Source organism: Thermolongibacillus altinsuensis, assembly GCF_004341205.1.
Taxonomy (GTDB): Bacteria; Bacillota; Bacilli; order Bacillales; family Anoxybacillaceae; genus Thermolongibacillus; species Thermolongibacillus altinsuensis.
Genome location: NZ_SLUL01000005.1, coordinates 56,029 through 113,699 on the forward strand (window position 1 = coordinate 56,029; position 57,671 = coordinate 113,699).

56 protein-coding genes and 1 other annotated feature (2 of these 57 only partly in view) are annotated in these 57,671 nt (G+C 42.7%); of the genes, 53 read left to right on the forward strand and 3 right to left on the reverse strand.

What is annotated here, in order from left to right; genetic code table 11:
- The 20 genes from EDD69_RS05930 to spoIIGA form a co-directional block, all read left to right on the forward strand.
- Positions 1–543: the 3' portion of a 2-dehydropantoate 2-reductase gene (locus EDD69_RS05930; protein WP_132948043.1), read on the forward strand. It extends 354 nt beyond the left edge of the window; 543 of the gene's 897 nt are visible here — the last part of the coding sequence; its start codon lies off the left edge, out of view; the stop codon is at positions 541–543.
- Positions 540–935 carry a DUF3397 domain-containing protein gene (locus EDD69_RS05935; RefSeq protein ID WP_243643049.1) on the forward strand — a complete coding sequence of 132 codons (396 nt, stop codon included), beginning with the start codon at positions 540–542 and terminating at the stop codon, positions 933–935. The genes EDD69_RS05930 and EDD69_RS05935 overlap by 4 nt, the downstream gene beginning before the upstream one ends.
- 74 nt (positions 936–1,009) lie before the next feature.
- Positions 1,010–2,635: a bacillithiol biosynthesis cysteine-adding enzyme BshC gene (gene bshC, locus EDD69_RS05940; RefSeq protein ID WP_132948044.1), complete on the forward strand. Its 1,626-nt coding sequence runs from the start codon at positions 1,010–1,012 to the stop codon at positions 2,633–2,635.
- A gap of 407 nt (positions 2,636–3,042) precedes the next feature.
- Positions 3,043–3,975, forward strand: a complete 933-nt coding sequence (gene rsmH / locus EDD69_RS05945; RefSeq protein ID WP_132948204.1) for a 16S rRNA (cytosine(1402)-N(4))-methyltransferase RsmH — start codon at positions 3,043–3,045, stop codon at positions 3,973–3,975.
- Between the two features lie 16 nt (positions 3,976–3,991).
- Positions 3,992–4,345 carry a cell division protein FtsL gene (gene ftsL / locus EDD69_RS05950; protein ID WP_132948045.1) on the forward strand — a complete coding sequence of 118 codons (354 nt, stop codon included), beginning with the start codon at positions 3,992–3,994 and terminating at the stop codon, positions 4,343–4,345.
- A 7-nt stretch (positions 4,346–4,352) separates the two neighbouring features.
- A complete protein-coding gene (locus EDD69_RS05955; protein WP_132948046.1) occupies positions 4,353–6,563 on the forward strand; it encodes a penicillin-binding protein in 2,211 nt (736 codons plus the stop codon).
- A gap of 71 nt (positions 6,564–6,634) precedes the next feature.
- Positions 6,635–8,557, forward strand: coding sequence for a stage V sporulation protein D (locus EDD69_RS05960; protein ID WP_132948047.1), 1,923 nt, complete (start codon positions 6,635–6,637; stop codon positions 8,555–8,557).
- A 76-nt stretch (positions 8,558–8,633) separates the two neighbouring features.
- Complete coding sequence (locus EDD69_RS05965) at positions 8,634–10,097, forward strand: UDP-N-acetylmuramoyl-L-alanyl-D-glutamate--2,6-diaminopimelate ligase (protein WP_132948048.1); 1,464 nt, start codon at positions 8,634–8,636, stop codon at positions 10,095–10,097.
- Between the two features lie 45 nt (positions 10,098–10,142).
- Positions 10,143–11,117, forward strand: a complete 975-nt coding sequence (gene mraY, locus EDD69_RS05970; protein ID WP_132948049.1) for a phospho-N-acetylmuramoyl-pentapeptide-transferase — start codon at positions 10,143–10,145, stop codon at positions 11,115–11,117.
- On the forward strand, positions 11,117–12,460 hold the full coding sequence (gene murD, locus EDD69_RS05975) for a UDP-N-acetylmuramoyl-L-alanine--D-glutamate ligase (protein ID WP_285517529.1): 1,344 nt from the start codon (positions 11,117–11,119) through the stop codon (positions 12,458–12,460). The genes mraY and murD overlap by 1 nt, the downstream gene beginning before the upstream one ends.
- Positions 12,461–12,493: 33 nt before the next feature.
- Positions 12,494–13,594 (forward strand): stage V sporulation protein E, encoded by a 1,101-nt coding sequence (gene spoVE, locus EDD69_RS05980; RefSeq protein WP_132948050.1) that lies wholly within the window; start codon positions 12,494–12,496, stop codon positions 13,592–13,594.
- Between the two features lie 81 nt (positions 13,595–13,675).
- Positions 13,676–14,767, forward strand: coding sequence for an undecaprenyldiphospho-muramoylpentapeptide beta-N-acetylglucosaminyltransferase (gene murG, locus EDD69_RS05985; RefSeq protein WP_132948051.1), 1,092 nt, complete (start codon positions 13,676–13,678; stop codon positions 14,765–14,767).
- 292 nt (positions 14,768–15,059) lie between these two features.
- Positions 15,060–15,968 carry a UDP-N-acetylmuramate dehydrogenase gene (gene murB, locus EDD69_RS05990; RefSeq protein WP_132948052.1) on the forward strand — a complete coding sequence of 303 codons (909 nt, stop codon included), beginning with the start codon at positions 15,060–15,062 and terminating at the stop codon, positions 15,966–15,968.
- 152 nt (positions 15,969–16,120) lie between these two features.
- Positions 16,121–16,906 carry a cell division protein FtsQ/DivIB gene (locus EDD69_RS05995; protein WP_132948053.1) on the forward strand — a complete coding sequence of 262 codons (786 nt, stop codon included), beginning with the start codon at positions 16,121–16,123 and terminating at the stop codon, positions 16,904–16,906.
- The gene (locus EDD69_RS06000) at positions 16,890–17,588 is read left to right on the forward strand and encodes a DUF881 domain-containing protein (protein ID WP_132948054.1); all 699 of its coding nucleotides are present in this window, start codon (positions 16,890–16,892) and stop codon (positions 17,586–17,588) included. The genes EDD69_RS05995 and EDD69_RS06000 overlap by 17 nt, the downstream gene beginning before the upstream one ends.
- A 65-nt stretch (positions 17,589–17,653) precedes the next feature.
- Positions 17,654–18,328: a DUF881 domain-containing protein gene (locus tag EDD69_RS06005; RefSeq protein ID WP_424565339.1), complete on the forward strand. Its 675-nt coding sequence runs from the start codon at positions 17,654–17,656 to the stop codon at positions 18,326–18,328.
- A 4-nt stretch (positions 18,329–18,332) separates the two neighbouring features.
- Positions 18,333–18,701: a small basic family protein gene (locus tag EDD69_RS06010; protein WP_132948056.1), complete on the forward strand. Its 369-nt coding sequence runs from the start codon at positions 18,333–18,335 to the stop codon at positions 18,699–18,701.
- Positions 18,702–18,794: 93 nt separating this feature from the next.
- Complete coding sequence (gene ftsA / locus EDD69_RS06015; protein WP_132948057.1) at positions 18,795–20,087, forward strand: cell division protein FtsA; 1,293 nt, start codon at positions 18,795–18,797, stop codon at positions 20,085–20,087.
- A gap of 37 nt (positions 20,088–20,124) precedes the next feature.
- The gene (gene ftsZ / locus EDD69_RS06020) at positions 20,125–21,252 is read left to right on the forward strand and encodes a cell division protein FtsZ (RefSeq protein WP_132948058.1); all 1,128 of its coding nucleotides are present in this window, start codon (positions 20,125–20,127) and stop codon (positions 21,250–21,252) included.
- A gap of 159 nt (positions 21,253–21,411) precedes the next feature.
- Complete coding sequence (spoIIGA, locus tag EDD69_RS06025; RefSeq protein WP_132948059.1) at positions 21,412–22,317, forward strand: sigma-E processing peptidase SpoIIGA; 906 nt, start codon at positions 21,412–21,414, stop codon at positions 22,315–22,317.
- Here the strand turns inward: spoIIGA and EDD69_RS15280 are convergent.
- The gene (locus tag EDD69_RS15280) at positions 22,298–22,450 is read right to left on the reverse strand and encodes a hypothetical protein (RefSeq protein WP_165871736.1); all 153 of its coding nucleotides are present in this window, start codon (positions 22,448–22,450) and stop codon (positions 22,298–22,300) included. The genes spoIIGA and EDD69_RS15280 overlap by 20 nt on opposite strands.
- 121 nt (positions 22,451–22,571) lie before the next feature.
- Between EDD69_RS15280 and sigE the strand changes: the two genes are divergently transcribed.
- The 8 genes from sigE to EDD69_RS06065 all read left to right on the forward strand — a co-directional run bounded on the left by sigE (position 22,572) and on the right by EDD69_RS06065 (position 27,564).
- Positions 22,572–23,291 (forward strand): RNA polymerase sporulation sigma factor SigE, encoded by a 720-nt coding sequence (gene sigE / locus EDD69_RS06030; RefSeq protein ID WP_132948060.1) that lies wholly within the window; start codon positions 22,572–22,574, stop codon positions 23,289–23,291.
- Between the two features lie 74 nt (positions 23,292–23,365).
- Entirely contained in the window at positions 23,366–24,145 is a 780-nt protein-coding gene (gene sigG / locus EDD69_RS06035) for an RNA polymerase sporulation sigma factor SigG (protein ID WP_132948061.1), read from the forward strand.
- 90 nt (positions 24,146–24,235) lie between these two features.
- Positions 24,236–24,481 (forward strand): YlmC/YmxH family sporulation protein, encoded by a 246-nt coding sequence (locus tag EDD69_RS06040; RefSeq protein WP_132948062.1) that lies wholly within the window; start codon positions 24,236–24,238, stop codon positions 24,479–24,481.
- 74 nt (positions 24,482–24,555) lie between these two features.
- Positions 24,556–25,389 carry a peptidoglycan editing factor PgeF gene (gene pgeF / locus EDD69_RS06045; protein WP_132948063.1) on the forward strand — a complete coding sequence of 278 codons (834 nt, stop codon included), beginning with the start codon at positions 24,556–24,558 and terminating at the stop codon, positions 25,387–25,389.
- Positions 25,380–26,057, forward strand: coding sequence for a YggS family pyridoxal phosphate-dependent enzyme (locus EDD69_RS06050; protein ID WP_132948064.1), 678 nt, complete (start codon positions 25,380–25,382; stop codon positions 26,055–26,057). Before pgeF ends, EDD69_RS06050 begins: the two co-directional genes overlap by 10 nt.
- A gap of 12 nt (positions 26,058–26,069) precedes the next feature.
- Positions 26,070–26,498 carry a cell division protein SepF gene (locus EDD69_RS06055; RefSeq protein ID WP_132948065.1) on the forward strand — a complete coding sequence of 143 codons (429 nt, stop codon included), beginning with the start codon at positions 26,070–26,072 and terminating at the stop codon, positions 26,496–26,498.
- Between the two features lie 5 nt (positions 26,499–26,503).
- Positions 26,504–26,773 (forward strand): YggT family protein, encoded by a 270-nt coding sequence (locus EDD69_RS06060; protein WP_132948066.1) that lies wholly within the window; start codon positions 26,504–26,506, stop codon positions 26,771–26,773.
- Between the two features lie 17 nt (positions 26,774–26,790).
- A complete protein-coding gene (locus EDD69_RS06065; protein ID WP_132948067.1) occupies positions 26,791–27,564 on the forward strand; it encodes a YlmH family RNA-binding protein in 774 nt (257 codons plus the stop codon).
- Here the strand turns inward: EDD69_RS06065 and EDD69_RS06070 are convergent.
- On the reverse strand, positions 27,542–27,751 hold the full coding sequence (locus EDD69_RS06070; protein WP_132948068.1) for a hypothetical protein: 210 nt from the start codon (positions 27,749–27,751) through the stop codon (positions 27,542–27,544). The genes EDD69_RS06065 and EDD69_RS06070 overlap by 23 nt on opposite strands.
- Before the next feature lie 99 nt (positions 27,752–27,850).
- On the opposite strand from EDD69_RS06070, the gene EDD69_RS06075 reads away from it, so the two are divergent.
- From EDD69_RS06075 to EDD69_RS06145, 15 genes are all read left to right on the forward strand, one after another.
- Positions 27,851–28,372: a DivIVA domain-containing protein gene (locus EDD69_RS06075; RefSeq protein WP_132948069.1), complete on the forward strand. Its 522-nt coding sequence runs from the start codon at positions 27,851–27,853 to the stop codon at positions 28,370–28,372.
- A 46-nt stretch (positions 28,373–28,418) separates the two neighbouring features.
- Positions 28,419–28,635, forward strand: a binding site (T-box leader).
- 45 nt (positions 28,636–28,680) lie between these two features.
- Positions 28,681–31,449, forward strand: a complete 2,769-nt coding sequence (gene ileS, locus EDD69_RS06080) for an isoleucine--tRNA ligase (RefSeq protein WP_132948070.1) — start codon at positions 28,681–28,683, stop codon at positions 31,447–31,449.
- A 42-nt stretch (positions 31,450–31,491) separates the two neighbouring features.
- The gene (lspA, locus tag EDD69_RS06085) at positions 31,492–32,031 is read left to right on the forward strand and encodes a signal peptidase II (protein WP_279388134.1); all 540 of its coding nucleotides are present in this window, start codon (positions 31,492–31,494) and stop codon (positions 32,029–32,031) included.
- Positions 32,006–32,917 carry an RluA family pseudouridine synthase gene (locus EDD69_RS06090; RefSeq protein WP_132948071.1) on the forward strand — a complete coding sequence of 304 codons (912 nt, stop codon included), beginning with the start codon at positions 32,006–32,008 and terminating at the stop codon, positions 32,915–32,917. The genes lspA and EDD69_RS06090 overlap by 26 nt, the downstream gene beginning before the upstream one ends.
- 166 nt (positions 32,918–33,083) lie before the next feature.
- Positions 33,084–33,626 carry a bifunctional pyr operon transcriptional regulator/uracil phosphoribosyltransferase PyrR gene (pyrR, locus tag EDD69_RS06095; RefSeq protein WP_132948072.1) on the forward strand — a complete coding sequence of 181 codons (543 nt, stop codon included), beginning with the start codon at positions 33,084–33,086 and terminating at the stop codon, positions 33,624–33,626.
- 128 nt (positions 33,627–33,754) lie between these two features.
- Positions 33,755–35,053 (forward strand): solute carrier family 23 protein, encoded by a 1,299-nt coding sequence (locus tag EDD69_RS06100; protein ID WP_132948073.1) that lies wholly within the window; start codon positions 33,755–33,757, stop codon positions 35,051–35,053.
- Positions 35,054–35,207: 154 nt separating this feature from the next.
- Positions 35,208–36,137: an aspartate carbamoyltransferase catalytic subunit gene (locus EDD69_RS06105; RefSeq protein WP_132948074.1), complete on the forward strand. Its 930-nt coding sequence runs from the start codon at positions 35,208–35,210 to the stop codon at positions 36,135–36,137.
- Positions 36,103–37,389, forward strand: a complete 1,287-nt coding sequence (locus tag EDD69_RS06110) for a dihydroorotase (RefSeq protein ID WP_132948075.1) — start codon at positions 36,103–36,105, stop codon at positions 37,387–37,389. The genes EDD69_RS06105 and EDD69_RS06110 overlap by 35 nt, the downstream gene beginning before the upstream one ends.
- Complete coding sequence (locus EDD69_RS06115; RefSeq protein ID WP_132948076.1) at positions 37,386–38,480, forward strand: carbamoyl phosphate synthase small subunit; 1,095 nt, start codon at positions 37,386–37,388, stop codon at positions 38,478–38,480. Before EDD69_RS06110 ends, EDD69_RS06115 begins: the two co-directional genes overlap by 4 nt.
- On the forward strand, positions 38,473–41,670 hold the full coding sequence (gene carB / locus EDD69_RS06120) for a carbamoyl-phosphate synthase large subunit (protein WP_132948077.1): 3,198 nt from the start codon (positions 38,473–38,475) through the stop codon (positions 41,668–41,670). The genes EDD69_RS06115 and carB overlap by 8 nt, the downstream gene beginning before the upstream one ends.
- Positions 41,667–42,440 carry a dihydroorotate dehydrogenase electron transfer subunit gene (locus EDD69_RS06125; protein ID WP_132948078.1) on the forward strand — a complete coding sequence of 258 codons (774 nt, stop codon included), beginning with the start codon at positions 41,667–41,669 and terminating at the stop codon, positions 42,438–42,440. Before carB ends, EDD69_RS06125 begins: the two co-directional genes overlap by 4 nt.
- Positions 42,437–43,378: a dihydroorotate dehydrogenase gene (locus EDD69_RS06130; RefSeq protein WP_132948079.1), complete on the forward strand. Its 942-nt coding sequence runs from the start codon at positions 42,437–42,439 to the stop codon at positions 43,376–43,378. The genes EDD69_RS06125 and EDD69_RS06130 overlap by 4 nt, the downstream gene beginning before the upstream one ends.
- The gene (pyrF, locus tag EDD69_RS06135; protein WP_132948080.1) at positions 43,350–44,069 is read left to right on the forward strand and encodes an orotidine-5'-phosphate decarboxylase; all 720 of its coding nucleotides are present in this window, start codon (positions 43,350–43,352) and stop codon (positions 44,067–44,069) included. Before EDD69_RS06130 ends, pyrF begins: the two co-directional genes overlap by 29 nt.
- Positions 44,066–44,689 (forward strand): orotate phosphoribosyltransferase, encoded by a 624-nt coding sequence (pyrE, locus tag EDD69_RS06140; RefSeq protein ID WP_132948081.1) that lies wholly within the window; start codon positions 44,066–44,068, stop codon positions 44,687–44,689. The genes pyrF and pyrE overlap by 4 nt, the downstream gene beginning before the upstream one ends.
- Positions 44,690–44,863: 174 nt before the next feature.
- Positions 44,864–45,199: a hypothetical protein gene (locus EDD69_RS06145; protein WP_132948082.1), complete on the forward strand. Its 336-nt coding sequence runs from the start codon at positions 44,864–44,866 to the stop codon at positions 45,197–45,199.
- An 85-nt stretch (positions 45,200–45,284) separates the two neighbouring features.
- On the opposite strand, the gene EDD69_RS06150 is transcribed toward EDD69_RS06145, so the two are convergent.
- A complete protein-coding gene (locus tag EDD69_RS06150; protein WP_132948083.1) occupies positions 45,285–47,000 on the reverse strand; it encodes an Rqc2 family fibronectin-binding protein in 1,716 nt (571 codons plus the stop codon).
- 105 nt (positions 47,001–47,105) lie between these two features.
- Here EDD69_RS06150 and EDD69_RS06155 point away from each other — a divergent pair, with 105 nt between their 5' ends.
- From EDD69_RS06155 to rsmB, 10 genes are all read left to right on the forward strand, one after another.
- Positions 47,106–49,781, forward strand: a complete 2,676-nt coding sequence (locus EDD69_RS06155; RefSeq protein ID WP_132948084.1) for a calcium-translocating P-type ATPase, SERCA-type — start codon at positions 47,106–47,108, stop codon at positions 49,779–49,781.
- Between the two features lie 121 nt (positions 49,782–49,902).
- Positions 49,903–50,778: a YicC/YloC family endoribonuclease gene (locus EDD69_RS06160; RefSeq protein WP_132948085.1), complete on the forward strand. Its 876-nt coding sequence runs from the start codon at positions 49,903–49,905 to the stop codon at positions 50,776–50,778.
- A 55-nt stretch (positions 50,779–50,833) separates the two neighbouring features.
- Entirely contained in the window at positions 50,834–51,097 is a 264-nt protein-coding gene (remA, locus tag EDD69_RS06165) for an extracellular matrix/biofilm regulator RemA (RefSeq protein ID WP_132948086.1), read from the forward strand.
- Positions 51,098–51,103: 6 nt separating this feature from the next.
- Complete coding sequence (gmk, locus tag EDD69_RS06170; protein ID WP_207893256.1) at positions 51,104–51,721, forward strand: guanylate kinase; 618 nt, start codon at positions 51,104–51,106, stop codon at positions 51,719–51,721.
- 3 nt (positions 51,722–51,724) lie between these two features.
- On the forward strand, positions 51,725–51,931 hold the full coding sequence (gene rpoZ / locus EDD69_RS06175) for a DNA-directed RNA polymerase subunit omega (protein WP_132948088.1): 207 nt from the start codon (positions 51,725–51,727) through the stop codon (positions 51,929–51,931).
- A 69-nt stretch (positions 51,932–52,000) separates the two neighbouring features.
- Complete coding sequence (coaBC, locus tag EDD69_RS06180) at positions 52,001–53,203, forward strand: bifunctional phosphopantothenoylcysteine decarboxylase/phosphopantothenate--cysteine ligase CoaBC (RefSeq protein ID WP_132948089.1); 1,203 nt, start codon at positions 52,001–52,003, stop codon at positions 53,201–53,203.
- On the forward strand, positions 53,200–55,611 hold the full coding sequence (gene priA / locus EDD69_RS06185; protein ID WP_132948090.1) for a primosomal protein N': 2,412 nt from the start codon (positions 53,200–53,202) through the stop codon (positions 55,609–55,611). The genes coaBC and priA overlap by 4 nt, the downstream gene beginning before the upstream one ends.
- Positions 55,612–55,627: 16 nt before the next feature.
- Complete coding sequence (gene def, locus EDD69_RS06190; RefSeq protein ID WP_132948091.1) at positions 55,628–56,101, forward strand: peptide deformylase; 474 nt, start codon at positions 55,628–55,630, stop codon at positions 56,099–56,101.
- 9 nt (positions 56,102–56,110) lie between these two features.
- On the forward strand, positions 56,111–57,058 hold the full coding sequence (fmt, locus tag EDD69_RS06195; protein ID WP_132948092.1) for a methionyl-tRNA formyltransferase: 948 nt from the start codon (positions 56,111–56,113) through the stop codon (positions 57,056–57,058).
- Positions 57,051–57,671 carry the 5' portion of a 16S rRNA (cytosine(967)-C(5))-methyltransferase RsmB gene (gene rsmB, locus EDD69_RS06200; protein WP_132948093.1) on the forward strand. 723 nt of this gene lie beyond the right edge of the window, so 621 of the gene's 1,344 nt are visible here — the first part of the coding sequence; it begins with the start codon at positions 57,051–57,053; the stop codon falls past the right edge of the window. Before fmt ends, rsmB begins: the two co-directional genes overlap by 8 nt.

Sequence of the window (57,671 nt, forward strand, 5' to 3'; positions counted from 1 at the left end):
TTAGCTGTCGTCGAACATGGGGCGCTCAAACAAAATGATACGACCGTCATCCATACGGGAATCGGCCAAACAAAATGGAGCGTTTGGAAAGGAAAAGGAACGGATTTTCAACAGCTAGCGAACGATGAAATCGACCATTTTTCGTTTCAATATTGCGAGAACTGGGAAGAAATGGTAGTTAAAAAGTTACTTGCCAACGTTTTGATTAATCCGCTCACCGCTTTATTAAACGTACGTAACGGTCAACTAGTTGAACGAAGCGAATATAACGAAGCGATGAAGTTGCTATTTGAAGAAGTAACTTCTGTTCTTCAAGTCACCGATAAACAAGCCATGTGGAATTATATTATGCATATTTGTGAAAAAACCGCTCACAATCGTTCATCGATGTTGCGCGATATCGAAGAAGGGCGAAAAACGGAAATTGATGCTATTTTGAAATACATCATCGATCGTGCGCAAAAGCAACGAATGGCGGCGCCGATTAGTCAATTTTTGTATTATGCCGTGAAGGGAAAAGAGCAAGAGGGTGAAGCGCGATGATCAAACAGTTTATTTCGGGATTGCTCACATTGATGGTTACGATTCCCTTATTTTCGTTTATTTTCATTTACATAGGCGCGAAAAAAATATTTAAACAAAAAGTAAAAAGATCTTTTCAGCTTGCTGTCGATGGATCGACCATTTTTTTTATTTTGTCCGTTCATTTTCTTATCATCGTTATTTTTGGACGATCGTATGGTATGGAGCTACTTCTTTTTTTAATCGTGACCATGATTATGTTCATTATTGGGTATTGGAAGAAAACCGGGGATGTTCAGATCTCTAAAATTTTTAAGATATATTGGAAAGCTCATTTTCTTCTTTTTGCAGCGGCTTATATTAGTTTGCTTGCTTACGGGCTATTCAGTCGAATTTTAATTGAATTATCGTGAGCGTAAATTTTTTTCTTAACCGTAAATAGTGCTATACTTCAAAAAGGAAATGTTTAAGAGAAAGGAAGTTTATGATGGAGATCTTAGAGCTCTCATTGCCAGCAACGAATCGTCTAGCAACGGATTACATAGAAGGACGTTTTCCGATGAAAGAAGGTTTTCATTATGACATCGAAAAGACCAATACATTTCAACAAAGGGCACAGCATTTACAACAGCGAACATATCCTCGTCAGCAACTCGTTCAACATTTGCTCGCTTATCATAAAAAATTTAACGCTAGCGAACAAACGATACAAAATATTGAGAAATTATTGCATTCGCAAAGTGTTGTTGTCATTGGTGGACAACAGGCAGGATTGTTAACAGGGCCTCTTTATACGATTCATAAAATCATTTCGATTCTTACTCTTGCTAGACAACAGGAAAAAGAATTGGGCATCCCGATCGTTCCGATATTTTGGATTGCTTCTGAAGATCATGATTTTGCAGAAGTCAACCATGTATATGTTGCGGAAAAGGGCAAAGTGGAAAAAAAAGTGTATCCGCATTCGTTAAAAGAGAAAAAGATGGTTGCTCGCATTCCACTCGATTATACAACATGTCAAAGATGGATCGAAGAAGTTGTCAAAACGTATGGAGAAACAGATGTGACAAATGAAATGCTCTCCTTTTTGAATGAATGTTTACAACAAGGACGCACAGTGGCTGATTTTTTTGCCGCGATCATCTTACGATTGTTTGCGAAAGAAGGATTAGTGGTTGTCGATGCAGCGCATCCATCGTTAAGAGAGATTGAACGAGAGTTTTTTGCTGCTCTTATTGATCAGCATAAAGCTATTACAAATGCCGTTTTATCTCAACAAAAACATTTGGAGACGTTGGGATACAGAAGAATGATCGAGATTGCTCCAACTTGTGCCAACTTGTTTTATCATCGCGATGATGAACGGTTATTGTTGCACTACGATGAAGAGCAACAATTTTATACAAAAGACGGTTCTGAACGTTTTACAATGGCACAGTTGCTTGCCATTGCTGAAAATGAACCGTCTCGTTTAAGCAACAATGTCATTACAAGACCGCTCATGCAGGAATTTTTATTCCCAACTCTTGCTTTTATCGCTGGTCCAGGCGAAATTGCGTATTGGGCTGAATTAAAGCGAGCTTTTTCGCTTTTTGGCTGGAACATGCCGCCGGTCATTCCAAGATTAACGTTTACGTTTGTCGAGCGATCGATTGCGACGGATTTACATGAAACAGGAATGAGCGTTGAAGAAGTTTTAAAATATGGAACGGAACAAGCGATGGAGAAATGGCTGAGCGAGCAAATGCCGATCCCGCTTGCTGACATTGTAGCGGATGCGAAAAAAGAAATCGAGCGCATTCATCGATCGTTAAGAGAAGTCGGCTTGCAAGTGGATGCAAGTCTTGAACCTGTATTGTTGAAAAATGCCGCATTGATTCAGTCACAAATCGATTTTCTTCAACAGTTTATTGAGCGAAAGCTTGTCGAAAAACATGAAGTCCATTTGGGGAAATTTCGTCGTGTAGAACTGTCATTAAAGCCGAATGGTCTGCCACAAGAGCGTATTTGGAATATTTTTTATTATATCAATAAGTATGGATTTGACTTTTTAGATCGATTGATGAGCGTCGATTATTGCTGGAATGGAAAGCATAAAATTGTTTTTATTTAACAATTTTCGTCGATAAAAAAATCCTGTTTGATACAGGATTTTTTTATCTTATTCTAGAATAGTTCATAAGTAAGTGGTGAGAGAATGGCTAGAATGGTAAAATACAATTGGAGCACTGAGTGAAATGTTTATGAGAAGGTAATTTTCTGCCACTTTTTCCGAACGCGAACGCCATCGGACAAATATATTTTTGTCCGTGGAGCGTTCTTCGTTCGGATTGGCATGCGAACCGCATGCCCAGTCTGCCAAATTTTTTGGCAGACCGTGGCAGAAAAGCGGAAGGGTCTACCATAAAAGCTTGATTCACATATTGTAGCATGTACTAAAATTTTTTTCTTTTTTCATGTATAATAGAAAAACATGTTATACATTGAACAATTTCATTGAAGAGAAGGTAGGTGAGACCGTTGTTTCAACATGTTACAGTCCTATTAAAAGAAACGGTCGATGGTTTGAATGTGAAGCCAGATGGAGTATACGTTGATTGTACGCTCGGAGGAGCTGGACATAGCGAATATTTATTATCAAAATTATCAAGTGAAGGACGTTTATTTGCGTTCGATCAAGATGAAATGGCAATCGAGCATGCAAAAGAGAAACTTGCTCAATACGGTGATCGCGTAACGATTATTAAAAGCAATTTTCGCCATTTAACAGAAAAATTGGCTGAACATGGCGTTCATCAAGTTGATGGAATTTTGTTTGATTTAGGTGTTTCGTCTCCGCAGTTGGATACGCCTGAACGCGGATTTAGCTATCAGCATGATGCGCCGTTAGATATGCGAATGGACCGCGAACAGACGTTGACAGCATTTGAAATTGTAAATAAATGGCCATACGAAGAGTTGGTAAAAATTTTCTTTCAGTATGGAGAAGAGAAATTTTCAAAAGCAATCGCGCGGAAAATTGAATCCGTTCGAAAAGAAAGAGAGATTCGAACGACAACAGAGTTGGCCGATTTGATTAAGGAAGCCATTCCAGCGCCGGCGCGCCGCAGCGGAGGACATCCAGCGAAACGAGTGTTTCAAGCGATTCGAATTGCGGTCAATGATGAATTAAAAGTATTTGAAGAAGCGATTCATCAAGCCATTGATTTGTTGAAACCAGGAGGGAGAATTAGCGTCATTACGTTTCATTCTTTAGAAGATCGCATTTGTAAATTGGCATTTAAAAAAGCAAGCGAAGGGCCAGAGCTTCCGCCTGGATTGCCGATCATACCGGAACAGTACAAACCAAAATTAAAAATCATTACAAAAAAGCCAATTGTTCCGTCTGAAGAAGAATTAGAACGCAATCATCGTGCTCGTTCAGCGAAGTTGCGGATTGCCGAAAAGCTATAAAAAGGAGGAAAAACGCTTGAATAACGCCGCTGTTCAAATTCAACATAAGCATAAGCAGCAACAAAAGCCGAAAGTAACGCCAAAGAAAAAGCGCAAAATTCGTTTGACGCTCGGGGAAAAACTGCTCTTTTTCTCATTTATCTTGTTTGCATTGTATAGCAGCATTACGATTGTTTCGAATCAATTTACGATTTATGAAATAAATAAAGAAGTTCAACAACTAGAAGTGAAAATTCAAGAACAGGAGAAGCATAATCGCGATTTGCAAGTTCAAGTACAAGAACTAAGTACATATGAACGAATTTTAGCGAAAGCGAAAGAACTTGGCTTAACATTAAACGAAAATAATGTAAAAGTTGTACAGGATTGATGCAGACATGAAAAAGCATAAGCATACACACATTGGAGCAGCTGTTTTATTTGCTTTTTTCGGCTTGCTCTTTTTTGTATTGTTTCTCCGTTTTGTTCAACTGCAAGTGACAGGAGTAGCTGACGGACAAGTGTTAGCAATCAAAGCAGAAGAACGTTACACGAAAAAAAGAACGATTGAAGCAAAGCGAGGAACGATTTTTGACCGACGCGGAGAAGTCATTGCTGAAGATATTCCTTCTTACACGGTTGTAGCTGTTTTGGATAAGGAAATGACAACGGATCCGAACGATCCGAAACATGTTGTTGATCCAGAAATGACAGCAAAGAAGTTAGCTCCGTTATTAAACATGGAGGTAGACGAGGTTGAGCGCATTTTAAAGAAAGACGCAAAACAAGTTGAATTTGGTCCAAATGGAAGAGGAATTAGCCAAGCGTTAAAACAAAAAATTGAAGCTCTTCATCTGCCGGGAATTACGTTTATGCGCGATTCCAAACGTTTTTACCCGAACGGAACATTTGCCTCTTATGTGATTGGCTATGTTCAAAAAAGTGATTCTTCCGATGGAAGAGAAAAAGGGATGATGGGAATTGAACAAAGTTTGGATCGCTATTTGAAAGAGGAAGACGGATATGTCACGTTTAAAGGTGACCCAAAAGGGTGGCGTCTGCCTCATCACACGGATGAAAAAATTGTTTCGCCGAAAAACGGAGATGATGTTTACTTAACGATTGATCAAAAAATTCAAACGTTTCTTGAAGATGCAATGAATGAGGTTGAAAAAAAATATCAGCCTGAAAAAATCATTGCGATTGTAGCGAATCCGAAAACAGGCGAGATTTTAGCGATGAGCACTCGTCCTAGTTTCGATCCAAATAAGCGCAATATTACGAACTATTTAAACGACGCGATTGCCTATCCGTATGAACCTGGATCCACGATGAAAATTTTTACATTAGCGGCAGCGATTAATGAAGGAGTATATAACGGCAATGAATTATATCAATCAGGATCTTATGCCGTTGGAGCGCATCGTATTCGCGACCATAATAAAGTCGGTTGGGGAATGATTTCGTTTAACGAAGGAGTCCAACGTTCTTCCAATGTTGCGTTTGCAATATTAGTGCGCGAAAAATTAGGAGAGGATCGTTTTTTGCAATATTTGCATCGTTTCCATTTTAATCAGCCAACTGGAATTGATTTGCCGGGGGAACGAATCGGAAATATTTTATACCGTTATCCAGTGGAGAAAGTGACGACCGGATTTGGCCAAGGTACATCCGTTACTCCAATTCAACAAATTCAAGCGGCGACAGCGATTGCAAATGGCGGTAAAATGATGAAGCCATATGTCGTGGATCGAATTGTTGATTCAGAAACAGGAAAAATTATCGTTAAAAATAAACCGGAAGTTGTTGGGACGCCAATTACGAAAGAGACAGCGGAAAAAGTGTTGGACATTCTTGAAACCGTGGTTACATCCGAAAAAGGAACAGGGCGCCCATATCAAATCGAAGGATATCGTGTCGCTGGAAAGACAGGAACGGCTCAAATTCCTGATCCAGACGGCGGATATTTAACAGGGCATCAAAACTATATTTTTTCCTTTTTAGGGATGGCTCCGCGTGAAAACCCTCGTCTTTTAATGTATGTAGCTGTAAAACAACCGAAAATTTCTTATACAGAAACGGGTGCGGTTCCTGTTTCAATGATTTTTAATAGTGTCATGAAAAATAGTTTACAATATTTAAACATTCAACCAACTTTAGATCAACCAAAGCAGAAGGTACAAGCGAAAAAAGGAATTGTGCTTGAATCATATGTGGGACAATCAACCGAGCAGGCAGTAAAGGCTTTGAAAGAAAAAGGTTTTTCGGTGACCGTCATTGGCACCGGAAAAGAAATTCGGGCGCAAATGCCAGAAGCAGGGGAAGAATTGGCGATTTCTGATCGTGTTTTGTTGCAAACAGATGGAGAGGCAATCATGCCTGACATGACGGGATGGTCGTTGCGTGATGTGATGAAGCTGGCGGATTTATTGCATTTAAAACCAAGTTTCATGGGTAGCGGCTATGTGTTTTCACAAAATATTCGCCCGGGCACTTCTGTGAAAGAAAATGATTACATCATTGTTGAATTAGCAGAGCCCGATCAGCTGCAAAAACGGTTGCAAGAAAACAAGCAACCGGAACAAGAAGAGCAAGGACCAATGGATTGATGATCATGTTCTATAATGAACGGTACAAGCATATAGTGGAACGAGCCTATTTGCGAAGGAGGTTCCACTATATGCGCGTTTCGTATGTTACCGTTCGGAAACGATTAACGTTGGTGCTATTGATTGGCTTTTTTATTTTTGCCATTATTGATGTACGTTTAGGATATGTTCAGTTCGCGTTAGGCGAGATGTTGACGGAACGAGCAAAAGATTTATGGAGCCGCAACATTCCGTTTGAACCGGAACGCGGCGAAATTTTGGATCGAAACGGTGTGCCGCTTGCGACGAATGTAAGCGCTCCGTCTGTCCTTGTCGTGCCAAGACAAATTGAAAATCCAGCAGAAACAGCAGAAAAATTGGCAAACATATTAAATATGCCGGTTGAAAAAGTATACAAACATCTTACAAAAAAAACATCGATTGAACGCATCCATCCTGAAGGAAGGAAAATTTCTCACGAAAAAGCGAAAGAAATTCGCGCTCTCGGCCTAAAAGGCGTTTATATTGCGGAAGATTCAAAGCGTTATTATCCATTTGGAAGCTATTTATCTCATGTGCTCGGATTTGCGGGAATTGACAATCAAGGATTAATGGGATTAGAGCTTTATTATGATAAAGAATTAAGCGGACAAAAAGGATCTGTCCAGTTTTATTCCGACGCAAAAGGAAAAAGAATGCCAGACATGGCAGATGCTTATACTTCACCAGTGGATGGATTAAATTTAAAATTAACAATTGATACGCGCGTGCAAACCATTCTTGAGCGAGAATTAGATATTGCTGAGACAACGTATCGTCCAGATGGAATGATTGCTATTGCGATGAATCCAAACAATGGTGAGATTTTAGGGATGGCCAGCCGCCCAACGTTCGATCCAGCCGATTTTCAAAACGTCCCTCCAGAAGTTTTTAATCGCAATCTCCCCATTTGGAGCACGTATGAACCAGGTTCCACTTTTAAAATTATTACGTTAGCAGCAGCGTTAGAAGAGAAAAAAGTCGATTTATTAAGAGATCATTTTTATGATTCGGGCCATGTCCATGTTGCAGGGGCAACATTGCATTGTTGGAAACGCGGAGGACATGGGAGTCAATCATTTCTTGAAGTTGTTCAAAATTCTTGCAACCCCGGATTTGTTGAACTTGGTGAGCGGTTAGGAAAAGAGAAGCTTTTTGAATATATAAAAGCCTTCGGGTTTGGTGAAAAAACAGGGATCGATTTACAAGGAGAAGGAAAAGGAATTTTGTTTCCGCTCCACCGCGTTGGACCGGTAGAGCAAGCAACGACAGCGTTTGGCCAAGGGGTGGCGGTAACGCCTATTCAACAAGTGGCAGCTGTAGCGGCTGCGGTTAATGGTGGGTTTTTGTACACCCCATATATTGCAAAAGAATGGCTTGACCCTGTTACCGGTGAAGTGGTTCGTCGCCAAACTCCGCAAGTGAAACGCCGCGTTATTTCCGAGGAAACGTCCAAACAAATTCGCTATGCGTTAGAAAGCGTGGTTGCTCAAGGAACAGGAAAAGGAGCATTTGTAGATGGCTATCGCGTTGGTGGGAAAACGGGAACGGCACAAAAAGCAAAGGACGGTCAATACTTAAAAAACAACCATATTGTGTCATTTATCGGCTTTGCTCCTGCCGATGCTCCCCAACTAGTCGTATACGTTGCCGTTGATAATCCAAAAGGAACCGTGCAATTTGGAGGAGTCGTTGCAGCTCCGATTGTTGGAAATATTATGGAAGATAGCTTGCGTGCGTTAGGTGTCAAACCGCGAAAAGAGCAAATGGAAAAAGAAACAACGTGGTTAGATCCGCGTCTTGTTAAAATACCAAATTTGATTGGTTTAACAAAAAAAGACTTGCAACAACAGCTTTTTAACTTAAAATTAGATGTTAGTGGCGAAGGTGATGTTGTCATTGAGCAGGCGCCAGAGCCAGGAGTAAAGGTGAAAGAAGGGGCTACGATTCGCATTTACTTAGGGACAAAAAGGTAAGCCTAGAGGAATTTTCCTCATGGCTTCTTTTTCTGTCATAAGGTAAACTGAAAGAGCGAGAGAGGAATGATGGGCGATGAAACTACAAACGTTATTATCTTATTTGCATGACTTCACCGCATACGTCGGCGAAAATCCTACCATTACATCGATTGAGATGGATTCAAGAGAAGTGAAAAAAGGGTCGCTATTTGTTTGTATTCAAGGTTTTACAGTGGACGGTCACGATTTTGCGAAGCAAGCGGTTGATCATGGTGCTGTTGCCGTCATCGCTGAAAAACCGCTTGATTTACCTGTTCCGGTCATTCAAGTGAAGGATAGTAGACGAGCGATGGCCGTTTTGGCAGATGCATTTTATGGCCAGCCGACTCATCGCCTTCATTTGATTGGAGTAACTGGAACGAATGGAAAAACGACGACCACTCATATCATCGAGCGAATTTTCCGCAACGCTCATAAAAAAACGGGGTTAATTGGCACAATTAACATTAAAATTGGCGATGAAACGTATGATGTAAAGAATACAACACCTGAGTCGCTTATTTTACAAAAAACGTTTAAAAAAATGGTTGATGAGCAAGTGGATGTGGCAGTGATGGAAGTTTCTTCCCATGCGCTTCATATGGGAAGAGTGCATGGCTGCGATTTTGATGTCGCCGTTTTTACAAATTTAACGCAAGATCATTTAGACTATCATCAAACGATGGATCATTACCGTTGGTCCAAAGGTTTATTGTTTGCTCAATTAGGCAATCGTTTTAATCATGAACGTCCAAAATTTGCGGTGCTCAATGAGGATGATCCTGCTTCAAGCGAGTATAAAAAAAGCACAGCTGCCACGATCATTACATACGGAATTGACCAAAAGAGCGACATCATGGCAAAAAACATTCAAATGACAACAAGCGGAACAACATTTGATTTAGTCACTCCAATCGATACGGTGCGCGTTCGTACGAAATTGATCGGAAAGTTCAGCGTTTATAATATTTTAGCCGCTGTAGCTGCATGTCTCGTATCACGTATTCCATTGACGACGATCGTTGAAACGATTGAGCAAATCGAAGGCGTGCCTGGCCGATTTGAAGTAGTGGATGAAGGACAAAATTTTACAGTGATCGTTGACTATGCTCATACGCCGGATAGTCTGGAAAATGTTTTAAAGACGATTCGTCAATTTGCCGAGAGAAGAGTGTTTGTCGTTGTCGGATGCGGAGGAGACCGCGATCGAACAAAACGACCGCTCATGGGGCAAATTGCTGCGCAATATGGGGATGTCCCGATTTTTACTTCCGACAATCCTCGCTCTGAAGATCCATTGGCAATTTTGAAAGAGATGGAAGCAGGAGTAAGCGGAAAAAATGTTCTTTCGATTGTCGATCGAAAAGAGGCCATTACGTATGCGATTGACCATGCGCAAGAAGGCGATGTCGTTTTAATTGCTGGAAAAGGGCATGAAACGTATCAAATTATTGGTGATCAAGTGCTTCATTTTGATGATCGTCTCGTTGCGCGCGAAGCTATTCGACGAAGAAAATAGATGGATGCAAAGGATGGAGAAAGATATGGGAAGGTGGGAACGATCATGAATGAGCAAGTGATTGTTTTCACGATAGGGCTTGCCTTTTTGATTACGGTTTTATTGTCACCGCTATTCATTCCGTTTTTAAGAAGATTAAAATTCGGGCAAAGCATTCGTGAAGAAGGACCAAAGTCACATCAAAAAAAATCTGGAACGCCGACAATGGGCGGCATTATGATTTTGTTGTCGATCATCATCACAACGGTTGTTATAACCAATATGTTTTTCCAATTGACGGTACAAACCTATTTATTGTTATTTGTAACAATTGGTTACGGTTTGCTTGGGTTTTTAGATGATTTTATTAAAGTGGTGATGAAGCGAAACCTTGGATTAACAAGCAAACAAAAACTGGTTGGGCAACTGGTGATTGCATTTGTTTTTTATTTTTCCTTTCAGAAAAATGGATTTTCAACAGAAGTTTACATTCCAGGTACCGACTATTCCATTGATCTTGGAATGGCTTACGTGCTGCTCATCATTTTCATGCTTGTCGGCGGCTCGAATGCTGTCAACTTGACCGATGGATTAGATGGACTGTTAGCGGGCACAGCGGCTATTGCTTTTGGCGCATATGCAGTGCTCTCTTGGAATCAAGGGCAATATGATGTCGCTATTTTTAGCGTTGCAGTTGTTGGTGCAGTGCTGGGCTTTCTCGTCTTCAACGCCCATCCAGCAAAGGTGTTTATGGGAGATACGGGCTCTCTAGCGCTAGGAGGAGCGATCGCGACGGTTGCTATTTTGACAAAATTAGAAATTCTTCTTGCGATCATTGGCGGAGTATTCGTTATTGAAACGTTATCGGTTATTATTCAAGTCATTTCTTTTAAAACGACAGGAAAACGCGTCTTCCGCATGAGTCCGTTACATCACCATTATGAGTTGATCGGTTGGTCGGAATGGCGCGTCGTTGTGACCTTTTGGGCTGTTGGTTTATTGTTTGCGATTCTCGGAATTTATATTGAGGTGTGGATTTGATGATGTATAAGCAGAAAAATGTACTCGTTCTTGGTTTAGCGAAAAGCGGCTTTGCCGCAGCCAAATTATTGCATGAATTAGGGGCGAATGTAACAGTCAACGATCAAAAGCCTCTCAGTGAGAATGAAGAAGCTCGAGTGTTAGAAGCGCTCGGCATTCGTCTTGTTTGTGGTTCCCATCCATTGGAATTGCTTGATGAGCCATTTGATATAATGGTCAAAAACCCTGGGATTCCTTATTCAAATCCAATGGTACAGAAAGCATTACAAAAACAAATTCCAATTATTACAGAAGTGGAAATCGCTTATCATTTGTCGAAAGCGCCGATTATCGGCATTACAGGTTCGAACGGAAAAACAACGACAACGACGTTAATTTATGAAATGTTGCAAGCGGCTAAACGTCGTCCTTTAATTGCTGGCAATATCGGTACAGTTGCTTGTGAAGTAGCTAAAAATACACGAGACGACCAAGTGATGGTCATGGAACTTTCTTCGTTCCAATTAATGGGTACGATCGAATTTCGTCCGCATATTGCTGTTTTGTTAAACATTTTTGATGCTCATTTAGATTATCATGGCACAAAAGAAGCGTATGCGGCAGCGAAAGGGAATATTTTTAAAAACCAGACCGAAAGCGATTATGCGATTGTAAATGCCGATGATGAGCTTGTTATGAAGCTTGCAGAGGATGGGCATGCAACGAAAGTGTTCTTTTCAACAACCAAGCAGCTGAACAAAGGCGCTTATATCAAAGATGAAGCCATTTATTTTAACAATGAAAAAGTGATTGACATCTCCCAAATTGCTTTACGCGGCAAGCATAATTTAGAAAATATTTTGGCAGCTATTTCAGCTGCGAAACTAGCAGGTGCAGACAATGATGCGATTCAACATGTATTAACGACTTTTACAGGTGTAGCGCATCGTTTACAGTTTGTCGCTGATATCAATGGACGCAAATTTTATAACGATTCAAAGGCAACAAACATTTTGGCCACTCAAAAAGCGCTGTCCGCGTTTGAAAACGAACGCGTTATTTTGCTTGCTGGAGGATTAGATCGCGGGAATGAATTTGATGAACTTATTCCGTATTTAAAGCATGTAAAAGCGATGATTACATTTGGTCAGACAGCTTCAAAATTAGAGAGAGTGGCAAGAGAAGCGGGAATAGAAACAATCAAACGTGTCGATAATGTGGAACAAGCCGCGTTTGTTGCTTATGAACTTTCTGAACGCGGGGATATCATTCTTTTATCTCCTGCCTGCGCAAGTTGGGATCAGTATAAAACATTTGAGCAGCGAGGGGACATGTTTGTGAATGCGGTGCATAAGTTAAAGTAGAGTGAATTTTAAAAGAGATCGAGGTGTTCCGCATTGCATGGAAAAAGGTCTGCACCTGATTTTTTGTTGATCATTATTACTTTTTCACTTTTGGCGATTGGGCTTGTCATGGTGTATAGCGCTAGCGCTGTTTGGGCGGACTATAAGTTTCACGATTCATTTTTCTTCGCTAAACGGCAATTGTTGTTTGCTGCCGTTGGCATTATTGCGATGTTTTTTTTCATGAATATCGATTATTGGACGTGGAGAACGTGGGCAAAAGTTCTTTTAATCATCTGTTTCATATTGCTTGTCCTTGTGTTAATTCCGGGCGTTGGCGTTGTACGCAACGGTTCGCGAAGCTGGATTGGCATCGGAGCGTTCTCCATTCAGCCTTCGGAATTTATGAAAATGGCAATGATTTCTTTTTTGGCTAAATTTTTATCGGAAAATCAAAAAAAAATCCCATCGTTTAAGAAAGGGCTTCTTCCGTCATTAACGCTCGTTTTCGTTGCCTTTGCGATGATTATGTTACAGCCCGATCTAGGAACAGGGACAGTGATGGTTGGAACGTGTATCGTTATGATTTTTGTAGCGGGAGCGCGCATCAGCCATTTTGTTGGGCTTGCTTTTGTTGGCATTGCTGGATTTGTCGGACTTGTTCTTTCGGCTCCTTATCGCATAAAGCGGATTACGTCATTTTTAAACCCTTGGGAAGATCCGCTAGGAAGCGGGTTTCAAATGATCCAATCGCTTTATGCCATCGGTCCAGGGGGATTGTTTGGACTCGGTTTAGGGCAAAGCCGTCAAAAGTTTTTTTACTTACCTGAGCCGCAAACCGATTTTATTTTTGCTATTTTAGCTGAGGAGCTTGGTTTTATCGGCGGTTCGCTCGTTTTGCTCTTATTTAGCCTTCTCCTTTGGCGAGGTGTTCGCATCGCCTTGGGGGCACCAGACTTATATGGAAGTTTTTTAGCCGTTGGCATCATTGCCATGATTGCGATTCAAGTCATGATTAATATAGGGGTTGTGACAGGATTAATGCCTGTGACGGGGATTACTCTTCCGTTTTTAAGTTATGGCGGTTCCTCACTTACGCTGATGTTAATGGCGATCGGCGTCTTGTTGAATATTAGTCGCTATGCACGATATTAAAAGAGGCTGACTTAAAATAGTCGTTCGATCACGACTTTTTAAGTCAGCTTCTTATGTTACTTTTTCATAGGGGGGAATGTGATGAAGATCGTTGTGAGCGGCGGGGGCACAGGTGGGCATATTTATCCAGCTCTCGCTTTTATAAACGAAGTAAAAAAGCGACAAAACGACGTTGACTTTTTATATATCGGCACAGAAAGAGGACTAGAGAGCAACATTGTTCGTCAAGCAGGAATCCCATTTCGAGCGATTGAAATTAGCGGCTTTAAACGGAAAATTTCGTTTGAAAATGTAAAAACGATCATCCGTTTCTTAAAAGGTGTACAGGAATGTAAACAAATTTTAAAAGCGTATCAACCAGATATTGTGCTTGGCACAGGCGGGTATGTATGTGGTCCTGTTGTATTTGCAGCTTCGCAATTAGGAATTCCAACCGTCATTCATGAACAAAACAGCATCCCTGGCTTAACGAATAAATTTTTAAGCCGTTATGTGCAAAAAATAGCCGTTTGTTTTGAAGAAGCAAAGGCATATTTCCCAGCTGAAAAAGTTGTTTTGACTGGGAATCCGCGCGCATCCGAAGTGATTGGGAAAGATGGAACGAAAGCGAAAAAAGAGCTTGGCTTAAACGAACAGAAAAAAACAGTCTTAATTGTCGGAGGGAGCCGTGGGGCTCGTCCGATCAATGATGCATTTTTAGAGGTGTTAAAAGAAGCAGGAACAAAGCCGTATCAATTTTTATACGTTACAGGTGAAGTTCATTATGATAAAGTAATAAGGGCGGTCAACGATGTAGGCAATCCATCGAATGTTGTGATTAAGCCATTTATTCACAACATGCCGGAAGTGCTTGCCGGAATCGATTTAATCGTCGCTCGAGCGGGGGCAACGACATTAGCGGAAATTACAGCGCTTGGCATCCCAAGTATTTTAATCCCAAGTCCTTATGTCACAAATAATCATCAGGAAAAAAATGCTCGTGCTTTAAGCGCGAAAGGGGCGGCGATCGTTCGGTTGGAAAGCGAGCTGAGCGGCAAACGATTGCTTTATGATATTGATGAGATTTTGTTAAATGAGCAAACGTTAACGAAGATGAAAGAAGCGTCATTAAAACTAGGAATCCCAGATGCAGCAGAACGGTTGTACCATGTTATGATGGGACTTATTTCGTAGATTTGTAGGCGTTGCATGCATACGATATGATGAACATCTTAATTTTCCGACATGAACAAGCTTTTCTGTCACTTCCCCGAACGAAAACGCCATCAGACAAATAAATTTGTCTGCCATGCGTTTTACGTTCGGGATCGGCATGCTAGAAGCATGCCGGGCAGCACGAAAAATCTTGCCGCCTATGGCATATATACAATGAGTAAAAATCTTGATACCTAATATACGATCAGAGATATCGGAAAGGAAAACTTAACGATCATTGATTTAATCGAACAGAATGAGGAGGTATTTCATGAAAGCGTTGCGTGATGAATTGTTGCTTGCTGATGTTGGAAAAGTGAAAGAAAATGAACCGTTAGCACATCATACAACGATTAAAATTGGCGGTCCTGCTGATTTGTTCGTCGAACCGAAAGATGTTGCAAGTTTAAAAAAGACGATGGAAATTGTAAAGAAACATGGTGCTCCATGGCGCGTCATCGGACGCGGTTCAAACTTGCTTGTTTCTGATCGCGGGATCGAGGGGGTTGTCATTAAGCTCGGAGAAGGATTAGCGGATTTAGTTGTCAATGGAACAGAAGTGACAGTTGGAGGAGGATATTCTTTAATTAAACTGGCAACAGTGATTAGTAAACAAGGACTGTCTGGGCTTGAATTTGCCGGAGGGATTCCGGGCACGGTCGGCGGTGCTGTTTATATGAACGCAGGGGCTCATGGCTCTGATATGTCTCGCATTGTAAAAAAAGCACAAATTTTATTCGAAGACGGAACGATCGAATGGTTGACCAATGAGCAGATGGAATTTTCGTACCGTACGTCCGTATTGCAAAAAAAGCGAAAAGGAATTTGTATTGCCGCTGTGTTGCATTTAAAACAAGGAGATCGGGAAGCAATCGTCGCTGCTATGCAAAAAAATAAAGATTATCGCCGCGAAACACAGCCTTGGAATTATCCGTGTGCGGGGAGCATTTTCCGTAATCCTTTACCTCATTACGCTGGAAAGTTGATTGAAACAGCAGGATTAAAAGGATATACCATCGGAGGAGCAAAAATCTCAGAGCAACACGCCAATTTTATTGTCAATGCAGGAGGCGCTACTGCACAAGATGTTTTAGATTTGATTGATCACGTCAAAAAAACCATTTACGATTTATATGGAATTGAAATGGAAACAGAAGTAGAAATCGTCGGTCGAAAGTAATTCATTTGCCCCATCCTATTTTTTTCTATTTCGTGCTATAATGCTATATAGGGATGCTTTTATGTAGCGTCCGTGTTTTTGACTAACGGCCTGTTTATGTGCCGTTAGTTTTATTGTTATTTTGATTGTTCCCTCGACTGGGGTGAGAATACATGAAAAAAGGAAAAGTCGTTGTTCTTGAGGAGCGAGTGCCAAAATTAAAAGAGCAGCGAAGACAAAGGGCCAATCGTCTTCTCATCGGTTACATAGCCCTGTTTTTTATGCTTATTTTATGTATCATTTATTTTCAATCGCCATTAAGCAACGTTTCTAAAATCGAAGTGCGTGGAAATAAACATCTTACGGATCAACAAATCGTTCAGCTAAGCGGATTGACGAAAGAGACAAGCTTGTGGAAAGTGAAAAATGAGGACATTGAAAAAAAAATTAGCAAACATCCAGAAATAAAAGAAGTTCGTGTTCAAAAGAGATTTCCAAACAAAATGGTGATCACGGTAGCAGAGAGAAAACGAATTGCTTACGTTTTGGATAAGCAAAAATTTTTGCCGATTTTAGAAAACGGACAAGTATTAACCGCAACGAAAGAACCAATCATTCCAAGCGATGCTCCTATTTTAATAGGGTGGAAAAAAGGAGAAGAAATTCAAGAAATGGCTGCACAGCTTGCCAAATTGCCAGATAGCATCCTAAACCTCATATCCGAAATTCATCATACGCCACGTTCCTCTGACCGTTTTCACATTACTGTCTATATGAATGACGGGTTAGAAGTGAGCGCGACTGTGCGAAACTTTGCCGAAAAGATCGCATTATATCCTTCGATTGTCAGTCACTTAGATCCAAATCGTAAAGGGGTACTTCATTTAGAGATGAGCACTTATTTTGAGCCGTATGAATCGTCTGAACAAGGGGATGACAGCGATGAAAGTAAGAGGTAGGCATGTCATTCTCTCTTTTGTTTGTTTAATACTTGGTTTTATGATTTCGTTTTCCTATCAATTTACAAAAAAAGAAACATCCGAACGGAAATGGACCGATAGGCAATGGCAAAAAGAATACGAATACCGTAAACTATTGATTGAGCAGCAAAAAGAAAATCGGAAACTTCAGCAACAGCTGTTTGCCAAACAACAAAAAGTGCGCGAAATTGAAAAAGAATTAGCTGATGAACGACGAATCTATTTTAATCTTGTTGAAGACGCGGAAAAATTGCGCATGTATCTTGGAAAGGTGAGCGTAAAAGGAAAAGGAGTGGAAGTCACGCTTTCTGATGCTTCTTATATCCCGTCTGAAGCGAATGCAACAAACTATATCGTTCATGAACAACATGTTTTTAAAGTTATTAATGAATTGCTCATTGCTGGCGCTTCAGCGATTGCGGTAAATGGGCAAAGGCTTTCCCATCGTTCTTATATTGTTTGCAACGGACCCGTCATTGAAATTGACGGTACCCAGCATCCCGCTCCTTTTGTGATTAGTGCAATTGGGGATCCGAATATACTTATTCCTGCTTTGACGATAGCGGGTGGCGTCAAAGATCAATTGGTGAACGATCATATTGTTGTCAAAATTACAGAGAAGCCAGAACTTATATTAGATCCTCTTCTTGGCAAAAATTAAAGGCCTTGAAAGTTTGGTGATTTCGGTTGTTTAATCAAAAAAAATTACATTTTACGCTTGTTGCGATGATCATCGGATTTATGCTTGCTATTCAGTTTCGGACGACCCAGCAACCTGTCGTTCGCGATACGCGCGATATGTGGGAGTTGCGCGAAGATTTAAAAAAGGAGCAAGAACTTCATGCTCAACTGTTAAATGAAATTCGTAAATATGAAGACGCGCTTGAAAGCTACGAACAAAAACGGTCGGATAGCAAGGGGGCTGTTCTCCGGCGAACATTAGATGAATTAAAAAAAGAAGCCGGTTTGACGGAAGTCGTTGGTTCAGGGATTGTGTTGAACGTTCAACCGCTTTATGATGAAACATATGTTGGACCGATTGTTGAAACGGTGTCCCCTGAATTGTTAAAGCGTTTAGTGAACGAATTGAACATGTATGGCGCTGAAGAAATTTCGATTGCGAATCAGCGGATCGTTAACACAACGGTGATTCGCGATATTAATGGAGTTACAAAAATAGATGGTTATCCAATTAACTCGTTTCCATTTGAAATTAAAGTGATCGCGAAAGATGATGAGAAGTTGTATAACCGTTTAAAGGCATCGACGCTTATGGAAGACTTTGTTGCTGAAAATTTGCAACTGATCGTTTCTGAACCGCTGCATAGAGTAGTGATTCCTCCTTATGACGGTTCGTTACGAATTGAACATATGGAAGCGGTTCAGGAAAAAGGAGGATAAAAAGATGTGGCTTCCATTACTTGGCTTGCTCATCGGTATTATTTTAGGATTGCTTACCGATTGGCGCGTTCCTGATGAATATTCGAACTACTTATCAATTGCCGTTTTAGCGGCATTTGATACGCTGATCGGGGGCATTCGTGCTCATTTGCAAAATATTTATGATGAGCAAGTATTTGTGTCCGGATTTTTTTTCAATATTATTTTAGCTGCAAGTTTAGCTTTTCTCGGTGTCCATCTTGGTGTAGACTTGTATTTAGCAGCTGTGTTTGCTTTTGGGGTGCGGCTATTTCAAAATATTGCTGTGATTCGCCGAATTTTGTTAACAAAGTGGATGGAAAGACGCCAAAAAATGCAAAAAAATCGTTTTTAAAAAAGGGAATGCTGTTCAAATGTGGAATATAGTCTAAAACGCATTTGCGAATGTACATAGCATCGTTCATTTGGGAAAAGGAGGTGCCAGAGAGTGAACAGCAATGAATTTTTTGTAAGTCTTGACATCGGTACATCCAGTGTTAAGGTCATTATTGGAGAAATGATGAATGAGACTTTAAATATCATTGGTGTTGGAAATGTCAAATCACAAGGATTGAAAAAAGGTTCGATTGTTGATATAGATGAAACGGTTCACTCAATTAAAAAGGCGGTTGAACAAGCGGAGCGAATGGTCGGGATCAAGATCAATCGCGTTATTGTCGGAGTGAACGGAAATCACATTCAGTTACAGGACTGCCATGGGATTGTCGCCGTGTCAAGCGAAAATCGGGAAATTAGCAATGATGATGTTGCTCGCGTCATTGAAGCCGCACAAGTTGTTTCCATTCCACCTGAACGCGAAATCATCGATGTCATTCCAAAGCAATTTATTGTCGATGGATTGGATGGAATCAATGATCCACGAGGAATGCTTGGTGTGCGTTTAGAAATGGAAGGGACGATGATTACTGCTTCAAAAACGGTTTTACATAACGTTCTTCGCTGCGTGGAACGCGCAGGATTGGAGATTGCTGATATTTGTTTACAACCGCTTGCAGCGGCTTCCATCGCTTTATCAAAAGATGAAAAAAATTTAGGGGTGGCCCTTATTGATATCGGCGGTGGATCAACGACGATTGCTGTTTTTGAACAAGGATTTTTACAGACAACCGCAGTATTGCCTGTTGGCGGTGAGCATATTACAAAAGATTTATCAATCGGGTTGCGCACCTCAACGGAAGATGCCGAAAAAATTAAAGTGAAACACGGACATGCCTTTTATGATCTTGCTTCAGAAGAGGAAGTGTTCAGCGTTCCGGTCATCGGAACAGATCAACATCAACAATTTAGTCAATTAGAAATTGCCGACATTATCGAAGCAAGAATGGAAGAAATTTTGCAAATGGCTCAATATGAAATACGAAAACGGGGTTTTCGTGACCTGCCCGGAGGATATGTTCTCACTGGGGGAGTAACCAACATGCCAGGCGTTTTAGAATTGGCGCAAACGGTTCTTGAAAATACTGTTCGCGTCGCTATGCCTGATTATATTGGTGTTCGCGACCCGCAGTACACAACAGGTGTAGGCTTAATTCAATTTGCCTATAAAAACGCAAAATTACAAGGAAGGAATATTCCAACTTTCGCTTCTATAAACGATTTTACACATGAGAGAAAAGTGCAAAAAGCAGCACAAAAACAAAAGGTAAAGCAGCCAAAAGCAAAAACGGAAGAAAATTTCGGATACAAAGTAAAAAAATTCTTTGGTTATTTTTTTGAATAGTATGACGTACAATTTGAATTGCTAGGAGGATTATGTCATGTTGGAGTTTGACACTACTGTTGATCAGTTAGCCACAATTAAGGTAATAGGTGTCGGCGGCGGCGGAAACAATGCCGTAAACCGCATGATTGAGCACGGCGTCCAAGGGGTAGAGTTTATCGCTGTTAACACGGACGCTCAAGCGTTAAACTTATCAAAAGCACCAATTAAGTTACAAATTGGCGCTAAATTGACGCGAGGCTTAGGAGCGGGAGCAAATCCTGAAGTTGGAAAAAAAGCGGCAGAAGAAAGCAAAGAACAAATTGAAGAAGCATTAAAAGGAGCAGATATGGTTTTCGTCACTGCTGGTATGGGTGGCGGAACAGGGACAGGAGCCGCTCCTGTTATTGCACAAATTGCGCGTGATTTAGGAGCGCTCACAGTCGGAGTCGTCACTCGTCCGTTCACATTTGAAGGACGAAAACGTGCAACACAAGCTGCAAGCGGAATTGCAGCGATGAAAGAAGCAGTGGATACGTTAATCGTCATTCCGAACGATCGCTTGTTGGAGATTGTTGACAAAAATACGCCAATGCTTGAGGCGTTCCGTGAAGCCGACAACGTGCTTCGACAAGGGGTGCAAGGAATTTCGGATTTAATTGCTGTCCCTGGTTTAATTAACTTAGACTTTGCCGATGTAAAAACGATTATGTCCAATAAAGGTTCCGCTTTAATGGGAATCGGGATTGCGACAGGAGAAAATCGTGCGGCAGAAGCTGCGAAAAAAGCGATTTCCAGCCCTCTTCTCGAAACTTCGATCGATGGGGCACAAGGTGTGTTGATGAACATTACAGGCGGTACGAACTTGAGCTTATACGAAGTGCAAGAAGCAGCCGATATTGTAGCTTCGGCAGCAGACCAAGACGTCAATATGATTTTTGGTTCGGTCATTAATGAAAATTTAAAAGATGAAATTGTTGTCACTGTCATTGCGACAGGATTTAACGAAGAACTAAATCAAGCGAAATCGATTCGCAGCGGTTTGAGCACTGCATCAAAACCAACCGTAGGAGTAAAACGCGAAAAAAGAGATGAGATCATCGATTATCCGCCAATTCGCGGTCAACAAACGGAAGATCCGCTCGACATCCCAGCGTTTTTACGCAATCGTAATCGTCGACGTTAATAAAAAAGGCTCAAGAGGCTCTATCCTCTTGAGCCTTTTTTATTTTTTGACAAAATCTCTTAAAAAATGACGCCATCATTTGACAGACTTTCCATCGGGATGTACTATATACTAATTTCAGAAAATGGATACATGCTGTTTGTGATAAAGGGGGAATTATTGCTGATTTATGCCGATGTCGTTTGGTTATTGAATGTCTGTTTTGATGTGTTGCTATTATGGTTGACGGCGTTAATGCTTAAACGAAAAATCGTTGTTTGGAGAATGCTGATGGCTTCCTTATTCGGTTCATTGCTTGTTTTATTGCTTCTTTCCCCATTTTCATTTTATGCTTCTCATCCGATTGTAAAACTATTTGTTTCATTTTTTATGGTGGTGATCGCTTTTGGATTTCATCGATTTCGTTTCTTTTTTGAGAACTTGTTAGCTTTTTATTTTTCGACTTTTGTGATGGGTGGCGGGATGTTGGCTTTTCATTATTTTTTTCAACGCGAAATCACGATCAATCATTCGGTTTTTGCTACATATTCCACAGGTTTCGGCCATCCGATTAGCTGGCTTTTTGTTCTTATTTCTTTTCCTATTTTATGGATGCTATCCCGTGCACAAATGGCAGCCATTCGCGAAAAAAAGCTTCGCTTTGAACAGATCATCGATGTAACGGTAACGTTTTTTGAAGAAACGATTCATTTAAAAGGGTTGATTGATAGCGGGAATCAATTATTGGATCCGCTTACGAAAACCCCTGTCATGATTGTTGAGTTAAACGCAGTTAAACATATTCTGCCACAATCGATCATTCAAATGATGATCCGCCGCAATGATTTTTTATCTCAACATGATGATTTATGGCTTCCTCGCATTCGATTGATTCCGTATCGTGCGATTGGAAAAGAGCAACAATTTTTAGTCGCTGTTAAACCGGATCTTGTTCAGCTTTTTTATGAAAATGAATGGATCAAAGTAAAAAAAGTTCTGGTTGGTTTAAATACGATGTCGTTATCAACAGATGGTGAGTACAACTGTATTGTCCATCCGCATTTAATCATGACAAAAGCTTCATAGTTACTATATGTAATAAACCTAATTTTCCGACATGAACAAGCTTTTCTGCCACTTCCCCGAACGAAAACGCCATCAGAAATGCCATGCGTTTTACGTTCGGGATCGGCATGCTAGAAGCATGCCGGGGCGGCAAGAAAAATCTTGCCGCCTATGGCAGAAAAGCGGTCTTCTATTCATGATGAGATATGTCGGAAACTCAACTTGAATCTATATATATCATACGGCCACTTTTTCAAAAATAGAAGGAGGTTTCTATGAAAACGTTAAAATTGCGACTTATTTACATGTGGTACAAATTATTAGCCAAGCTAGGCATTAAGGCGGATGAAATTTATTATATCGGAGGAAGCGAAGCGCTTCCGCCACCGTTGACAAAAGAAGAGGAAGAATTATTGCTGCAAAAGCTTCCAAAGGGAGATGAAACGGCGCGTTCGCTGCTTATTGAACGAAATCTTCGCCTTGTTGTTTACATTGCCCGTAAATTTGAAAATACAGGAATTAACATTGAAGATTTAATTAGCATCGGGACGATCGGTCTAATTAAAGCAGTCAATACGTTTAACCCTGAAAAGAAAATCAAGTTGGCTACGTATGCTTCGCGATGTATCGAAAACGAAATTTTAATGTATTTGCGGCGAAATAATAAAGTGCGTTCAGAAGTGTCATTTGATGAGCCGTTGAACATTGACTGGGATGGAAATGAGCTGCTGTTATCGGACGTATTAGGAACGGAGGATGACATTATTACAAAAGATCTTGAGGCGAACATCGATCGCAAGCTTTTATTCAATGCTCTTCATCAACTGAACGAGCGCGAAAAACAAATAATGGAGTTGCGTTTTGGATTGACGGGAGGCGAGGAGAAAACACAAAAGGACGTTGCTGATTTGTTAGGCATTTCTCAATCGTATATTTCCCGCTTAGAAAAGCGAATTATTAAACGATTGCGAAAGGAGTTTAATAAAATGATGTAGCAGTGAATGTGCATATTTTTCCCACCTAAGGAGATACTGAAATTTGACAGCATCTCCTGTTAGGAGGGAAAGACGTGACAAGAAATAAAGTTGAAATTTGCGGCGTTGATACATCTAAACTTCCGGTACTAAAAAACGAAGAAATGAGAGAACTTTTTAAACAAATGCAAGCAGGGGATTTATCCGCTCGCGAAAAGTTAGTGAACGGTAATTTACGCCTTGTGTTAAGCGTGATTCAACGCTTCAACAATCGAGGTGAGTATGTAGACGATTTATTTCAAGTAGGATGCATCGGTTTGATGAAGTCCATTGACAATTTTGATTTGGGTCAAAATGTAAAATTTTCTACGTATGCTGTACCGATGATTATTGGTGAAATTCGTCGGTATTTACGTGATAATAATCCGATTCGTGTGTCGCGTTCTTTGCGTGATATTGCTTATAAGGCGTTACAAGTTCGCGAAAAATTGATGAGCGAAACTGCAAAAGAACCGACTGCTGAAGAAATTGCTCAAATTCTTGGCGTTTCCCACGAAGAAATTGTTTTTGCTTTAGATGCGATTCAAGATCCTGTTTCTTTATTTGAACCAATTTACAATGATGGCGGCGATCCGATTTATGTGATGGATCAGTTGAGCGATGAACGAAACCGAGACAATCAGTGGATTGAGGAAATTGCTTTAAAAGAAGGACTGCGTCGCTTAAATGAGCGAGAAAAAATGATCATTCGGAAACGATTTTTTCAAGGTAAAACACAAATGGAAGTCGCTGAAGAAATCGGCATTTCTCAAGCACAAGTTTCTCGTTTAGAAAAAGCAGCAATTAAACAGATGAATAAAAATATTCAATTTTAATAAGCAATTTTAATAAGCTGTTCATCATGAACAGCTTATTTTATTTTTACCAAACATATAGTAGAAATAAAAAGGAAAAGAGGGGTTAACATGGTGAAAATTTCTGATTTTCAAACAAAAGATGTTGTGAACGTGGCGAATGGCAAAAAATTAGGGAATATTGGGGATATCGATATTAACTTAGCAACGGGACAAATTGAGTCGATCATTATTTTGGGAACTGGAAAAGTATTTGGATTGTTCGGTCGAGCAGATGAGACGATCATTCCGTGGAATCATATTGTGAAAGTGGGGACAGATGTCATTCTTGTCCGTCTTCATGAAGATGAACAATAATTTCGTATCACGTCATCATGAAACTGTGATAAAATAGGAAAAAAAGTGATAAAATTCTACAAAGGATGTCGATCATGAGTGATATTTTTCGACTGAAGCAAGATGAATTTTTTGTTTTAAACGATTGGAATCAATTATCATCTGAGCTGATTGTCGGGTTTACGACGAAAAACGGGGGCTTCAGCGATGGTCCTTTTGCATCATTAAATCTTGGCTTGCATGTAAAAGACGATCCTCACCGTGTTTATTTAAATAGAAAAAAGGTAGCAGAGCAATTGGCGATTCCTCTTGAGCGGTGGGTTTGTGCCGATCAAGTGCATGGAAAACGAATTGAGAAAGTCACAACACTTGATGGTGGGAAAGGTGTTTTTTCATATGAGACAGCTGTGGCGCAAGCGGATGGATTGTATACAAGCGAAGAAAATCTTTTATTAGCGCTTTGTTTCGCTGACTGTGTTCCCCTTTACTTTTTTGCTCCTAAACAAAATTTGATTGGCGTTGCCCATGCGGGATGGAAAGGGACAGTTCAAAACATTGCGGGGGAAATGATTCGACTATGGACGGATCAAGAAGGAGTTCATCCTTCTGATATTTATGTTGCCATCGGTCCTTCCATCGGTTCTTGTTGTTATATTGTTGATGATCGCGTCATTGAATTCGTACAAAAGGCGCTAGAAAATCCAACTGTTTCTCTTTATAATGAAACGAGTGAAGGGCAATATGCACTAAATTTAAAGGCATTGAATAAGCAACTTCTGCAGCAGGCGGGAGTGCCTGAGCAGAATATCCTCGTTTCTGATTACTGTACAAGTTGTGAACAGCGCTTGTTTTTCTCGCACCGTCGCGATCGTGGGAAAACGGGACGAATGATGGCATTCATCGGCAGGAGGGTGAAAACATGTCGGTAAAAGAAAATTTGGCAATGATTCAAGAAAATATTGAAAACACGTGTGCGCGCATTGGTCGAAATCCTGCTGAAGTGCAAATCATTGCCGTTACGAAATATGTCAGCATTGAGCGCGCGAAAGAAGCGCTTCAAGCGGGCATTACCCATCTCGGTGAAAATCGGGATGACGGATTTTTACGAAAATATGAAGCGATTGGAAACGAGGCGACATGGCATTTTATCGGAACATTACAATCAAGAAAAGTGAAAAACATTATTCATCATGTTGATTATATTCATTCACTTGATCGTCTTTCGCTCGCAAAAGAAATTGAAAAGCGAGCTAATAAAGTTGTTAAATGTTTTGTTCAAGTGAATGTTTCTGGCGAGCAATCGAAGCATGGAATTGCTCCAGAAGACGTATTGCCATTTATCGAGCAATTGGCGCAGTTTTCCCGTATTCAAATCATCGGCTTGATGACAATGGCTCCCTATACGGATGATGAAGCAACCATTCGCCGTTGTTTTCGAACGTTGCGTGAACTGAAGGAAAAAGTGCAGTCGTTACATATGGCGCATGCCCCTTGCCGAGAACTGTCAATGGGGATGTCGAACGATTATGTGATCGCGATTGAAGAAGGAGCAACCTTCATTCGTTTAGGAACATCGCTTGTCGGTCATGACAATTAGGAGGTGATTAGAATGGGATTTGTTAAAAAATTTCGCAGTTTCTTTCTTGATGAAGAATGGGATGAAATGGAAGAATATGAAGAGGAGCAAGAAGAAGTAACGGAACAAAATCAAAAAAGTCAACAAAAGCAAAATATTGTCAGTTTGCAAAGCGTTCAAAAATCATCGAAGCTCGTTTTATTCGAACCGCGTGCATATGCTGAAGCACAGGAAATTGCCGATCATTTAAAAAATCGTCGTGCGGTCGTCGTTAATTTGCAGCGCATTGAACACGATCAAGCGAAGCGAATCGTCGATTTTCTGAGCGGAACGGTCTATGCGATTGGGGGAGATATTCAACAAGTAGGAACGAAAATTTTTCTATGTACTCCTGACAACGTTGACGTGACGGGGTCGATTTCTAGTGTTTCTGACGAAGAGCCAACATTTAAGAGGTGGTAAGTGACATGTATGGATTATTAAATTTTTTAGCAACGTTAATTGAATTTTACTCGTATGCGATTATTGTTTACATTTTAATGTCGTGGTTTCCGAATGCGCGTGATACAAAAGTTGGGCAGTTTCTCGCCAACATTTGTGAACCGTATTTAGAGCCGTTTCGCCGTTTTATTCCCCCAATCGGCATGATTGATATTTCACCGATTGTTGCTTTGCTTGTATTGCGTTTTGCAACAAACGGTTTATATGCGCTATTTAACATGTTAAATTTAGTGTAGCTGTTCGGGAGTGAGCAATGGACCTTTATCAACATTTCCGCAAAGAAGAACATCGATTTATCGATCAAGTTTTTGAATGGAAAAGATTGGTCGAGACGCAATATTGTCCGAAATTGACCGATTTTCTTGATCCGCGAGAGCAAGAAATTATTCGTTCCATCATTGGTCATCATGATGACGTGCACGTTTCTTTTTTTGGTGGTTCACCGTTTGTCGAACGCAAACGCGCCCTTCTCTATCCGAATTACTTTCAACCAGAACAAGAAGATTTCCGACTAACGTTGTTTTCCGTTCGATATCCAACCAAATTTTTTACGATTGAACATCGGCAAGTGCTTGGCGCGTTGATGGCGCTTGGAGTGAAGCGTGAAAAATTTGGCGATATTCTCATTCAAGATGAAACGGTTCAATTTGTTGTTGCCGAAGAAATTTCTCCTTTTGTGCGCATGCATTTGACGGCAATTGGAAAAGCAACGGTTACGTTGCAAGAAGAACCGTTGTCTAATATTCTTCTCATCGAAGAACAATGGGATGAGGACACGCTAACGGTATCGTCATTGCGGCTTGATGTCATATTAGCTCAATGCTTTCGCCTTTCTCGTCAAAGCGTTCAAACGCTCATTGAAAACGGATTAGCAAAAGTGAACTGGAAAATTGTTGAACAAGCTCATTTTGAATGCCGGGAAGGCGATGTGCTTTCATTGCGCGGATATGGTCGTTGCAAACTTCAATCGATCGATGGGAAAACAAAAAAAGAAAAATGGCGAATTACCGTTGGAAAAGCAAAATAAAGGAAGGATTTAGACGAAATATGTCGAATAAATAGTGAGATGATACTATATATGATAAGCTTAATTTTCCGACATGAACAATCTTTTCTGCCACTTCTCCGAACGAAAACGCCATCAGACAAATAAATTTGTCTGTTATGCGTTTTACGTTCGGAATCGGCATGCTTCTAGCATGTCGGGGCGGCAAGAAAAATCTTGCCGCCTATGGCAGAAAAGAGGTCTTCTATCGTGATGAGAAAGATATGTCGGAAACTCAACTTGAATCTATATAGATGGAGGTGCGCACATGCCGTTAACACCGTTAGATATCCATAATAAAGAATTTAGCAGGGGGTTTCGCGGATATGATGAGGATGAAGTTAACGAATTTTTGGATCAAGTCATTAAAGACTATGAAATGGTCATTCGCGAGAAAAAGCAGCTAGAAGAAAAAGTGAAGGAGTTAACTGAAAAGCTAAACTATTTTACGAATATTGAAGAAACGTTAAATAAATCGATTTTAATTGCGCAAGAAACAGCGGAAGAAGTAAAGCGAAATGCGCAAAAAGAAGCGAAATTAATCATTAAAGAAGCGGAAAAAAACGCGGATCGCATCATTAGCGAAGCGTTGGCGAAAACGCGAAAAATCGCAATGGAAGTTGAAGAATTGAAACGGCAAGCAAAAGTGTTCCGCAATCGCTTCAAAATGTTAATCGAAGCGCAACTTGATATGCTGAATAACGATGATTGGGATCATTTGCTAGATTATAAACTTGACGATGAAGATAAACTTGACAATGAAGCGGTAAAAGAAATGAGCGAATCTTGACGAAGAGCGTTTTCATCACATATAATAACGAGTACAGTTAAACATGGAAAAGACGATGAAGGGGACAGTAGTTCTTTCATCAGCTTATTTTAGCGAGTCGAGGATGGTGGGAGCTCGGCATAAGCGAAAGAACGAAGATCACCCCGGAGTTCCATGCTGAAATAACAGTAGGCATTGGCGCGTCATTCCCGTTACGAATGCAGAGTGGACTATGGGATACATAGTCAATAAGGGTGGTACCGCGAGGCCTTCTCGTCCCTTTTGGGAATGAGGGGGTTTTTTATTTTATATATGTTGGAGGGATGAGAGTGGATTATAAAGACACGTTACTGATGCCAAAAACCGACTTTCCGATGCGCGGCAATCTTCCGCAACGAGAGCCGCAAATCCAAGCAAAATGGGAAGAAATGAACATCTACAAAAAAGTACAAGAGCGGACAAAAGATCGACCTTTATTTGTATTGCATGATGGTCCTCCGTATGCCAACGGAGACATTCATATGGGACATGCCTTAAACAAAATTTTAAAAGATTTTATCGTTCGCTACAAATCGATGAGCGGCTATTGCGCTCCGTATGTGCCGGGATGGGATACGCACGGCTTGCCAATTGAAACGGCGCTCACGAAAAATAAAGGTGTCAATCGTAAAGAAATGAGCGTCGCTGAGTTTCGTAAATTATGTGAGCAATATGCATATGAACAAATTGATAGACAACGCGAACAATTTAAGCGCCTAGGCGTGCGCGGAGATTGGGAAAACCCTTATATTACATTAAAGCCTGAATATGAAGCGCAACAAGTTAAAGTATTTGGCGAAATGGCGAAAAAAGGGCTCATCTATAAGGGGTTAAAACCTGTATATTGGTCTCCATCAAGCGAATCAGCGCTCGCTGAAGCAGAAATTGAATATAAAGATAAACGCTCTCCGTCTATTTATGTGGCATTCCCGATTAAAGACGGAAAAGGGGTGCTTGACGGAGACGAAAAAATTGTGATTTGGACGACAACTCCTTGGACGATTCCTGCGAACTTGGGAATTGCTGTTCATCCGGATCTTGAGTATAGCGTCGTTCAAGTGCAAGATGAAAAATATGTCGTTGCTTCTGAATTATTAGAATCCGTGCAAAAAGAAATTGGCTGGGAAGAAGTAACGGTATTAAAGACGCTTAAAGGAAGCGAACTTGAGTATGTGGTTGCAAAGCATCCGTTTTACGATCGTGATTCGCTCGTCGTTTGCGGAGAGCATGTCACAACGGATGCGGGTACCGGTTGCGTTCATACAGCGCCAGGACACGGGGAAGATGACTTCATTGTCGGGCAAAAATACAACTTAGGCGTGCTTTGTCCAGTGGACGAGCGCGGGTATATGACCGAAGAAGCGCCTGGGTTTGAAGGCATGTTTTATGACGATGCGAACAAAGCGATCACAGAAAAGCTAAAAGAAGTCGGTGCGCTATTAAAATTAAGCTTTATTACGCACTCGTATCCGCATGACTGGCGGACGAAACAACCAACCATTTTCCGTGCGACAGCGCAATGGTTCGCATCCATTGATAAAATTCGCGAGGAGTTGCTAAAAGCGGTCGAAGAAACAAAATGGGTGCCTGCTTGGGGAGAAACGCGCATCCATAATATGATTCGCGATCGCGGTGACTGGTGTATTTCACGACAACGCGCGTGGGGTGTACCGATCCCTGTGTTCTATGCCGAAAACGGTGAGCCGATTATTACGGATGAAACGATTGAACATGTTTCGAACTTGTTCCGTCAATACGGATCAAACGTTTGGTTTGAGCGCGAAGCGAAAGATTTGTTGCCGGAAGGATTTACGCATCCAGGAAGTCCAAATGGGCATTTCACAAAAGAAACGGACATTATGGACGTATGGTTTGATTCCGGCTCTTCTCACCAAGCGGTTCTTGAAGAGCGCGATGACTTGCAGCGTCCAGCGGACCTTTATCTCGAAGGTTCTGACCAATATCGCGGTTGGTTTAACTCTTCATTAACGACAGCAGTTGCGGTAACAGGAAAAGCGCCGTATAAAGGTGTGTTAAGCCACGGCTTTGTCTTGGATGGCGAAGGACGCAAAATGAGCAAGTCGCTCGGCAACGTTGTCGTTCCAGCGAAAGTCATGGAGCAGTTAGGAGCGGACATTTTACGTTTATGGGTTGCATCCGTTGACTATCAAGCGGATGTGCGCATTTCGGACAACATTTTGAAACAAGTTGCGGAAGTATACCGCAAAATTCGCAATACGTTCCGCTTTATGCTCGGAAACTTGTTTGATTTCAATCCAGAAACAGACGCTGTTCCTTTTGAAAAACTTCGTGAAGTCGACCGTTACATGTTAGTCAAATTGTATCGCTTGATTGATAAAGTGAAACAGGCGTATGAAACATATGAGTTTGCGGCGATTTATCACGATATTAACAACTTCTGCACCGTTGATTTAAGCGCGTTTTACTTTGATTTCTCAAAAGACGTTCTTTATGTTGAGGCACCAAACAATCAAGAGCGCCGTTCCATTCAAACGGTTCTTTATGAAACGCTGCTTGCTTTAACGAAGCTTGTTGCTCCAATTTTACCGCATACGGCGGAAGAAGTATGGTCGCATATTCCGCATGTAAAAGAAGAGAGCGTTCAGCTAGTCGATATGCCAGAAGCAAAAGAGGTCGAAGACGCTGATCGCATCGTCGCGAAATGGGATGCATTTATGGAGTTGCGCGACGAGGTGTTAAAGGCGCTTGAAGTGGCTCGAAATGAAAAGTTGATCGGAAAATCGCTAACGGCTCACGTCGTTTTATATCCGACTGCCGAGGCGAAAGCGTTGCTTGATTCCATTGCCGAAGATATGAAGCAATTGCTGATCGTTTCAGCATTTTCAATTGGCGGAACGTTCGATGAAGCGCCGGAAGAGGCACAAAAATTCACGAAAACCGCCATTGTCGTGAAACAAGCAGAAGGCGAAACGTGCGCTCGCTGCTGGGTGGTTACACCAACGGTCGGTCAAGATGCCGATCATCCGACGCTATGCCCTCGCTGCGCACAAATTGTAAAAGAACATTATACAGCATAAAGCTTCCATCCCCTTTGAGTTTTCAAGGGGGATGTTGTTTTTATGTGCGTGTATGGTAGAATGAAAAAAGAATTTGTCGGTGGGGGTTATGTTGTGATTTATTATTTATTAGCGTTGATTGTCATTTTAATCGATCAATGGACGAAATGGCTTGTTGTTCGCTATATGGATCTTGGTGAAAGCATTCCGATCATTGAAAACGTGCTTTACATTACATCGCATCGCAACCGCGGTGCCGCTTGGGGGATGTTGCAAGGTCAGTTTTGGCTTTTTTATATCATTACCGTTGTTGTTGTCATTGGGATTATTGTTTACATTCAGCGCTTGCCGCGGGAGCAAAAATTATTCGGGATTGCCCTCGGACTGATTCTTGGCGGCGCGCTTGGCAACTTTATTGATCGCGTGTTTCGCAAAGAAGTCGTTGATTTCATTCATACGTACATTTTTAGCTACAGTTTTCCGATTTTTAATGTGGCCGATTCAGCGCTATGCATCGGTGTAGCTCTCATTTTTGTTCAAACGTTTTTAGAAGAAAAAAAGCGAAAGGGAATGAGCGATGGAACAAATTCGACTAACGATTGAAGAAGAACATCATCACGAACGAATTGATAAAATCATTGCTGGCATTAATGAAGAATGGTCACGCTCGCAAGTACAACAGTGGATTAAAGAAGGGCTTGTTACCGTCAATGGCAAAACAGTGAAGGCCAATTATAAATGTTCTGCAGATGATGAAGTGATCATTCGCATTCCTGATCCTGAACCGCTTGATGTTGAGCCTGAAGAGATGGATTTAGATATTTATTATGAAGATGCGGATGTACTTGTTGTCAATAAACCGCGCGGGATGGTTGTTCATCCAGCGCCTGGTCATATGCGCGGGACGCTTGTGAACGGCTTGCTTGCACATTGTAAAGACTTATCGGGCATTAACGGCATTTTGCGGCCGGGAATCGTTCATCGCATCGATAAAGATACATCGGGGTTATTGATGGTGGCGAAAAACGATTTTGCACATGAGGCGCTTGTGAATCAATTAGTGAATAAGACGGTCACCCGTAAATATAAAGCGATTGTTCACGGCGTTATTCCGCACGACTACGGAACGATCGATGCCCCAATCGGCCGCGATAAACATGATCGGCAAAGCATGGCGGTGACGGAAGATGGAAAAGAAGCAGTGACACATTTCCGCGTGCTCGAGCGATTTAAAAAATTTACGTTTATTGAGTGTCAATTAGAAACGGGGCGAACGCATCAAATTCGTGTGCACATGAAATACATCGGTTATCCGCTCGCAGGAGATCCGAAATACGGACCGAAGAAAACGTTGCCGATTGACGGACAAGCGTTACATGCAGGCGTGTTAGGCTTTACCCATCCGCGCACAGGGGAGTATTTACAATTTGAAGCGCCTCTGCCAGAAGAATTTGAGCGTTTATTGCAATTGTTAAGAAGCGAAAAATAAATGATTGACAATGAAAGAAAATAAAGGTAGAATTGTCTCAAGTGAATAAAAGTCCTTTAAAATCAGTCCCGTGAGGCTGAGAAGGAGTCGGATAGGATGACTAAACGTGGAATTTTTCTGCCCTCTCGCCGATCGGTGAGAGGGCTTTTTGTGTGGAGGTGAAACAATGCAAAAAGCGGTTGTGCTAGATGAACAAGCGATTCGACGCGCACTGACGCGCATTGCTCATGAAATTATTGAGCGCAATAAAGGAATCGATGACTGCGTGCTCGTTGGGATCAAGACGCGCGGCATTTATTTAGCCAAGCGGTTAGCGGAGCGAATTGAACAAATTGAAGGAACGTCCATTCCGGTTGGGGAGTTGGATATTACGCTCTATCGCGATGATTTAACGGTGAAAACAAGCAATCATGAGCCGCTTGTGAAAGGAACGGACGTGCCGTTTGATGTCACCAATAAAAAAGTTATTTTAGTCGATGATGTATTGTTTACAGGAAGAACGGTGCGCGCGGCAATGGATGCGATTATGGATCTCGGACGCCCAGCGCAAATTCAGCTTGCTGTTCTCGTCGATCGCGGCCATCGCGAATTGCCGATACGCGCCGATTTTGTTGGAAAAAACATTCCAACTTCTAGCTCGGAAATGATCGTTGTCGAACTAAAAGAAGTTGATCAGTTGGACCAAGTAAGCATTCATGAAAAAAAATAACACCCTTTTTAAAGGCAGTCCTGCGAGGCTGACAAAGGGGGAAGGTAGGCGTTTTGTACCCTCTTTGTGCCTTGCGCAAAGAGGGGTTTATTTTTATAGATTAGATGAAAAAGGGGAGAGGAGATCCAATGAATAAACCGGTATTAGATGTAAAAGATGTGCCATCGTTTGGACAGTTAATCACATTAAGCTTACAGCACTTATTTGCGATGTTTGGAGCGACGATTTTAGTTCCGTATCTTGTTGGATTAAATCCGGCGATGGCGCTCATTTCAAGCGGGCTTGGAACGATTGCCTTTTTAATCGTCACCAAATGGCAAGTGCCTGCGTACCTAGGCTCATCGTTTGCGTTTATCGCTCCGATCATTGCGGCGAAAGCAGCCGGAGGACCGGGAGCCGCGATGATTGGCAGCTTTTTGGCCGGTCTCGTTTATGGAGTGGTTGCGCTTGTCATTAAACGCGCAGGATACCGTTGGATTATGAATCTTTTACCGCCAATCGTTGTCGGTCCTGTCATTATCGTTATCGGTTTAGGTCTTGCGAACGTAGCGGTGAGTATGGCGATGAACGGGCCGGATGGAAAATATAGCTTAACTCACTTCTCTGTTGCGCTTGTAACGCTCGCAGCGACCATTGTGTGCTCGATTTTTTCAAGAGGCATTTTTAGCCTTGTACCTGTTTTAATTGGGATCATGGTTGGGTATGTATATGCGCTAGCGATGGGCGTTGTTGATTTGTCGGGAGTAGCAAAAGCGAAATTTTTTGAAATGCCTGAATTTCTTCTTCCGTTCGTTCACTACGATGTGCGTGTAACGTGGGATATTGTGTTATTGATGGTTCCCGTGGCGGTGGTTACATTGTCCGAACATATCGGTCATCAGCTTGTGCTAAGCAAAGTGGTCGGGCGCGACTATATTCAAAAGCCGGGTTTACATCGCTCCATTTTCGGTGACGGATTAGCGACGATGATCTCCGCTTTCATCGGCGGTCCGCCTAAAACGACGTATGGAGAAAACATCGGCGTTTTAGCGATTACGCGCGTCTATAGCGTATATGTGCTGGCAGGAGCGGCTGTGCTAGCCATCATCTTTGGATTTGTCGGCAAAATAACAGCGCTCATCAGCTCTATTCCAACTCCGGTCATGGGAGGCGTATCGATCCTTCTTTTCGGAATTATCGCTTCATCAGGATTAAGGATGCTTGTTGACAGCAAAGTTGATTTCGGTGATAAACGAAATTTAGTCATCTCTTCGGTTATTCTCGTGATCGGAATCGGCGGCGCGTTTATTAAAGTATCTGAACAATTTCAAATTCAAGGCATGGCGCTGGCCGCACTTTCTGGTGTGTTATTAAACTTCATTTTGCCGGGCCGCCCAGAAGTGACTGAAAATTTGTTTGAAGAACAACATGAAAACGATGTCGCATAAATCACCTTTTAATTAAGTCCAGCGAGACTTAAAAGGGTGGAGTTGCGCAAATGGAAAAACGGTTCATTCAAGAAGCGTTTTTGTCTTCATGCGCAAAACACCCTGTCCATTTGACAGGGTGTTTTTTGTTAAAAATGATTGGGAGGCATATCCGATGAAACATTTATTGACGTTATCGCAACTATCGCTTGATGAAGTGCTGCTTATTTTAGAAGAGGCAAGTGAATTTGCAAAAGGGAAGCAATGGAAGGTTTCTGAACCGACGTTTGTGGCAAATTTGTTTTTTGAGCCGAGTACAAGAACGAAATGCAGCTTTGAGGTGGCGGCGCGAAAATTAGGATTGCAACCCGTTCCGTTTGATGTTCAAACATCAAGCGTTCAAAAGGGGGAAACGTTGTATGATACCGTTCGAACGTTAGAAGCGATTGGCGTGCGCGCAGTTGTCATTCGCCATCCGCACGATCGCTATTTTGACTCCTTACAATCGATCTCGATCCCAATCATTAATGCAGGCGATGGTTGTGGTCACCATCCAACACAATCGCTTTTAGACTTAATGACGATTCAACAGCATTTTGGCACGTTTCAGCATGTAACGGTGGCAATCATTGGCGACATTCGCCATAGCCGCGTCGCTCGTTCCAATGCCGAAATATTAACGCGGCTAGGAGCGACGGTGCTTTTTTCAAGTCCAGATGAGTGGAAAGATGAAACGAATCCGTACGGAACATACGTGGACTTAGATTCAGCGATTCGCGAAGCGGATGTCGTCATGTTGTTGCGCATTCAACATGAGCGGCACGGTGAGAAAATAGGGCTTACAAAAGAACAATATCATCAACAATATGGATTAACGGTTGAGCGAGCAAGCCGAATGAAAGCAAGAAGCATCATTTTGCACCCAGCTCCAGTCAATCGCGACGTCGAAATGGCTAGCAGCCTTGTCGAATGTGAACGCTCCCGTATTTTTAAACAAATGGAAAACGGCGTGTATGTGCGCATGGCGGTATTAAAAAGAGCGCTTGAGTCTTATGAAAGGAGAATGCAGAATGGCTATTATTTTGAAAAATGCTCGCTCGCTTAATAAAGAAGGACAGTTAGAGCCGATTGAACTGAAAATCGTTGGTGAAATTATAGCGGAATTGTCTTCTACTATTGAGGTAACGACAGACGACGAAGTCATTGACGTTAATGGTCAATTGCTTGCACCTGGTTTTATTGATTTGCACGTTCATTTGCGGGAACCGGGCGGCGAACATAAAGAAACGATCGCTACCGGTACGCTAGCTGCGGCAAAAGGCGGTTTCACGACCATTGCCGCGATGCCGAACACTCGTCCGGTCCCCGATACGAAAGAGCAAATGGAATGGCTTTATAAACGCATTCGCCAAACCGCTCATGTGAACGTTCTTCCTTATGCATCCATTACCGTGCGGCAACTTGGCAGGCAATTGACGAATTTTGTCGAATTAAAAGAAGCAGGAGCGTTTGCGTTTACCGATGACGGTGTCGGAGTGCAAAGCGCGCAAATGATGTATGAAGCGATGAAGCAAGCAGCTGCGCTTAATATGCCGATTGTGGCGCATTGCGAAGATGAGACGCTGACGTATAAAGGAGCGGTTCACGACGGAACATTTGCAAAAAAGCATCGATTAGCAGGCATTCCGTCTGTATGCGAATCGGTCCATATTGCCCGCGATGTGCTGCTAGCGGAGGCAACAGGCTGTCATTATCACGTATGCCATATCAGCACGAAAGAGTCGGTTCGCGTTGTGCGCGATGCAAAGCGAGCAGGCATTCGCGTGACGGCGGAAGTAACGCCGCATCATCTTCTTCTTTGCGATGAAGACATCCCGGGGCTTAATGCGAATTTTAAAATGAACCCGCCGCTAAGAAGCAAAGAAGATCGCGATGCGTTGGTAGAAGGAATTTTAGACGGCACGATCGATTTTATCGCCACCGACCATGCGCCGCATACAGAAGCGGAAAAACAAGAAGGAATGGAGCTTGCTCCGTTTGGAATCGTCGGGCTTGAGACGGCATTTCCGCTTCTTTACACGCATTTCGTCGAAACAAAAAAATGCACGCTCAAACAGCTAGTGGATTGGTTTACGAAAAAACCGGCAGAAGCATTCAAAATCCATGCAGGAACATTGGCAGTCGGCGCTAAAGCAGATGTTACCGTCATTGATTTACATACAGAAGAAGCGATTGATCCGAACGCGTTTGTATCGAAAGGAAAAAATACACCGTTTGCAGGGTGGAAATGCAAAGGTTGGCCAACGATGACATTTGTCTCTGGAAAACTTGTATGGCAGAAAGGGAGAGAACAATGAAGCGGCAACTTATTTTAGAAGATGGCACTTTTTTCGTCGGTGAAGCGTTTGGCAGCATGGAAAAGAAGATGGGGGAAGTTGTCTTTAACACAGGAATGACCGGCTATCAAGAAATTTTATCCGATCCGTCTTATTGCGGGCAAATTGTGACGATGACGTACCCGTTAATCGGCAATTACGGCATTAACCGCGATGACTTTGAATCGATTGAACCGCACATTCACGGGCTTATCGTCAAGGAAGTGTGCGATGCTCCTTCAAACTGGCGCAATGAAATGACGCTTGATGAATATTTAAAAATAAAAAACATTCCTGGGTTAGCCGGAATCGATACGAGAAAGTTAACGCGCATCATTCGCCAATACGGAACGTTAAAAGGGATTCTTTGCGATTTAGATGTCAGCGTTCAAGAAGCGGTCGACTATTTAAAATCTACCAATTTACCAAACGATCAAGTGAAGCGCGTGTCGACCAAAAGCGCGTATGCAAGCCCGGGACGCGGCCATCGCGTGGTGCTTGTTGACTTTGGCATGAAACATGGCATTTTGCGCGAGCTAAATAAACGAAATTGCGATGTGATCGTTCTCCCGTACAATGCGACAGCGGAGGACGTGCTTCGCTTAAACCCAGACGGTGTCATGCTTTCCAACGGACCTGGGGATCCGAAAGATGTTCCGGAAGCGATTCAGATGATTCAAGGAATACTTGGAAAAGTGCCGATCTTTGGCATTTGTCTCGGCCATCAATTGTTCGCTCTTGCTTGCGGGGCTGATACGGAAAAAATGAAGTTTGGTCATCGTGGTTCGAACCATCCAGTCAAGCATTTGGCGACAGGGAAAGTGATGATGACTTCACAAAACCATGGCTATACGGTGAATGAACAATCGCTAAAACAAACGAGATTACAAGTGACCCATGTCGCGTTAAACGATGGCACGATTGAAGGATTGCGCCATCTCGATTATCCAGCCTTTACGGTGCAATACCATCCAGAAGCTTCTCCTGGACCGGAAGATGCGAACGGTTTGTTCGACGAGTTTATGGCAATGATCGAACAGTTTCAAAAGGAAGGGGACATCATCCATGCCTAAACGCCAAGATATTGAAACGATTTTAGTCATCGGTTCTGGCCCGATTGTCATCGGTCAAGCGGCGGAATTTGATTATGCAGGGACGCAAGCATGCTTAGCGTTAAAAGAAGAAGGCTATAAAGTCATTTTAGTCAACTCCAACCCTGCGACGATTATGACAGATACAGAAATTGCCGACAAAGTGTATATGGAGCCGTTAACGCTTGAATTTGTTTCGCGCATTATCCGCAAAGAGCGCCCCGATGCGATTTTGCCGACGCTCGGGGGACAGACGGGGTTAAACTTAGCGGTCGAATTAGCGAAAACAGGTGTGCTTGAAGAATGCGGTGTTGAAATTCTTGGCACAAAGCTTGAAGCGATTGAAAAAGCGGAAGACCGCGAGCAGTTTCGTGCCCTGATGAACGAGCTTGGTGAACCAGTTCCAGAAAGCGAAATTATTCATAGTTTAGAAGAGGCATTCGCATTCGTCCAAACGGTCGGTTATCCGGTCATCGTTCGCCCAGCCTTCACGCTCGGTGGAACAGGCGGCGGCATTTGTACGAATGAAGAAGAATTGATTGAAATTGTTTCGAACGGTTTAAAAATGAGCCCGGTTCACCAATGTTTATTAGAAAAAAGCATCGCCGGATATAAAGAAATTGAGTATGAAGTGATGCGCGATGCAAACGACAACGCCATCGTCGTCTGCAACATGGAGAATATCGATCCAGTTGGCATTCATACAGGCGATTCGATCGTTGTCGCTCCAAGCCAAACGTTAAGCGACCGTGAATATCAATTGCTGCGAAATGCATCGCTGCGAATTATTCGCGCCCTTGGCATCGAAGGCGGATGCAACGTCCAGCTGGCACTGGATCCACACAGCTTTCATTACTATGTGATTGAAGTGAATCCGCGCGTGAGCCGCTCGTCCGCTCTAGCATCCAAAGCAACCGGATATCCAATCGCCAAACTGGCGGCAAAAATTGCGGTCGGTTTAACGTTAGATGAAATGATGAACCCGGTAACAGGAAAAACGTATGCGTGTTTTGAGCCAGCGCTTGATTATGTCGTCACGAAAATTCCGCGCTTTCCGTTTGATAAATTTGAGTCAGCCAATCGGCGTCTTGGCACGCAAATGAAGGCAACAGGGGAAGTGATGGCCATTGGCCGCACGTTCGAAGAATCGCTGTTAAAAGCGATTCGCTCGTTAGAAACAAACGTCTATCATCTTGAACTAAAAAATGCCGAAACGGTCTCGGATGAATTGCTTGAAAAGCGGATTCGCAAAGCGGGAGATGAGCGATTGTTTTACATTGCCGAAGCGATCCGCCGCGGCTTTACGATTGAACAAATTCACGAATGGAGCCAAATCGATCGCTTTTTCTTAACCAAAATCGAAAACGTCGTTCGTTATGAAGCGGTCATTCGCGATCATGTTGGCGATTTAGATGTATTGCGAAAAGCAAAGGCGCTCGGCTTTGCCGATGTGACGATCGCAAAGCTTTGGAATAAACGTGAACGCGACATTTATGAAATAAGAAAACAAGCCAACATTATTCCTGTTTATAAAATGGTTGATACGTGCGCGGCAGAATTTGAATCAGAAACGCCGTATTATTACAGCACATATGAAGAAGAAAACGAATCGATTGTCACCGAACGAAACAGCGTCGTTGTGCTCGGTTCAGGACCAATCCGCATCGGGCAAGGAATCGAATTTGACTACGCGACCGTTCATTCGGTGTGGGCGATTAAAGAAGCGGGCTATGAAGCGATTATTATTAATAATAATCCAGAGACGGTATCAACCGATTTCAGCATCTCCGACAAACTTTATTTTGAACCGCTAACGATTGAAGACGTCATGCATGTGATCGATTTAGAAAAACCCGTAGGCGTTATTGTTCAATTTGGGGGACAGACAGCGATTAACTTAGCGGCTGAGCTTTCGGCGCGCGGTGTTCGCATTCTCGGCACGTCTTTAGAAGATTTGGACCGCGCTGAAAACCGCGATAAGTTTGAGCAAACATTGTCACAGTTAGGAATTCCGCAGCCAAAAGGAAAAACGGCCTTTTCTGTCGAGGAAGCGGTGCGCATTGCTGAAGAAATCGGCTATCCTGTTTTAGTTCGTCCGTCTTACGTTCTTGGCGGCCGAGCGATGGAAATTGTCTACAAAGAAGAAGAACTTTTGCACTATATGGAAAACGCCGTAAAAGTGAATCCGCAACATCCGGTGTTAATTGACCGCTATTTAATCGGAAAAGAAATAGAAGTCGATGCGATTTCCGATGGCGAAACGGTGTTTATCCCGGGCATTATGGAACACATCGAACGGGCAGGGGTACATTCTGGCGACTCGATTGCTGTGTATCCGCCGCAAACATTAGCGCCGCACATTCAACAAAAAATCGTCGACTATACGATTGCACTTGCGAAAGGATTGCGCATTGTCGGTCTATTAAACATTCAATTTGTCATGTACAACGATGAAGTGTATGTCCTTGAAGTGAATCCACGTTCAAGCCGAACGGTACCATTTTTAAGTAAAATTACGGGCGTTCCGATGGCGAATATTGCAGCGAAAGTGATTTTAGGCGCGAAACTTGCCGAACTTGGCTATGAAACAGGATTGCGACGCGAATGCGAAGGAGTATATGTCAAAGTACCTGTGTTTTCATTTGCGAAGTTGCGTAATGTCGATATTTCGCTTGGACCAGAAATGAAATCGACCGGCGAAGTGATCGGCAAAGATACAACGTTTGAAAAAGCGCTATATAAAGGGTTGGTCGCATCAGGCATTCACATTCGCTCTTATGGCTCGGTGTTGCTAACGGTTGCCGACAAAGACAAAGAAGAAGCGATTGAATTAGCCAGACGATTCCATCGCATCGGTTACCAGTTGCTTGCGACAAACGGAACAGCCGAAGCATTGAAAGCAGCGAATATTCCGGTTACCGTCGTCAACAAAATTCATTCTGAATCGCCGAACATTTTAGATGTGATCCGTCAAGGGAAAGCACAGGTCGTCATTAACACGTTAACAAAAGGAAAGCAGCCAGAAAGCGATGGTTTCCGCATTCGCCGTGAAGCGGTGGAAAACGGCATTCCTTGCTTAACATCGCTAGATACCGCCAAAGCGATGCTGCAAGTGCTTGAATCGATGACTTTTTCGACAACGGCGATGTCAGAAGAGTGGGTGCGCTTATGATGAAACGAGAACATATGATGATTGTCGCTCATGAGCCAATCGCTGAAAACATTTATGCGCTTACGTTAACAGGTCCGTTAGTGCATGAAATGAACAAGCCTGGTCAATTTGTTCATATTAAAATAACTTCGCAAGCGGATCCGCTTTTACGCCGTCCGCTGAGCCTTTGCCAGATCGATAAAGAAACGAGCCAATGTACGATCATTTATCGAAAAGAGGGGATAGGAACGACCCTTCTTTCTGAAAAACGGCCTGGCGAAACGGTGGACGTTCTCGGTCCGCTCGGAAACGGCTTTCCGCTTGATGCGGTAAAAGCGGGGCAAACCGCTCTCATTGTTGGTGGCGGGATCGGCGTTCCGCCGCTTTATGAATTGTCCAAACGGCTTGTGAAAAAAGATGTAAATGTCATTCATGTGCTTGGTTTTCAAAATAAAGATGTCATGTTTTATAAAAATGAATTTGCTAAACTCGGCGAAACGCATGTCGCCACCGTTGACGGCTCCTACGGAACAAAAGGATTGGTGACCGATGTCATCGCTGAATGCGCCATTTCTTTTGACGTGTTGTACGCCTGTGGCCCAAAACCGATGTTAAAGGCGCTCGAACAAGCGTTTCCGAACAAGGAAGTGTACCTTTCGTTAGAAGAACGTATGGGGTGCGGCATCGGTGCCTGTTTTGCCTGCGTCTGCCGCGTACCTAACAGCGAAACCGCGTACAAAAAAGTATGCAGCGATGGACCTGTGTTCAAAGCCGGGGAGGTGATCTTATGAATCGTTTAGCTGTTCAACTGCCAGGCCTTTCGTTGAAAAATCCGATTATGCCTGCTTCGGGCTGTTTCGGATTTGGACGTGAATATGCGCAATTGTATGACTTAAGTCAGCTCGGAGCGATCATGATTAAAGCAACAACGCTGGAAGCGCGTTTTGGAAATTCGACGCCGCGAGTGGCTGAAACGCCAAGTGGGATGTTGAATGCCATTGGTTTGCAAAACCCCGGTTTACAAAAGGTGATGGAAGAAGAATTGCCGTGGCTTGCGCAATTTGATGTGCCCATCATCGCCAATATCGCTGGTTCAACGATGGAAGAATATGTGGAAGTCGCTAAAGAAATATCGAAAGCGCCAAACGTTTATGCGCTTGAACTGAACATTTCTTGCCCGAACGTGAAAAAAGGCGGCATGGCTTTTGGAACCGTCCCGGAAGTCGCCGCAGAACTAACGAAGCTTGTAAAAGAAGTCTCAGAAGTACCTGTTTATGTGAAACTTTCTCCGAACGTCACGAACGTTGTCGAAATGGCAAGGGCAATCGAAGCGGCAGGAGCCGATGGCTTAACGATGATTAATACGCTTCTTGGCATGCGCATTGACGTCAAAACCGCTCAGCCGGTGCTTGCCAATCGGACAGGAGGATTGTCGGGGCCAGCGATTAAACCGATTGCAATTCGGATGATTTATGAAGTGAGTCAAGCGGTCTCTATTCCGATTATCGGCATGGGCGGCATTCAGTCGGCGGAAGATGTCATTGAATTTTTCTATGCCGGAGCAAGCGCCGTCGCGGTCGGAACCGCCAATTTTATCGATCCGTTCGTTTGTCCGAACATCATTGCCGAATTGCCGGCATTGCTCGATGAACTCGGCTTTGAGCACATTTCTGAATGCACGGGAAGGAGCTGGAAAAAAGGTGAACCGTCCGTTTATTGTGGCGCTTGATTTTCCGTCAATGGAAGAAGTGAAAACATTTTTGCGGCGATTTCCACATGAATCGTTATTCGTCAAAGTCGGCATGGAATTATACTATCAGGAAGGCCCAGCCATCATTTACGATTTAAAAGAACAGGGCCATCGTATTTTTTTAGATTTAAAGCTTCACGATATTCCGAATACGGTCAAGCGGGCGATGCAAGGGCTTTCTCGTTTAGGGATTGATCTTGTGAACGTCCATGCCGCTGGCGGAACGACAATGATGGAAGCAGCGCTTGAAGGATTAGAGGCTGGTACGCCAAGCGGGGCGCGCCGTCCGTATTGCATTGCGGTCACTCAATTAACGAGCACAAGCGAACAAATGCTGCACAAACAGCTCCTCATCGAACGTTCGCTGGAAGAGACAGTGCTTCATTATGCGTCTTTGGCAAAAGAGAGCGGACTCGATGGCGTCGTCTGTTCGGCAAAAGAAGTGCCGATCATTCGTAAGTACTTAAGCCCATCATTTTTGACTGTCACGCCGGGCATTCGCTTTGCCGATGATGAAAAAAACGATCAAGTTCGCGTCGTCACCCCATATGAAGCAAGAAAGCTCGGTGCCAGCGCGATCGTCGTCGGAAGAAGCATTACACGCGCCGCCGATCCGTACGCGGCTTACGAACGATTACAACGAGAATGGAATGGAGAGGAAGAACAATGAAAAAAGTAATCGCCACACATTTACTGCAAATCGGGGCCGTATCTTTACAGCCGCATGACCCGTTTACATGGTCATCGGGAATCAAGTCGCCGATTTATTGCGACAACCGGCTCACGTTAGCGTATCCAAACGTCAGAAGCGCGATTGCCGATGGGCTTGCAACGCTCATTCGCACGCATTTTCCAGACGTTGAAGTCATCGCTGGAACGGCGACCGCAGGGATTCCGCATGCCGCATGGACAAGCGAGCGTTTAAGCCTCCCGATGTGCTACGTGCGCAGCCAAGCAAAAGGACACGGAAAAGGGAAACAAATTGAAGGAAAAGTTGAACAAGGACAAAAGGTCGTTGTCGTCGAAGATTTAATTTCAACAGGGGGAAGCTCTTTGAACGCGGTGCGTGCATTACGAGAGGAAGGTTGTGAAGTACTTGGGGTCGTGGCCATTTTTACCTATGGTCTTGAAAAAGGAAAACAAGCGTTTGCCGAAAACAACGTGGACGCCTATACGCTCACCGATTATGACACCCTCATCGAAACAGCGGTCGAAATGGAAGTGATTGCAGAAGAAGATGTTACGATATTACGAGAGTGGCGGAAACAGCCAGAGGGGTGGGGGAAGTAGGAAAATTCGTTTTAGGTGTTTTCGTTAAGAAAACGCCTTTTTTATGTTTTTTGCCAAAAATATAATGTAAATTTATTGAATTTTGAAAATAATTTTTATAATCTACTGTGTGATAGGGGAATGTTTTCTAAAGTATCTATAATGTTCCCAAAATATTTATTAAGGGGGTGCACAATGAAAAGGAACATAATCATTGCTTTCGTTACATTCATGATCGAAACGGTTTTAACATATTTAATCTCTATAAAGCTATCGATTCGATTTATCGAGATTATGTTTCTTGTCGGAGTTGCGTGTTCGTTTCTTATTTTTTGGTTCTCAAGCAGCGGAGGGGCGATTGCTAATTGGATCAATAGCAAAAATAGCGCATTAACTCTTTATATTCAAGAGAGGGAAGAGTTTCAATTTCGCAAAGGACCGGCATTTTATGCTTCGTTGCTATTTTTATTTATAGGATTCATCTTCTTTATTCTTCTCGTTTCAGGAATCATACCGCCAGCCAATCATTGAACTGGTAATAAATTAAGAATGTAAAAACACCTTCATAAACCGCATGTAATAACATTGGCGATTTAGAAGGTGTTTTTATTATGGTTTAGATGCTTTTTTTCATTTTAATCACTAAATCTTCATCCGGTGTAACATAGATCGTTTGTTGGTTTTCGTAAATGACATAGCCCGGTTTGGCGCCGCTCGGTTTTTTGACGTAGCGAATGCGCGTATAGTCAACAGGGACGGAGCTGGATTGCCGCGCTTTGCTGAAGTAAGCAGCAAGATGAGCCGCTTCGATAATCGTTTGTTCCGATGGATTTTTGCTGCGAATGACGACGTGGGAGCCCGGGATATCTTTTGTATGTAGCCAAATGTCGTCTTTGCTTGCTAGTTTTGTCGTTAAATAATCGTTTTGTTTATTGTTTTTGCCGACGAGAATTTCCGTTCCATCGCTTGAAACATAGCGTTCGAGTTCGATTTTCGTTTGCTTTTGTTTTTTTGTTTGTTTCGTTGGCCGCGCGCGCAAATATCCTCCCTCGATTAATTCCTCGCGAATTTCTTCGATATCTTTTGGAGCGGCTGTTTCGAGCTGTTGAAGAAGGTTCTCAAAATAATCGATCTCCTGTTTTGTGCGCTCGATTTGTTCTTGGACGATTTGTAACGAGTTTTTTGCTTTTTGGTATTTTTGAAAGTAATGTTGCGCATTTTCGGACGGCGATTTTTGCACATCGAGTGGAATCGTAATCGTAGCGCCGTTTTCATCGTAATAGTTGATGACTTCGATTTCTTTCATGCCGCGCTGAATCGCGTATAAATTGGCGGTCAACAATTCCCCGTAAAGCCGATATTGGTCTGCATTTTTTGCTTCTTCTAATGTTTGTTCTAATTTTTTTAGTTTTTTCTCGTTTTTCGCTTTTTCGTTGATGATGAATCGCTCTAAGTCGTGTGCCTGCTGTTTGACGCGGTCGCGTTCGGCTTTGCCGAAATAAAAGCGGTCGAGCATGTCGCTCAATGTGTCAAATTGCTTTTTCTCGCCTTCCATATGAGAAAGCGGAAGGACATAAAAAATTTCCTTTTCGTTATTTGTATAAATGCATGGCGTAAACCGATTCATGCGCACATCATCCATGAGCGCAATAAAGCTTTTCGGCAATGTTGTTCGATTCGCCAGACCAGCGCGAAATACCGCTTCTTTCGCTAACAGCGGCGAAATGCCCGCAAACGTGGCAACGAGCTGATCCGCTAATTTGCCGGCGAGGAAATCGAGTTTTTTGATGACGGTTTCTTCCGTTGCCTCAAGCGGATTGATTTTTCCGTGCGATGGCGGTGCGACGTATGGATGACCCGGCAAAACGGTTCGATAGCGATTGACGGCAGGGGAGAGATGCTTCAGGCTGTCAATGATCGTGTTTGTTTCTTTTTCGACTAAAATGATGTTGCTGTGTCTTCCCATAATTTCAATGATTAATTGCTTCGTGGATAGATCCCCAATTTCGTTGCGCCCTTTTGTTTCAATGATGATGATGCGGTCGAAATCAACTTGGCGAATCGACTCAATGACGCTTCCTTCTAAATGTTTGCGCAACAGCATGCAAAACATCGGCGGCTCGGCAGGATTGTCATATGTTTCTTTTGTGATGTGAACGCGCGCGTAGCTTGGATGGGCGGATAACAACAATTTATGATTTTGCCCGTGCGAGCGAATTTGCAATACGAGCTCATGTTTAAACGGCTGATGAATTTTCGTAATCCGTCCTCCTTCGAGCGTTTGCTTTAATTCTTTTGTCATTGCATAGGTAAACACTCCGTCAAATGACATGGTAAACACCTTTCTTTCTATTTTGTCCTTCTATCATTTTATAGCATTTTTTTGGACGAGGGTGAATAAGCTTTCATAGATGAGTAAAGCGGAAGGGGGAGAGGGATGAATTGGCATGCATTGCGCATTCATGATGTTGAAAAAAAGGTAAACACGAACATGGCGAGCGGACTGACGGAAAAAGAAGCGAAAAAACGATTGAAACAATTTGGGACGAATGAGCTAAAAGAAGCGAAAAAGCCGTCTGCTCTTTTATTATTTTTCGGCCAATTTAAAGATTTTATGGTGCTAATTTTACTAATCGCGACGGTCATTTCTGGCTTCCTTGGGGAATACGTTGATGCGATTGCGATTATTGCCATCGTCATCATTAATGCCTTTTTAGGTTTTTTTCAAGAGCGGCGTGCGGAAAAGTCGCTAGAGGCATTGAAACAATTGTCCGCTCCAGAGTCGATCGTGCTGCGAAATGGGGAATGGGTGAAAATTCCATCTACTCAGCTGGTTGTCGGAGATATTGTGAAATTTTCAAGTGGCGATCGCATCGGTGCCGATTTGCGACTCGTTGAAGTAAAAGGGCTGGAAATTGAAGAATCCGCGTTAACAGGGGAATCGATTCCATCGGAAAAGTCATCTGAACCGATAGAGGGTGATCATGTTCAGCTTGGTGATCGGCATAATATGGCGTTTATGGGCACGCTTGTGACAAAAGGAAGCGGAGTTGGCATTGTAGTCGCTACGGGAATGAACACAGCGATGGGGCAAATTGCCGATTTGTTACAATCTGCTCCAACGATGATGACGCCGCTGCAACGCAAATTAGAACAACTCGGGAAAATTTTAATTGTCATCGCTCTTGGCTTAACGTGTTTGGTTGTTATGCTTGGCGTATGGCAAGGGCATGCGTTGTATGACATGTTTTTAGCTGGAGTGTCACTTGCGGTAGCGGCGATTCCAGAAGGATTGCCGGCCATTGTCACCGTTGTTTTGTCGCTCGGTGTCCAACGAATGATGAAAAAAAAGGCGATTGTTCGCAAATTGCCTGCCGTAGAGACGCTTGGTTGCGCTTCAGTTATTTGTTCGGATAAAACAGGAACGATGACTGAAAATAAAATGACCGTCACCCATTTATGGACGAATCGAAAAATGTGGACAGTGACGGGGACAGGATACGAACCGAAGGGAACGTTTTACTGCGACGGACGAGAAAGCAAGGTCGACCAACCGCTGCAGCAGCTTTTACTTTTTGGATGGTTGTGCAATCATTCTCAATTAAAGAAAAAAGGTCGAACGTATTATATTGATGGCGATCCAACGGAAGGCGCTTTAATTGTTGCAGCGGCAAAAGCGGGTTGGACAGAAGAGCGAATGAAAAAAGAGTTTGTGATTGAACACGAGTTTCCGTTCGATTCCGTGCGGAAAATGATGACCGTCATCGTGAAAGATCGAATGAATCGCCGTTTTGTTGTGACAAAAGGGGCACCAGATGTGTTATTAGAAAAATGCCGCTCCATTTTCATCGATGGAAAAGCGCAATTGATGAGTGGACATGAAAGAAAATATGTGCAAGCAACGATTGATTCGCTTGCGGCACAAGCGTTGCGAACGATTGCGATCGCTTATAAGCCGCTTCAAGCGAACGAAAAGATTTTGAATGAAATGGATGTAGAAAAAGAGTTAACATTTGTTGGATTGCAAGGGATGATTGATCCGCCACGCCCAGAAGTGAAACAAGCTGTTGAAGAATGTAAACGTGCAGGAATTAAGACGATCATGATTACTGGAGATCATGTACTGACTGCAAAAGCGATTGCGCGCAAATTAAATGTTTTGCCATCGAATGGAAAAGTGATGGATGGGGCGACATTATCAACGCTGTCAATTGAAGAATTGGAAGAGATGGTTGACGATGTATACGTTTTTGCGCGCGTATCGCCAGAGCATAAATTAAAGATTGTGCAAGCGTTGCAAAGACGCGGTCATATCGTCGCGATGACAGGAGATGGAGTCAACGATGCTCCAGCGATTAAAACAGCAAACATTGGAATTGCGATGGGAATAACAGGAACGGATGTTTCCAAAGAGGCAGCTTCACTTGTGCTATTAGATGATAATTTTGCGACGATTAAAGCGGCGATTAAAGAAGGAAGAAATATTTACGAAAATATTCGCAAATTTATTCGTTATTTGCTAGCTTCGAATGTCGGTGAAATTTTAGTCATGCTATTTGCGATGATTTTAGCCTTGCCGCTGCCGCTTGTGCCGATTCAAATTTTATGGGTCAATCTTGTGACAGATGGTTTGCCGGCGATGGCGCTAGGGCTTGATCCGGCTGAAGAAAATGTGATGAAGCGGCCGCCGCGCCATCCGAAGGAAGGGATTTTTGCGCGTGGTCTAGGATGGAAAATTATTAGCCGCGGCTTTTTGATCGGAGCGATGACGTTAATTGCTTTTATCGTTGTTTACACGCGCAATCCGAATGAGTTAGTGTATGCTCAAACGGTGGCATTTGCTACGTTAGTGATGGCGCAGCTGATTCATGTTTTTGATTGTCGAAGCGAGCGTTCTGTATTCGATCGGAATCCATTTGAAAATATGTATCTCGTCTTGGCGGTTCTTTCTTCTTTGCTTCTTTTGCTTGTCGTGATTTATTATCCACCGCTTCAGCCGATTTTTCATACGGTCGCTCTTCCGCTGACGGATTGGCTGCTGATTGTTGGGCTTTCTGCACTGCCGACATTTTTGCTTGCCGGTTCGCTTTTTCAAAAACGAAAGCGCCCGTGAAATGTTTTACTCATATAGTTTAAAATATGCTATAATAACATAATGACAAAAGGTAATGGAGTCTCTCTATTACCTTTCTTTGTTGAAGGAACTGAATAATGGAAATGATGGATGTGATATAATGATCTTGAGCATGACTGGTTTTGGTCGAAGTAAAAAAGAAAACGAAAACATGTCAATCATGGTTGAAATGAAATCGGTCAATCACCGTTTTTGCGAAATTTCGATTCGTATGCCTAGACAATGGATGATGTTTGAAGATAAAATCAAAAAAGTAGTAATGGAACATGTTTCTAGAGGTCGAGTGGAAGTATTTGTCACCATTCAAGGAGAAGAACTTGTTGAACGAAAATTGCAAGTCGATTGGCGCTTGCTTGATGAATATAACGAAGTATTGACGCAAATGTGCGACCGCTTTGGGTTGCAGCAAGACGTTTCACTTTTACACTTTCTGTCGTTCCCACATGCGATGGAAGTAATTGAAGAACCGGCAAAAAACGAAGAAATTGTTTCGCTTCTTGTTGATGCAACAAAGGAAGCTGCTTTACAATTAAGAAGCATGCGTGAACAAGAAGGGAAAGCGTTGCTCGATGATTTATTGCAGCAACTTGAAAAAATTGAGCAATGTGCAAAACGGATTGAAACGTTGGCGCCGAAGGTGGTTGCTCAATATCGCGAGCGCATTCACAAGCGCGTCAGCGAATTTTTGCAAGGAACGGTCGATGAAAATCGCATTTTAACGGAAGTGGCGATTTTCGCTGAAAAAATTGATATAAATGAAGAATTAAAACGCATTTACAGTCATATCGAGCAGTTTCGGATGACCGTTCGTCAACAAGAAGCCGTTGGCCGCAAACTCGATTTTTTAGTCCAAGAATTAAATCGCGAAATTAATACGATCGGTTCCAAAGCAAACGATCATGAAATCGCCGCTCAAGTCGTCGAAATGAAAAGTGCGCTTGAAAAAATTAAAGAACAAGTACAAAATGTGGAGTAGCTTGTTTATAATAAAATGGTTGCGGCGACACTAGATTCAAGTAGGGGGAGCATTTATGGGGATAAAGTTAATCAATATCGGGTACGGGAATATGGTCTCGGCGACAAGGATTATTTCGATTGTTAGTCCCGACTCTGCTCCGATTCGACGCATTGTCCAAGATGCAAGAGAAAATGGAAAACTGATTGATGCAACGCATGGAAGACGAACGAGAGCGGTTCTCATTATGGATAGCGACCATGTCATTTTATCTTCTGTTCAACCTGAAACCGTAGCACAACGTTTACTCAATCGCGATGATGTATCAGAAGAAGGGTAGGGATTGTTGGTGAGCGAGAGAGGTTTATTAATTGTTTTATCTGGTCCATCTGGAGTAGGAAAAGGAACAGTTCGCAAAGCGTTATTTTCACAGCCAGATATTAACTTACAATACTCGATTTCAGTGACAACAAGAAAACCGCGCGAAGGAGAAGTAGACGGAGTTGATTACTTCTTCAAAACGCGCGAAGAATTTGAGCAAATGATCCGCGAGAATAAGTTGCTTGAATGGGCTGAGTATGTTGGCAACTATTATGGAACGCCGATCGATTATGTCGAAAAAACATTGCAAGAAGGAAAAGATGTATTTCTAGAAATTGAAGTGCAAGGTGCGCTTCAAGTTCGTAAAGTATTTCCAGAAGGATTGTTTATTTTTCTCGCCCCTCCTAGCTTAAGCGAGTTGAGAAAGCGCATTGAGATGCGCGGCACAGAGTCTGAAGAGCTCATCCGCGATCGTTTAAGAGCAGCTAGGGAAGAGCTCGAAATGATGGATGCATACGATTATGTTGTGGAAAATGATCGAGTTGAACTCGCTTGTGAACGAATTAAAGCGATCGTGATGGCTGAACATTGCCGCCGCGAACGAGTCGCATGTCGATACAAAAAAATGTTGGAGGTTGAGTGAAAGATGTTATATCCTTCTATCGACTTATTAATGCAAAAGTTAGATTCAAAATATACGCTTGTGACGGTCGCAGCAAAACGTGCCCGTCAACTTCAAGAGAAAGATGATTTAACGATTGAAAAACCAGTATCGAAAAAGTTTGTTGGAAAGGCATTAGAGGAAATTGCGGCTGGCCACATTGAAGTCGGCAGAGAAGATGAAGCCGAATAAGCTGAACATGACAACCTAATCTTTTAGGTTGTTATTTTTTTACAAAGTCAAATCAGGGGGACTATAGCCATGGTAAAGGGAAAAAACGTTTTATTATGCGTGACAGGCGGAATCGCCGTTTATAAAGCGGCAGCGTTAACGAGCAAACTTGTCCAAGCAGGAGCAAATGTAAAAGTCATTATGAGCGAAGCGGCGTGTCATTTTGTGACGCCGCTGACGTTTCAAGCGTTATCAAAAAATGAAGTATATGTCGATACGTTTGACGAGAAAAAACCAAATGTGATTGCCCATATCGATTTAGCCGATTGGGCCGACCTCGTTTTAGTGGCTCCTGCGACAGCCAATACGATTGGGAAGTTAGCAAATGGGATTGCAGATAACATGCTTACGACGACGCTATTAGCAACGAAAGCCCCGATTTGGATTGCCCCGGCGATGAATGTTCATATGTATGATCATCCTGCCGTTCAAGAAAATATGAAAAAATTAATGTCCTTTGGTTATCGATTTATTGAGCCAGCAGAAGGATTGTTAGCATGCGGATATGTTGGCAAAGGGAGACTAGAGGAACCTGAAACGATCGTTGCTTTGTTGGAACAACATTTTGCCAATGGATCATTATTAAAAGGGAAAAAAGTGCTTGTAACCGCTGGACCAACTCGCGAAAAACTGGATCCGGTGCGCTTTTTCAGCAATCATTCAACAGGGAAAATGGGATATGCGATCGCCGAAGCCGCCTTTGCTTTTGGCGCGGACGTCACATTAATTTCAGGCCCAACTTCTTTGCCTGATCCGCATGGAGTAAAGACGATTCGCATCGAAAGCGCTCAAGAAATGTATGAGGAAGTGATGAACTATTTTCATGATAGTGATATCGTCATTAAAACGGCGGCCGTTGCTGATTACAGACCAAAGTATGTAGCGAAAGATAAGATTAAAAAACAGCCGGGTGACTATACCATTGTGATGGAGCGAACGGTCGATATTTTAAAAGCGCTAGGTGAACAAAAAACAAAACAGTTTTTAGTCGGTTTTGCTGCCGAAACAAACGATGTGGAGCGTTATGCAAAAAATAAGCTAGAAAGCAAAAATGCCGATATGATTGTTGCGAACAATGTTGTTCAAGCAGGGGCGGGATTCGGCACGGATACAAATATCGTTACGCTATTTAAACGAGACGGTTCTAAAAAAGAGTTGCCGCTATTACCAAAATCGGAAGTGGCGAAAGAAATTTTGCTCGAAATTTGTCGTGAGCTTGAGGCGATTGTATGAAAGTAGCATCTGTCATTGTCGATATACCGACGCGCCAAACCGATCGGCCGTTTGATTATTTGGTTCCAGACGAATGGGAAGATGTTGTTCAAGCCGGCATGCGCGTCATCGTTCCGTTTGGGACAAGATTGCTTCAAGGATTTGTCATTGACACCAAATCCGATACAGAGGTTGAAAAGCTCAAGCCGATTCATTCGTTGCTGGATGTCGCCCCTGTATTAAATGAAGAATTATTGCAATTAGGAAAATGGCTAACAGAGACGACGCTCTGTTTTATGATTTCGGCATTGCAAGCGATGCTGCCAGCCGCAATGAAAGCAAAATATGAGAAGGAAATTCATCTCATTCAAGAACGAATCGATCATCTTCATGAAGATGTGCGCTTATTTTTTGGCGACAGAACGGTGGTTTCTTGGCGCGAAATTGAACATACATCTCTGCTGCCGCTGTTGCAAAAAGAAATCGCGAAAGGGCATTTGGAAGTCGTTTATCGTGTCGAAGAGAAGGGGAAGAAAAAAACAGCCAAATGGGTGGAATTAACATCAACGGCTGAACAAACGATGGAAGCGATGAGCCGTTTGTCGGCTCAAGCGGTTAAGCAAAAAGAAATTTTGCAATTTCTGCTTGAGAATGGCCCTTCTTTTCCGTTGAAACAGCTTCTTGAAGAAACAAACAGCTCTTTATCCGCCATTAAATCGCTCGTGCAAAAAAAGTTGGTCGTTGAAAAAGAAATCGAAGTATATCGAGATCCGTTTGCCGATCGAACATTCGCCAAAACGTCTCCTCTTCCGCTTACCGAAGATCAGCAGCGAGCGATTGCTCCAATTTTAGCAGGCATTGAAAAAGGAGAACATGATGTTTTTTTAATGTACGGTGTGACCGGAAGCGGAAAAACGGAAGTATATATGCAGACGATTGATGCGGTCTTAAAACAAGGAAAAGAAGCGATTGTTCTCGTTCCAGAGATTTCGCTTACTCCGCAAATGGTGAAGCGGTTTAAAGGGCGATTTGGTTCAAAAGTAGCGGTGCTTCATAGCGGATTATCGCTCGGTGAAAAATATGATGAATGGCGCAAAATTCAGCGAAAAGAAGTGCAGCTTGTCGTTGGAGCGCGCTCAGCCATTTTTGCTCCATTTGAAAATCTTGGCATCATTATTATTGATGAGGAGCATGAAACGAGCTATAAACAGGAAGAAAATCCTCGTTATCATGCGCGCGATGTGGCTATTTTTCGCGGTCGTTATCATCGCTGCCCTGTTGTTCTTGGCAGCGCGACCCCTTCGCTCGAGTCGTTTGCGCGCGCCAAAAAAGGGGTATATAAGCAATTAACCTTAAAAAAGAGGATGAATGACAAAGCGCTGCCGCCGGTTGACATTGTTGATATGCGTGAAGAATTGCGCGCCGGAAATCGTTCCATGTTTTCGCGCCTTTTATTTGAAAAATTAAAAGATCGACTCGAAAAAGGGGAGCAATCCGTTTTGTTTTTAAATCGCCGCGGGTATTCTTCGTTTGTGATGTGTCGCGATTGCGGACATGTCATTCAATGCCCGCATTGCGATATTTCGCTGACGTATCATCGCGTTCAGCAACGATTGAAATGCCATTATTGCGGATATGAACAAGCGGTTTTGCATCGCTGTCCGTCTTGCGAAAGTGAACATATTCGTTTTTTTGGCACGGGTACGCAAAAGGTAGAGGAAGAGCTAGGAAAGCTGTTACCGGAGGCGCGCGTCATTCGGATGGATGTTGACACGACGAGCCGAAAAGGGGCGCACGAACGTCTGTTAAATGAATTCGGCGAAGGAAAAGCTGATATTTTATTAGGGACACAAATGATTGCCAAAGGATTGGATTTTCCAAAGGTGACATTAGTCGGCGTGTTGGCAGCCGATACGATGCTTTATCTTCCCGACTTTCGTTCGGCCGAAAAAACGTTTCAATTATTGACGCAAGTAAGCGGAAGAGCAGGACGTCATCAGCTTCCGGGAGAAGTGGTCATTCAAACCTATACCCCTGACCATTACAGCATTGAGCTAGCGGCTAAACATGACTACGAAACGTTTTATGAGCGAGAGATGCTGATCCGTAAAAAGCATGGCTATCCGCCATTTTACTATTTAACGCTGATCACCGTTTCGCATCCGGAAGCAACGAAAGCGGTGGCCATTACGGATAAAATTGTCCACTATTTACAAAAGCAATTATCGTCTCAAGCGATCATTCTTGGCCCAGTTGCTTCTCCGATTGCGCGGATGAACGATAGATATCGTTATCAATGCATGATAAAATACAAACGAGAACCAAACTTTTCATCTGTTTTGCGAAAAATTGTTGACCATTATCAACAAGAGATAAACAGAGGCGAATTAACGATTACGATTGATTTAAATCCATATATGATGATGTAAATTGGAGGAACGTGCATTGGCTATATTAGAAATTGTGAAATATCCAGCTCCTATTTTAGAAACACCTTGTAAAAAAGTAACAACCTTTGATCGTCAGCTTGTCAAACTGTTAAATGACATGTATGATACGATGATCGCCGCCGATGGGGTGGGATTAGCCGCCCCGCAAGTCGGCATTGATCAACAAATTGCGATTGTCGATATTGGCGATCGCCATGGGCGAATTGAATTGATTAATCCTGTGATCATTGAAGCGCGCGGCGAACAAATCGGTCCAGAAGGATGTTTAAGCTTTCCAGGGCTTTTTGGAGAGGTAAAGCGCGCCGATTATGTAAAGGTGCGTGCGCAAAATCGCCGTGGCCGTACATATACGCTTGAAGCGAACGGGTTTTTAGCTCGAGCGTTACAGCATGAAATCGATCATTTACAAGGAATTTTATTTACGACAAAAGTGATTCGTTATTATGAAGATGGAGAGTTAGAAGGGTAGGTAGGATCGATGACAAGAATTGTGTTTATGGGTACACCAGACTTTGCCGTTCCGATTCTTGAGCAGCTAGTGAAAGATGGCTACAATGTCGTGGGAGTCGTGACGCAACCGGATAAGCCGAAAGGAAGAAAACAGCAATTGACGCCTCCGCCGGTCAAAGTAAAGGCGGAGCAATACGGAATTCCTGTGTTGCAGCCAACGAAAATTCGTGAAAAAGAGCAATATGAACAAGTGATTGCCTTGCAGCCCGATTTAATTGTTACAGCGGCATTTGGGCAAATTTTGCCGAAAGCGTTATTAGATGCACCGAAATATGGCTGCATTAACGTTCACGCTTCATTATTGCCAGAGTTGCGCGGCGGTGCACCTATTCATTACGCCATCTTGCAAGGAAAAGAAAAGACAGGGATTACCATTATGTACATGGTGGAACAGCTCGATGCCGGCGATATTTTGACGCAAGTGGAAGTGCCGATTGACGAGCGAGATACAGTCGGAACCTTGCATGATAAGCTAAGCGAAGCGGGAGCAAAATTGCTTTCCGAAACGATCCCTCTTTTGCTCTCTGGAAACATTACACCTGTGAAACAAGATGAAACAAAAGCGACATTCGCCTATAACATTAAGCGAGAGCAAGAAAAGATTGATTGGTCCAAAAGCGGGGAAGAAATTTATAACCATATTCGCGGCATGAATCCGTGGCCTGTTGCTTATACAACGCTGCAAGGGCATGTGTGGAAAATTTGGTGGGGCGAAAAAGTAGCCATGCCTCATTCGGCACGGCCGGGAACCATTATTGCTGTTGAAGAAGATGGCATCATTGTTGCGACAGGAAATGAAACAGCGATCAAAATTACGGAGTTACAACCAGCCGGAAAAAGAAAAATGACAGCGACTGAATTTTTGCGCGGAGCGACGGTGCAAATTGGAACAATGTTAGGGGATGAACATGAATAAAGCGAATGTACGGAAATTGGCGCTTGATGTTCTTTTGGCGATCGAGGAACGTGAAGCGTACAGTAATTTATTGCTAAATAAAGCGATCGAAACAAATTCTTTATCTTCGAAAGATGTCGCATTATTAACGGAAATTGTGTACGGGACGATTCAGCGCCGCGATACGCTTGACTATTATTTAAAACCATTTATGAAAACAAAAAAGCTTGAGCGATGGGTTCATATTTTGTTGCGCCTTTCGCTGTATCAAATGATCTATTTAGATCGTATTCCTGATCGGGCGATTTTATTTGAAGCCGTTGAAATTGCAAAAAAGCGCGGCCATAAAGGAATTGCATCGATGGTGAACGGGGTGCTTCGCTCCATTCAACGTCAAGGAGTTCCTTCCCTTGAACGCATTCGCAATGAAGTTGAGCGCTTATCCATCGCGACAAGCCATCCCCGCTGGCTCGTTCAACGTTGGGTCGAACAATTCGGGATGGAAGAAACCAAAAAAATGTGCGAAGCAAATTTGCTTCCTCCTGAGCAAACGGCGCGTGTCAATACATGGAAAACAACGGTGGCTGAAGTGTTAACGATGTTAAAAGAAGAAGGGATCGAAGCTGTTCCATCC

Coding starts and splice junctions, on each gene's coding strand:
- EDD69_RS05935 (WP_243643049.1), top strand. CDS start 540: ATGATCAAACAGTTTATTTCGGGATTGCTCACATTGATGGTTACGATT.
- bshC (WP_132948044.1), top strand. CDS start 1,010: ATGGAGATCTTAGAGCTCTCATTGCCAGCAACGAATCGTCTAGCAACG.
- EDD69_RS05955 (WP_132948046.1), top strand. CDS start 4,353: ATGAAAAAGCATAAGCATACACACATTGGAGCAGCTGTTTTATTTGCT.
- EDD69_RS05960 (WP_132948047.1), top strand. CDS start 6,635: ATGCGCGTTTCGTATGTTACCGTTCGGAAACGATTAACGTTGGTGCTA.
- EDD69_RS05965 (WP_132948048.1), top strand. CDS start 8,634: ATGAAACTACAAACGTTATTATCTTATTTGCATGACTTCACCGCATAC.
- mraY (WP_132948049.1), top strand. CDS start 10,143: ATGAATGAGCAAGTGATTGTTTTCACGATAGGGCTTGCCTTTTTGATT.
- murD (WP_285517529.1), top strand. CDS start 11,117: ATGATGTATAAGCAGAAAAATGTACTCGTTCTTGGTTTAGCGAAAAGC.
- murG (WP_132948051.1), top strand. CDS start 13,676: ATGAAGATCGTTGTGAGCGGCGGGGGCACAGGTGGGCATATTTATCCA.
- murB (WP_132948052.1), top strand. CDS start 15,060: ATGAAAGCGTTGCGTGATGAATTGTTGCTTGCTGATGTTGGAAAAGTG.
- EDD69_RS05995 (WP_132948053.1), top strand. CDS start 16,121: ATGAAAAAAGGAAAAGTCGTTGTTCTTGAGGAGCGAGTGCCAAAATTA.
- EDD69_RS06000 (WP_132948054.1), top strand. CDS start 16,890: ATGAAAGTAAGAGGTAGGCATGTCATTCTCTCTTTTGTTTGTTTAATA.
- EDD69_RS06005 (WP_424565339.1), top strand. CDS start 17,654: ATGATCATCGGATTTATGCTTGCTATTCAGTTTCGGACGACCCAGCAA.
- EDD69_RS06010 (WP_132948056.1), top strand. CDS start 18,333: ATGTGGCTTCCATTACTTGGCTTGCTCATCGGTATTATTTTAGGATTG.
- ftsZ (WP_132948058.1), top strand. CDS start 20,125: ATGTTGGAGTTTGACACTACTGTTGATCAGTTAGCCACAATTAAGGTA.
- sigE (WP_132948060.1), top strand. CDS start 22,572: ATGAAAACGTTAAAATTGCGACTTATTTACATGTGGTACAAATTATTA.
- EDD69_RS06040 (WP_132948062.1), top strand. CDS start 24,236: ATGGTGAAAATTTCTGATTTTCAAACAAAAGATGTTGTGAACGTGGCG.
- pgeF (WP_132948063.1), top strand. CDS start 24,556: ATGAGTGATATTTTTCGACTGAAGCAAGATGAATTTTTTGTTTTAAAC.
- EDD69_RS06050 (WP_132948064.1), top strand. CDS start 25,380: ATGTCGGTAAAAGAAAATTTGGCAATGATTCAAGAAAATATTGAAAAC.
- EDD69_RS06055 (WP_132948065.1), top strand. CDS start 26,070: ATGGGATTTGTTAAAAAATTTCGCAGTTTCTTTCTTGATGAAGAATGG.
- EDD69_RS06060 (WP_132948066.1), top strand. CDS start 26,504: ATGTATGGATTATTAAATTTTTTAGCAACGTTAATTGAATTTTACTCG.
- EDD69_RS06065 (WP_132948067.1), top strand. CDS start 26,791: ATGGACCTTTATCAACATTTCCGCAAAGAAGAACATCGATTTATCGAT.
- EDD69_RS06075 (WP_132948069.1), top strand. CDS start 27,851: ATGCCGTTAACACCGTTAGATATCCATAATAAAGAATTTAGCAGGGGG.
- lspA (WP_279388134.1), top strand. CDS start 31,492: ATGTGCGTGTATGGTAGAATGAAAAAAGAATTTGTCGGTGGGGGTTAT.
- EDD69_RS06090 (WP_132948071.1), top strand. CDS start 32,006: ATGGAACAAATTCGACTAACGATTGAAGAAGAACATCATCACGAACGA.
- pyrR (WP_132948072.1), top strand. CDS start 33,084: ATGCAAAAAGCGGTTGTGCTAGATGAACAAGCGATTCGACGCGCACTG.
- EDD69_RS06100 (WP_132948073.1), top strand. CDS start 33,755: ATGAATAAACCGGTATTAGATGTAAAAGATGTGCCATCGTTTGGACAG.
- EDD69_RS06105 (WP_132948074.1), top strand. CDS start 35,208: ATGAAACATTTATTGACGTTATCGCAACTATCGCTTGATGAAGTGCTG.
- EDD69_RS06110 (WP_132948075.1), top strand. CDS start 36,103: ATGGCTATTATTTTGAAAAATGCTCGCTCGCTTAATAAAGAAGGACAG.
- EDD69_RS06115 (WP_132948076.1), top strand. CDS start 37,386: ATGAAGCGGCAACTTATTTTAGAAGATGGCACTTTTTTCGTCGGTGAA.
- carB (WP_132948077.1), top strand. CDS start 38,473: ATGCCTAAACGCCAAGATATTGAAACGATTTTAGTCATCGGTTCTGGC.
- EDD69_RS06125 (WP_132948078.1), top strand. CDS start 41,667: ATGATGAAACGAGAACATATGATGATTGTCGCTCATGAGCCAATCGCT.
- EDD69_RS06130 (WP_132948079.1), top strand. CDS start 42,437: ATGAATCGTTTAGCTGTTCAACTGCCAGGCCTTTCGTTGAAAAATCCG.
- pyrE (WP_132948081.1), top strand. CDS start 44,066: ATGAAAAAAGTAATCGCCACACATTTACTGCAAATCGGGGCCGTATCT.
- EDD69_RS06145 (WP_132948082.1), top strand. CDS start 44,864: ATGAAAAGGAACATAATCATTGCTTTCGTTACATTCATGATCGAAACG.
- EDD69_RS06150 (WP_132948083.1), bottom strand. CDS start 47,000: ATGTCATTTGACGGAGTGTTTACCTATGCAATGACAAAAGAATTAAAG.
- EDD69_RS06155 (WP_132948084.1), top strand. CDS start 47,106: ATGAATTGGCATGCATTGCGCATTCATGATGTTGAAAAAAAGGTAAAC.
- EDD69_RS06160 (WP_132948085.1), top strand. CDS start 49,903: ATGATCTTGAGCATGACTGGTTTTGGTCGAAGTAAAAAAGAAAACGAA.
- remA (WP_132948086.1), top strand. CDS start 50,834: ATGGGGATAAAGTTAATCAATATCGGGTACGGGAATATGGTCTCGGCG.
- rpoZ (WP_132948088.1), top strand. CDS start 51,725: ATGTTATATCCTTCTATCGACTTATTAATGCAAAAGTTAGATTCAAAA.
- coaBC (WP_132948089.1), top strand. CDS start 52,001: ATGGTAAAGGGAAAAAACGTTTTATTATGCGTGACAGGCGGAATCGCC.
- priA (WP_132948090.1), top strand. CDS start 53,200: ATGAAAGTAGCATCTGTCATTGTCGATATACCGACGCGCCAAACCGAT.
- fmt (WP_132948092.1), top strand. CDS start 56,111: ATGACAAGAATTGTGTTTATGGGTACACCAGACTTTGCCGTTCCGATT.